Origin of the sequence: Nostoc sp. JL34, assembly GCF_017114945.1 — a bacterium.
GTDB lineage: Bacteria > Cyanobacteriota > Cyanobacteriia > Cyanobacteriales > Nostocaceae > Nostoc.
Window position 1 is genome coordinate 1 of sequence record NZ_JABXKQ010000108.1, and the last position, 57,671, is coordinate 57,671.

At 41.6% G+C, this 57,671-nt stretch carries 54 protein-coding genes, 2 tRNA genes and 1 pseudogene (1 of these 57 running past the window's edge); 21 read left to right on the forward strand and 36 right to left on the reverse strand.

The features are described 5' to 3' along the window. The 15 genes and pseudogenes from HWQ44_RS19080 to HWQ44_RS19150 form a co-directional block, all read right to left on the reverse strand. On the reverse strand, positions 1–395 hold a 395-nt coding region (locus tag HWQ44_RS19080; RefSeq protein WP_292721924.1), incomplete at its 3' end, for a (2Fe-2S) ferredoxin domain-containing protein. Positions 396–533: 138 nt separating this feature from the next. After that, on the reverse strand, positions 534–737 hold the full coding sequence (gene nifT / locus HWQ44_RS19085; RefSeq protein WP_273768323.1) for a putative nitrogen fixation protein NifT: 204 nt from the start codon (positions 735–737) through the stop codon (positions 534–536). Beyond that, a complete protein-coding gene (locus HWQ44_RS19090; RefSeq protein ID WP_292721671.1) occupies positions 712–999 on the reverse strand; it encodes a nitrogen fixation protein NifZ in 288 nt (95 codons plus the stop codon). Before HWQ44_RS19090 ends, nifT begins: the two co-directional genes overlap by 26 nt. Further along, positions 986–2,119: a homocitrate synthase gene (gene nifV, locus HWQ44_RS19095; protein WP_292721674.1), complete on the reverse strand. Its 1,134-nt coding sequence runs from the start codon at positions 2,117–2,119 to the stop codon at positions 986–988. The genes HWQ44_RS19090 and nifV overlap by 14 nt, the downstream gene beginning before the upstream one ends. 371 nt (positions 2,120–2,490) lie before the next feature. Then, positions 2,491–2,688, reverse strand: coding sequence for a DUF2949 domain-containing protein (locus HWQ44_RS19100; protein ID WP_292721677.1), 198 nt, complete (start codon positions 2,686–2,688; stop codon positions 2,491–2,493). Between the two features lie 300 nt (positions 2,689–2,988). Next, positions 2,989–3,234, reverse strand: coding sequence for an Asr1405/Asl0597 family protein (locus tag HWQ44_RS19105; protein WP_292721680.1), 246 nt, complete (start codon positions 3,232–3,234; stop codon positions 2,989–2,991). Between the two features lie 45 nt (positions 3,235–3,279). Next, positions 3,280–3,951: a serine O-acetyltransferase gene (cysE, locus tag HWQ44_RS19110; RefSeq protein ID WP_292721927.1), complete on the reverse strand. Its 672-nt coding sequence runs from the start codon at positions 3,949–3,951 to the stop codon at positions 3,280–3,282. Between the two features lie 680 nt (positions 3,952–4,631). Next, entirely contained in the window at positions 4,632–4,826 is a 195-nt protein-coding gene (locus HWQ44_RS19115) for a hypothetical protein (RefSeq protein ID WP_292721683.1), read from the reverse strand. 474 nt (positions 4,827–5,300) lie between these two features. Beyond that, entirely contained in the window at positions 5,301–5,777 is a 477-nt protein-coding gene (locus tag HWQ44_RS19120; protein ID WP_292721685.1) for a hypothetical protein, read from the reverse strand. Between the two features lie 90 nt (positions 5,778–5,867). Next, positions 5,868–6,311, reverse strand: a complete 444-nt coding sequence (locus HWQ44_RS19125; protein WP_292721687.1) for an HNH endonuclease signature motif containing protein — start codon at positions 6,309–6,311, stop codon at positions 5,868–5,870. 9 nt (positions 6,312–6,320) lie between these two features. Next, on the reverse strand, positions 6,321–6,575 hold the full coding sequence (locus HWQ44_RS19130; RefSeq protein WP_292721690.1) for a hypothetical protein: 255 nt from the start codon (positions 6,573–6,575) through the stop codon (positions 6,321–6,323). A 25-nt stretch (positions 6,576–6,600) separates the two neighbouring features. Further along, entirely contained in the window at positions 6,601–6,825 is a 225-nt protein-coding gene (locus HWQ44_RS19135) for a type II toxin-antitoxin system HicB family antitoxin (RefSeq protein ID WP_292721692.1), read from the reverse strand. Then, positions 6,822–7,049: a type II toxin-antitoxin system HicA family toxin gene (locus HWQ44_RS19140; protein WP_292721694.1), complete on the reverse strand. Its 228-nt coding sequence runs from the start codon at positions 7,047–7,049 to the stop codon at positions 6,822–6,824. Before HWQ44_RS19140 ends, HWQ44_RS19135 begins: the two co-directional genes overlap by 4 nt. A gap of 15 nt (positions 7,050–7,064) precedes the next feature. After that, positions 7,065–10,181: pseudogene (locus HWQ44_RS19145) on the reverse strand (HEAT repeat domain-containing protein). Positions 10,182–10,536: 355 nt separating this feature from the next. Next, positions 10,537–10,737, reverse strand: coding sequence for a hypothetical protein (locus tag HWQ44_RS19150; RefSeq protein ID WP_292721696.1), 201 nt, complete (start codon positions 10,735–10,737; stop codon positions 10,537–10,539). A 165-nt stretch (positions 10,738–10,902) separates the two neighbouring features. Between HWQ44_RS19150 and HWQ44_RS19155 the strand changes: the two genes are divergently transcribed. Beyond that, a complete protein-coding gene (locus HWQ44_RS19155) occupies positions 10,903–12,531 on the forward strand; it encodes a sugar dehydrogenase (RefSeq protein WP_292721698.1) in 1,629 nt (542 codons plus the stop codon). An 88-nt stretch (positions 12,532–12,619) separates the two neighbouring features. Here HWQ44_RS19155 and HWQ44_RS19160 read toward each other — a convergent pair whose 3' ends face one another. Beyond that, positions 12,620–13,564: an NAD(P)-dependent alcohol dehydrogenase gene (locus HWQ44_RS19160; protein ID WP_292721700.1), complete on the reverse strand. Its 945-nt coding sequence runs from the start codon at positions 13,562–13,564 to the stop codon at positions 12,620–12,622. Between the two features lie 114 nt (positions 13,565–13,678). On the opposite strand from HWQ44_RS19160, the gene HWQ44_RS19165 reads away from it, so the two are divergent. Both HWQ44_RS19165 and HWQ44_RS19170 read left to right on the forward strand, forming a co-directional pair. Continuing rightward, positions 13,679–14,101: a XisH family protein gene (locus HWQ44_RS19165; RefSeq protein ID WP_292721703.1), complete on the forward strand. Its 423-nt coding sequence runs from the start codon at positions 13,679–13,681 to the stop codon at positions 14,099–14,101. Next, entirely contained in the window at positions 14,083–14,424 is a 342-nt protein-coding gene (locus HWQ44_RS19170; RefSeq protein WP_292721705.1) for a XisI protein, read from the forward strand. Before HWQ44_RS19165 ends, HWQ44_RS19170 begins: the two co-directional genes overlap by 19 nt. 62 nt (positions 14,425–14,486) lie before the next feature. Here the strand turns inward: HWQ44_RS19170 and HWQ44_RS19175 are convergent, their stop codons facing one another. Beyond that, positions 14,487–15,065, reverse strand: a complete 579-nt coding sequence (locus HWQ44_RS19175) for a Uma2 family endonuclease (protein WP_292721708.1) — start codon at positions 15,063–15,065, stop codon at positions 14,487–14,489. Positions 15,066–16,198: 1,133 nt separating this feature from the next. On the opposite strand from HWQ44_RS19175, the gene nifB reads away from it, so the two are divergent. The 7 genes from nifB (at position 16,199) to nifD (ending at position 23,904) form a co-directional block, all read left to right on the forward strand. Continuing rightward, positions 16,199–17,650 carry a nitrogenase cofactor biosynthesis protein NifB gene (gene nifB / locus HWQ44_RS19180; RefSeq protein WP_292721711.1) on the forward strand — a complete coding sequence of 484 codons (1,452 nt, stop codon included), beginning with the start codon at positions 16,199–16,201 and terminating at the stop codon, positions 17,648–17,650. Positions 17,651–17,843: 193 nt separating this feature from the next. After that, positions 17,844–18,200, forward strand: coding sequence for a 4Fe-4S binding protein (locus HWQ44_RS19185; protein WP_292721713.1), 357 nt, complete (start codon positions 17,844–17,846; stop codon positions 18,198–18,200). Positions 18,201–18,238: 38 nt separating this feature from the next. Further along, entirely contained in the window at positions 18,239–19,447 is a 1,209-nt protein-coding gene (gene nifS, locus HWQ44_RS19190; RefSeq protein WP_292721716.1) for a cysteine desulfurase NifS, read from the forward strand. Positions 19,448–19,561: 114 nt separating this feature from the next. Then, positions 19,562–20,461 carry a Fe-S cluster assembly protein NifU gene (gene nifU, locus HWQ44_RS19195; protein WP_292721718.1) on the forward strand — a complete coding sequence of 300 codons (900 nt, stop codon included), beginning with the start codon at positions 19,562–19,564 and terminating at the stop codon, positions 20,459–20,461. Between the two features lie 238 nt (positions 20,462–20,699). Further along, entirely contained in the window at positions 20,700–21,056 is a 357-nt protein-coding gene (locus tag HWQ44_RS19200; protein ID WP_104898466.1) for a group 1 truncated hemoglobin, read from the forward strand. Positions 21,057–21,417: 361 nt separating this feature from the next. Beyond that, positions 21,418–22,311: a nitrogenase iron protein gene (gene nifH, locus HWQ44_RS19205; protein ID WP_193947864.1), complete on the forward strand. Its 894-nt coding sequence runs from the start codon at positions 21,418–21,420 to the stop codon at positions 22,309–22,311. 150 nt (positions 22,312–22,461) lie between these two features. Then, positions 22,462–23,904 carry a nitrogenase molybdenum-iron protein alpha chain gene (gene nifD / locus HWQ44_RS19210; protein ID WP_292721725.1) on the forward strand — a complete coding sequence of 481 codons (1,443 nt, stop codon included), beginning with the start codon at positions 22,462–22,464 and terminating at the stop codon, positions 23,902–23,904. 246 nt (positions 23,905–24,150) lie between these two features. On the opposite strand, the gene HWQ44_RS19215 is transcribed toward nifD, so the two are convergent. The 10 genes from HWQ44_RS19215 to HWQ44_RS19260 all read right to left on the reverse strand — a co-directional run bounded on the left by HWQ44_RS19215 (position 24,151) and on the right by HWQ44_RS19260 (position 32,714). Next, a complete protein-coding gene (locus HWQ44_RS19215; RefSeq protein ID WP_292721727.1) occupies positions 24,151–24,795 on the reverse strand; it encodes an EcsC family protein in 645 nt (214 codons plus the stop codon). Positions 24,796–25,050: 255 nt separating this feature from the next. Next, positions 25,051–25,581 carry a hypothetical protein gene (locus HWQ44_RS19220; protein ID WP_292721730.1) on the reverse strand — a complete coding sequence of 177 codons (531 nt, stop codon included), beginning with the start codon at positions 25,579–25,581 and terminating at the stop codon, positions 25,051–25,053. A gap of 980 nt (positions 25,582–26,561) precedes the next feature. Continuing rightward, the gene (locus tag HWQ44_RS19225) at positions 26,562–26,747 is read right to left on the reverse strand and encodes a hypothetical protein (RefSeq protein WP_292721732.1); all 186 of its coding nucleotides are present in this window, start codon (positions 26,745–26,747) and stop codon (positions 26,562–26,564) included. A gap of 283 nt (positions 26,748–27,030) precedes the next feature. After that, a complete protein-coding gene (gene ppk2, locus HWQ44_RS19230) occupies positions 27,031–27,954 on the reverse strand; it encodes a polyphosphate kinase 2 (RefSeq protein ID WP_292721734.1) in 924 nt (307 codons plus the stop codon). Between the two features lie 146 nt (positions 27,955–28,100). Continuing rightward, positions 28,101–29,624 carry a slipin family protein gene (locus tag HWQ44_RS19235; protein WP_292721929.1) on the reverse strand — a complete coding sequence of 508 codons (1,524 nt, stop codon included), beginning with the start codon at positions 29,622–29,624 and terminating at the stop codon, positions 28,101–28,103. Between the two features lie 575 nt (positions 29,625–30,199). Further along, positions 30,200–30,274: transfer RNA gene (locus HWQ44_RS19240), tRNA-Met, on the reverse strand. Next, positions 30,274–30,349, reverse strand: a tRNA-Met gene (locus HWQ44_RS19245). The genes HWQ44_RS19240 and HWQ44_RS19245 overlap by 1 nt, the downstream gene beginning before the upstream one ends. A gap of 331 nt (positions 30,350–30,680) precedes the next feature. Continuing rightward, the gene (locus tag HWQ44_RS19250; RefSeq protein ID WP_292721737.1) at positions 30,681–31,175 is read right to left on the reverse strand and encodes a COP23 domain-containing protein; all 495 of its coding nucleotides are present in this window, start codon (positions 31,173–31,175) and stop codon (positions 30,681–30,683) included. 131 nt (positions 31,176–31,306) lie between these two features. Beyond that, positions 31,307–31,564, reverse strand: coding sequence for a hypothetical protein (locus tag HWQ44_RS19255; protein WP_292721740.1), 258 nt, complete (start codon positions 31,562–31,564; stop codon positions 31,307–31,309). 571 nt (positions 31,565–32,135) lie between these two features. Beyond that, on the reverse strand, positions 32,136–32,714 hold the full coding sequence (locus HWQ44_RS19260) for a hypothetical protein (RefSeq protein WP_292721743.1): 579 nt from the start codon (positions 32,712–32,714) through the stop codon (positions 32,136–32,138). Between the two features lie 219 nt (positions 32,715–32,933). Between HWQ44_RS19260 and HWQ44_RS19265 the strand changes: the two genes are divergently transcribed. Next, the gene (locus HWQ44_RS19265) at positions 32,934–33,587 is read left to right on the forward strand and encodes a TraX family protein (RefSeq protein ID WP_292721745.1); all 654 of its coding nucleotides are present in this window, start codon (positions 32,934–32,936) and stop codon (positions 33,585–33,587) included. A gap of 30 nt (positions 33,588–33,617) precedes the next feature. Here HWQ44_RS19265 and HWQ44_RS19270 read toward each other — a convergent pair whose 3' ends face one another. Further along, a complete protein-coding gene (locus HWQ44_RS19270) occupies positions 33,618–34,058 on the reverse strand; it encodes a DUF2891 family protein (RefSeq protein ID WP_292721748.1) in 441 nt (146 codons plus the stop codon). A gap of 363 nt (positions 34,059–34,421) precedes the next feature. On the opposite strand from HWQ44_RS19270, the gene HWQ44_RS19275 reads away from it, so the two are divergent. Both HWQ44_RS19275 and HWQ44_RS19280 read left to right on the forward strand, forming a co-directional pair. Further along, the gene (locus HWQ44_RS19275; RefSeq protein ID WP_292721751.1) at positions 34,422–36,617 is read left to right on the forward strand and encodes an ATP-binding protein; all 2,196 of its coding nucleotides are present in this window, start codon (positions 34,422–34,424) and stop codon (positions 36,615–36,617) included. A gap of 332 nt (positions 36,618–36,949) precedes the next feature. After that, positions 36,950–37,597 (forward strand): methyltransferase domain-containing protein, encoded by a 648-nt coding sequence (locus HWQ44_RS19280; RefSeq protein WP_292721754.1) that lies wholly within the window; start codon positions 36,950–36,952, stop codon positions 37,595–37,597. A gap of 262 nt (positions 37,598–37,859) precedes the next feature. Here HWQ44_RS19280 and HWQ44_RS19285 read toward each other — a convergent pair whose 3' ends face one another. Continuing rightward, positions 37,860–38,198 (reverse strand): STAS domain-containing protein, encoded by a 339-nt coding sequence (locus HWQ44_RS19285; protein ID WP_292721756.1) that lies wholly within the window; start codon positions 38,196–38,198, stop codon positions 37,860–37,862. 189 nt (positions 38,199–38,387) lie between these two features. Here HWQ44_RS19285 and HWQ44_RS19290 point away from each other — a divergent pair, with 189 nt between their 5' ends. After that, on the forward strand, positions 38,388–38,837 hold the full coding sequence (locus HWQ44_RS19290; RefSeq protein ID WP_292721759.1) for an MAE_28990/MAE_18760 family HEPN-like nuclease: 450 nt from the start codon (positions 38,388–38,390) through the stop codon (positions 38,835–38,837). On the opposite strand, the gene HWQ44_RS19295 is transcribed toward HWQ44_RS19290, so the two are convergent. Continuing rightward, positions 38,834–39,874, reverse strand: a complete 1,041-nt coding sequence (locus tag HWQ44_RS19295) for a DNA cytosine methyltransferase (protein WP_292721761.1) — start codon at positions 39,872–39,874, stop codon at positions 38,834–38,836. The genes HWQ44_RS19290 and HWQ44_RS19295 overlap by 4 nt on opposite strands. A gap of 139 nt (positions 39,875–40,013) precedes the next feature. Continuing rightward, positions 40,014–41,432 (reverse strand): site-specific integrase, encoded by a 1,419-nt coding sequence (locus HWQ44_RS19300; protein WP_292721764.1) that lies wholly within the window; start codon positions 41,430–41,432, stop codon positions 40,014–40,016. Positions 41,433–41,927: 495 nt separating this feature from the next. On the opposite strand from HWQ44_RS19300, the gene nifK reads away from it, so the two are divergent. Continuing rightward, entirely contained in the window at positions 41,928–43,232 is a 1,305-nt protein-coding gene (gene nifK, locus HWQ44_RS19305; protein WP_334728031.1) for a nitrogenase molybdenum-iron protein subunit beta, read from the forward strand. A gap of 26 nt (positions 43,233–43,258) precedes the next feature. Further along, entirely contained in the window at positions 43,259–43,393 is a 135-nt protein-coding gene (locus HWQ44_RS19310) for a hypothetical protein (RefSeq protein ID WP_292721767.1), read from the forward strand. A gap of 39 nt (positions 43,394–43,432) precedes the next feature. Here the strand turns inward: HWQ44_RS19310 and HWQ44_RS19315 are convergent, their stop codons facing one another. Then, on the reverse strand, positions 43,433–43,864 hold the full coding sequence (locus HWQ44_RS19315) for an EamA family transporter (RefSeq protein WP_292721770.1): 432 nt from the start codon (positions 43,862–43,864) through the stop codon (positions 43,433–43,435). A 250-nt stretch (positions 43,865–44,114) separates the two neighbouring features. After that, on the reverse strand, positions 44,115–46,220 hold the full coding sequence (locus tag HWQ44_RS19320) for an acylase (RefSeq protein WP_292721772.1): 2,106 nt from the start codon (positions 46,218–46,220) through the stop codon (positions 44,115–44,117). A 429-nt stretch (positions 46,221–46,649) separates the two neighbouring features. On the opposite strand from HWQ44_RS19320, the gene HWQ44_RS19325 reads away from it, so the two are divergent. The 4 genes from HWQ44_RS19325 (at position 46,650) to HWQ44_RS19340 (ending at position 51,509) form a co-directional block, all read left to right on the forward strand. Further along, positions 46,650–47,681 (forward strand): iron ABC transporter permease, encoded by a 1,032-nt coding sequence (locus HWQ44_RS19325; protein WP_292721775.1) that lies wholly within the window; start codon positions 46,650–46,652, stop codon positions 47,679–47,681. Then, a complete protein-coding gene (locus tag HWQ44_RS19330) occupies positions 47,678–48,718 on the forward strand; it encodes an iron ABC transporter permease (protein WP_292721778.1) in 1,041 nt (346 codons plus the stop codon). Before HWQ44_RS19325 ends, HWQ44_RS19330 begins: the two co-directional genes overlap by 4 nt. Before the next feature lie 100 nt (positions 48,719–48,818). After that, a complete protein-coding gene (locus tag HWQ44_RS19335) occupies positions 48,819–49,637 on the forward strand; it encodes an ABC transporter ATP-binding protein (protein WP_292721781.1) in 819 nt (272 codons plus the stop codon). Between the two features lie 60 nt (positions 49,638–49,697). Continuing rightward, positions 49,698–51,509: an ABC transporter ATP-binding protein gene (locus tag HWQ44_RS19340; RefSeq protein WP_292721784.1), complete on the forward strand. Its 1,812-nt coding sequence runs from the start codon at positions 49,698–49,700 to the stop codon at positions 51,507–51,509. A 314-nt stretch (positions 51,510–51,823) separates the two neighbouring features. Here HWQ44_RS19340 and HWQ44_RS19345 read toward each other — a convergent pair whose 3' ends face one another. Genes HWQ44_RS19345 through HWQ44_RS19355 form a run of 3 tightly spaced genes read right to left on the reverse strand, consistent with a single transcriptional unit; the run spans position 51,824 to position 55,967 of the window. After that, positions 51,824–52,201 (reverse strand): DUF1636 family protein, encoded by a 378-nt coding sequence (locus tag HWQ44_RS19345; protein ID WP_292721787.1) that lies wholly within the window; start codon positions 52,199–52,201, stop codon positions 51,824–51,826. Then, entirely contained in the window at positions 52,198–53,193 is a 996-nt protein-coding gene (locus tag HWQ44_RS19350) for an iron-siderophore ABC transporter substrate-binding protein (protein ID WP_292721790.1), read from the reverse strand. The genes HWQ44_RS19345 and HWQ44_RS19350 overlap by 4 nt, the downstream gene beginning before the upstream one ends. Next, positions 53,181–55,967: a TonB-dependent receptor gene (locus tag HWQ44_RS19355; RefSeq protein ID WP_292721792.1), complete on the reverse strand. Its 2,787-nt coding sequence runs from the start codon at positions 55,965–55,967 to the stop codon at positions 53,181–53,183. The genes HWQ44_RS19350 and HWQ44_RS19355 overlap by 13 nt, the downstream gene beginning before the upstream one ends. Before the next feature lie 912 nt (positions 55,968–56,879). On the opposite strand from HWQ44_RS19355, the gene HWQ44_RS19360 reads away from it, so the two are divergent. Beyond that, a protein-coding gene (locus HWQ44_RS19360) for a class I SAM-dependent methyltransferase (protein ID WP_292721794.1) crosses the window boundary here: on the forward strand, positions 56,880–57,671 show its 5' portion. Its footprint extends 21 nt past the window's final position; only the first 792 of its 813 coding nucleotides appear in the window; it begins with the start codon at positions 56,880–56,882; its stop codon lies beyond the right edge, outside the window.

The window sequence follows — 57,671 nt, forward strand, 5'->3', positions numbered from 1 at the left end:
AAACCGCGATCGCACAAAGTTTTTTCTAATTCTGATAATAACCCTTTACCACCACGTTTAAGGCAACCGCCCTTTTGACATACCATAATCTTCGGTTTGGTTTGAGGTGGTAAATCTTGTTTTGGACAAGTATTGATTGGCGTCACCCCATAGGCTTTGATTTTAATTTTACTTGTGCGTGAGTCTAATTTACTATGACCACAAACACGAACTTGCTGACCAGGAACTAAGGATAAACTTAGAGAACGGCGCAATTCTTTAGGCAGTTTGATTTCCACATTTCCAGATGGAACTGCCAATTGCAAGTATTTATATTTTCCTGGCTCACCACCAACAAAACCTAATAACTGTCCTTCAAGAGTCAGTTCTGATAACGTCAAATACTTGTCACCCATGATTGATAATAAGTTATTGGACATTGAGCATTGGGAATTGGGAACAGGAGATTGGGGATTGGGTACTGAGAAAGTATTTCTAAATATTTATTTATTTACTAGTCCCTACTAGTCCCCAGTCCCCAGTCCCCAGTCCCCTTACGAGAGGCGTTTAGCTTCTACAGTTTGGGGCAAATTTGCTGCGTCTGGCAAATCACGAAATTCTAATTCCCAACCATTTGCTAGGGTGAGAATCTTGCCATCATTTCCATCGGTTTGTTTGACGACTTCTTCTTCCAGGTCTTTTTTAGCAACGTAGACTACTAAAGTGCCGGCATCATTCATCCGTAGCATTACTTTCATGAGATTCCTCAACAGATTCTAGTTCTTTTTTCTTACAGCCGACGACGAATCCTGTTTCCAAGAAATGCACAGCATAGATATAGGAACTCTGCAAATATGTCCCTATACTCGCTATGTAGCCGATATCTCCTTTGTTCACTAAAACTTGGCCGACTTCCTTACCAGGAAAGGTACCATCGTTTTTCAGCAGTTTACGAACTCTGACTTTTTCACCGATTTCAAAAGCAGGTGGCAAGTTTAGTTCTAATTCATCGCGTTGCATGAGAGTACCTCTGTTCTCTGACCAAATTCAATAATTCGTCTGTCGTCAAACTGCGTTTTTTCTGTACCGATTGATGACGCACTGCATCTAAAACAGATTGAGTTTCTTGGGAGTTCAAGAAAATTCCATGCTGTTCTAGTAAGTTTGAAACCAAATGCCGTCCAGAATGCTTTCCTACTACTAAACGCCGTTCCCAACCCACCTCTTCAGGAGCAAATGGTTCATAGGTGATGGGATTTTGCAATACCCCGTGTGCATGGATGCCAGATTCGTGAGCAAAAGTATTTTCGCCAACGATCGCTTTCCAGGGTGGTACATCGGCTCCTGATGCGGCTGCAACTAGTTGAGACAGTTGCAGCAAACTGGGAGTGTCAATGCCCAAATCAACGCCGTAGATGCGTTTGATCGCCATGACAACTTCTTCTAATGCTGCATTTCCCGCCCGTTCACCCAATCCGTTGACTGTGGTATTCACTGATGAGGCTCCGGCTTTAATACCAGCAAGGGCGTTGGCAGTTGCCATACCAAAATCATTATGCGTGTGGATTTCTAGGGGAATCGTCAACGCTGAAACCAGCCTTTGGACTTTGGTGTAGGTGGTGAAGGGGTCGAGAACTCCTACAGTGTCGCAGAAGCGGAAGCGGGATGCACCCCATTCTTGGGCATAAAGTGCTACATCTAAGAGGAAGTTTTCATCAGCCCTGGAAGAATCTTCTCCGCCGACTGCTACCCAAAGACCTTGATCGAGGGCAAAGTTGATTGAGTCTTTGAGTTTTTGTAAACTGACTCGCCACTGACCGTGAAATTTAGTGGCAATTTGGATACCAGAGACGGGAATGGCAATATGCACCCGATTCAGACCACAGGCGATGGAAGCCTTGATATCTGAGATGACAGCGCGGTTCCAGCCCAAGAGTTTTGCTTGTAAACCCAAGTCAGAAATTGCGGCGATCGCACGGGTTTCTTCGTCGCCCATTGCCGGTATACCCACTTCTAATTCTGGTATACCAATGGCATCGAGAAACTTAGCGATCGCTACTTTTTCTTGTAGAGTAAAGGCAACACCTGCTGCTTGTTCGCCATCACGTAATGTAGTGTCATTAATTATGATTTGATTCATTGCAAATATCCCTCTCTTGGAAGTATTCTTAATATCCTTTCTCTCTACAACCCCTAGTGATGGTAAATGCTAAAAATATCACAATTCATAATGTAGGATACATGATCCTTAATTATTGTCCGATTAGCATCATCACATCTGTATGGCAGGGAACTAAAACCATGTATAATTTACTAATCTTTTTTACCGATGTCAGTTGTATTTTGTTCAACTAGCAATGAACTAATATAACTATTAGCAAATCCGGAACATAGTAATACACAGAATCCAGCAATTAAGGATGTAATCATCTTCGTAACCTCATTTTTTCTAGTGTATTTAGGTGTAATTTAGGCAGGGAATGCTACTCAAAGTTAAAGGATATAAATTAGCTAACTTTGTTCTGCTAGCCAATCAAAAATTTTTCCTAGCTGCTCCAAGTCAACAAAACCATACTGCCAGAGGAGCATCGGTAGCGGGCCATTTTCTAATTCACGGTGTCGCAGAGCTACAGCAATATCGGCATTTGAAAGTTCAAGTTCATTGTGCAAAAAATTGAGGAGTCTTATATCTCTATTACGAGTCGCCATAATCGAACTTTCAATTTATTAATTTGGGAAAAATTAAAAATCAGAAATTCCAATTTTGATTTGGTAATTCCGCCTTTTAATTGTTGCTAGATGTCAGAGAACTTTCAGATTTAGGAGAATAAACAAAATCTAAAACTCGTCTAATCCATCTCAGTCTGCAACAAATTCTGCTAGCGTACAGTAGCTTCAACTTCTAAATCTATTCGAGCTTTGTGCATCTCTGAACAAAAAGGATAAAGTCCAGTACTTGCGTCATGAATTCAAGATTAATAGTGTCTGAATTAGGTCTGACGAAAAGACTCAGGACTCATCACTGTAATGCCAGCAACGCTCTAGCCACTCTAATAATTCGTGACGAGAAGCAAGAAATTGCATAACTGTACTACGAATTAGAATTAATTCGAGCAAATTGTTCACTTGCACTCGCAAAGAACCATCGGGGGGACAAGAGCAATTAATTTTTAACTCTTGCAAACGGTAATAGATTCGCCAGCGATCGCTCAAAGGAATCTGCAAAACTTGATCGCCTAAAGTGTCATTTGTCATTTGTTCTTTGTCCTTTGCTAATGCCCAATGCCCCATGCCCAATGACTAATGACTCTTGATTTTTAAAGTTTGCAGTTGTTTTTCGAGTTCTTCAATGCGCGAGAGCAAAGAACGAATCACGGTTGCTTCCACATCGGGTAGCTTTCCATGTTCTAAAGGAGAAAGGCTAGCGTTATCGTTGCGGGAAATAATTCGGCCGGGAACTCCCACCACTGTGCGATCGCTGGGGACATTTTGCAAGACAATGGAACCTGCACCAATACGGACGCGATCGCCAATTTGCAGATTACCCAAAACTTTCGCACCCGCCCCAATCACTGCATTTTTGCCGACTGTGGGATGACGCTTACCAGTTTCTTTACCAGTTCCGCCAAGGGTGACGCCCTGGTAAATCAGTGTATAGTCGCCCACGATCGCAGTTTCGCCAATGACAACACCCATTCCGTGGTCGATAAACACGCCCTGACCAATCTCTGCACCTGGGTGAATTTCAATTCCGGTCAAAAATCGCCCCAAATGAGAAATTAAGCGGGGGATAAAACCGACTCCTCGACAATGTAACCAGTGAGCAAGACGATGCAAAGATAGCGCGTGCAATCCAGGGTAGCAAAACACCACTTCTAGCCAATTCCGTGCTGCTGGGTCGCGCTCAAAAATAATGCGAAAATCACTCAATAATGGCTCAAAAAAAACGCCAGAGAGAAGATTTTTCAGCATGGATGTACGGGCAGAATCCTGCGTTTTGGTACTTGGGGGTAGGCGTTCGCGTAGCGTCTCGTAGAGAAGCCCGTCGGAGACATCGCTAAGACTGTCTAAAGACTGTTGCATCGGTAATGTCTATCTGGTAAAAGAGTCATCTGCTATTTTTATGCTTATATCAGGTGACATCCAACTCGATACAAAACCCAATGCTGATTGGATTTATTGGATTGATTGAGGTTGTACTCAAACGCCAAAACCCCCACTCCACATAAACTTAAAATTTATCTTGGGGTAGGGGCGCTAGTATTTAATGATGGGGGTACTAGTATTTTTGGGGCAGGGGTTAAGAATTTCTGTTCACGCTACAAGAAACTTTACCCGTAAGCATTTGCTAAGATTTTATCAAGATATTTTGCAATATATTAAGCTGTACTCAGATGCACTCAAATATGATTTAGATGAAGCTACAAATCAATATTCTGTATCTCCTATTACTATTAGTATCTTATTATTGGGTAAGACAAAAGACAGGTTTCTTTATTTTCTTTTAGGATTTGCTGTCTGTATATATGTATACGTTTCAAAATATAGTTATCGCTCATCGCGACTGTTTTCTTATTATATAGATGTGTGGGGATAGCGATCGCAAAATCTTAAAACAGCAGAATAGGTAAATATTCTCATAGCATCCCTACTCAAGCAACTTGTAAAGGTGGATTCATCCGGTTTAAATACTCGTTGACGGAGATAAAAGGTGGATTCATCCAGTTCAAATACTCGTTAACGGAGATAAAAGGTGGATTCATCCGGTTCAAATACTCGTTAACGGAGATAAAAGGTGGATTCATCCAGTTCAAATACTCGTTAACGGAGATAAAAGGTGGATTCATCCGGTTCAAATACTCGTTGACGGAGATAAAAGGTGGATAAACAAAACAGGGGCGTACATTTGTACACCCCTACAGCAAATTTATTTATAGCGCTTCTGTGTTGAGTCCAATAAAGACCTAACCCCCAACCCCTTCCCTACTAGCGTTGGGGAGTAAGATTCAAAGCCTCTCTCCTTTTAGGAGAGAGGCTTGGAGAGAGGTCAAAGTGTATTGCATACAAGCGAGAAGCACCATATCCCTCTTCTGTCACTCTCCGGGAGGGCGATCGCTAGAAGCCTCATGAGGCAATCAATACAAGCTATACTATTAGAAAAAAATTTGTCTTGTATTTATTATTAGAAAAGAATTGCGCAATCGCTTGCTATACAAAAGCTCTAGAATTAAGAAATGGCAAATGTTTTCGGAGAGTGACAGAAGAGGGATATCACAAAGATTTTTGAAATGATATGAGGCTCGCCGAAGAGTATTAATTTATCAAGAGACGGGAGTTTTAGCAGATTTACCTTTACCAATAGCTTTAAAACGTTCGCCCAACTGTTCAGCGACAGTTTTTAAGCCTGGAGTCTTTTTTGATGCAGTCTTCACGTAATCATAAACAGTCAAACTGCTAGTCATAGCTTCACTACCGACAGCCATTAGGGTATCATCTACCTGTTCCGTGAGTTGCTGCATTGAGGTTAAAAGTTCGGTAAGCGCAGCAGCTAATTGATAATCTTGAACCAGTTCCTCAACATCAAAAGTGGCTGGAAGAATTTCGCGGTTAGACTGAGCAGCAGTAATGCTATTGTTCACAAAAGCTAGGCTTTTATCGCCCATTTTTACTAACTTCCGCCGTTCTTCAGTGCTGAGAGTAATTAGAAACGGCATCTTTTTTTGGACTGTCTGTAGTGCGGCTTTAATTTCTTGGATATCTTGTGGCGAAAGGGCGGCTGCAATATTCTGATAAGCCATGATATATTTACCTTGGGAGTTCTAGTAGTGAAGTAGCAAGTGTTGCTAAGTATAGAATTCCCATTGATAAGTGCGATCGCACATCATAACTTATTTATTTATCTGTTTTAGCGCCGATGCTGAGGGATACTGATCAGATGCAATCAAAGCTTGTCGTTCTATAATGCGATCGTCACTGTTAAAATCTAGGATACGTGCGGTAACTTCACCGATATCTGTTTGATGCTGAATTACAGCCTCATCTAGTCGAAAATGATCACCCCAAAAGTCTCTGCGTGGGTTAAAAAACCGCACAAGTTCGCCAGTTTGCCAATTAATTGACCCTAAATCTGTGCCTTTTTGCAGGTTACAGAAAATACAGGCATAACAGAGATTATCTGCTGTTGTAGCGCCGCCGTGTTTCACGCTGATGATATGGTCAACTTGACAACCCGACGATCTATCTTCTTCAGAAACGAGACAATACTCGCAAATATGCTCGGCGCGATCGGCAACTAAACGCCGCAATTCTGCATTAATATATGGACGAGACACTTTGAATACTTACTCCGCGCTGATGTAGTGACGAGCTTTTGCTTTTGCTAGTAGCATAATATGCTCTAGCGTGAGAAAATGATCTAACTCTCGCTGGTCACTTCCTGTAAGACCTTCAGTTTTTGCGCGGTAAACGAGATCCTCTAAACGGTCTTTGGCTGCATCCGAGAGTTTGAAATCGATAACACTTTGGGGAGTGGTTCCAGCAGCAATAAACTCTATAATTTCATCGTAGACTTTGGCTGTATTTACAGATGTGTTCATAAGCTACCTTTTTAATTCATAAATTTTATGCAACTTCCAAAGACTTTCCTAGCGTCTTAGGTTCTGGGAGAGGTTCACCATCAGCCAAAGATGATTCAATCAGCATTTCTAAAACTTCCTGAGCATTTTTCAAAGCTTCATCGTAAGTCTCTCCGTGAGTGTGACAAAATTCTCCCCATTCAGGAAGACTGACAACAAAACACTCATCTTCATCAGACCATTGAATAATTATCGTGTAGTGGGAATTCATTCTTTTTCTTCCTCTTGAGTATTTTTAATTTCTTCTAACCTTTGAAGTGCATTATTAACGTCTTTCTCTTGGTAAGCTTTAGCATCATTTCCGTCTTTACCTGATATAGTAACTCTCCCAGGTAGGAGAAGATGATACCAATTAGTGTGGCTACCTTTACCAGGACGGTAGGTAAACCCTGCTTGCAGCAATAAACTTTTGAGTTCTCTGATTTTCTTGGGCATATACTCAGCTTACATTTACCCTTCCCACTGCTTTAACTTCTTCTGAGCAAATTCCCGCACTTGCTCATCTGGGTCATTCTCTGCGCGATCGCGCAACAGTGGTAAAGTCTGGGGATGCTGAGGAAATTGCTTGATAATTATCTCCAGTGCAATGCGCCGAGGATTGGAGTTATAGGGGGGATCATGGCTATCCTTAAAGGGGTCATTAACAGCGCACTGGTAGTAGATATCAAACAAATCAGCGTGATATTTGAAGTGATTCGCTAATTCTTGGACTGCTGCACCTCGCACCTCCCTCTCATCATCCTGGATAGCGCGTTCTTTAAGGATGGATTTGGTGTCGGGGTCATCTTTGAAATTCTTCGCTAATTCTTTGACTGCTGCACGTCGCACCTCCCTATCATCATCCTGGATAGCGCGTTCTTTGAGGATGGATTTGGTGTCGGGGTTATCTTTGAAATTCTTCGCTAATTCTTCGACTGCTGCACGTCGCACATCCCAGTTATCATCCTGGATAGCGCCTTCTTTGAGGATGGATTTGGTATCGGGGTCATCTTTGAAATTCTTCGCTAATTCTTGGATTGCTGCACTTCGCACATCATCGTCATAATCATGGGTAGCGCGTTCTTTGAGCCAGATTTTGGTGTCGGGGTCATCTTTGAAATTCTTCGCTAATTCTTGGACTGCTGCACTTCGCACATCATCGTCATAATCATGGGTAGCGTGTTCTTTGAGGAAAGTTTTGGTGTCGGGGTCATCTTTAAAGTTCTTCGCTAATTCTTGAATTGCTGTACCTCGCACATCATCGTCATAATCATGGGTAGCGCGTTCTTTGAGCCAGATTTTGGTGTCGATAGATTCTTGCCAGGTTGTTGCAATTGCTGTGACTGCTTGGGTGCGAATTTCCCGTACTAGCTTAGTTTCTTCTTCATCGTGATAAGAGTCGTAATAGTAGCAGAGGTCATATTTAGTTAAGTCTTTTAGCTTGCTAAGTAATTGAGTAGCTGTTGACATAATCAGCAAGCGATTTCTCACCTCTACAAGACACTTAGCCGCTAAAAACAGGTTGACAAACTTTTCCCCTTCGCCATCTTGCACCATCAAATAATCAAGAATCTCGCCAACAAATCTTGGCTCAATCATTCCCGCAATTAGCAGCAAGACTTCATGCCAACTTTCATCTTGCCAGTGTTTGCCAAAAACTTCATTCTTAAGTTCCTCAATAGTCAGCGTTTGCGTTTCTTTAAACTGCCAGACAAACTCCCAAGCACAGAAAAATTCTAAAAATGTCCGATGCACAAAAGCATAATAATCTGCACCCAGGAAACACAACATAAAGTTGCGAGTCCGCAGTTGATTAATCATCACCCGCGCAGCTTCTCTGGGTTTATCAAAATCTATGGTTTTGAGATAATCAGTCAGAACTTTGACTAAATCATTTTCATTAATCAAATTACCTGCCAAACCTTTCTCACCAGTTTGCATCAGATAAGCAACTTGACGCAGCATCGCTTGCTTATCCTTATAATCAATAGTCTTCGGGTCTAACCTCTTATCTTCTGTCAAAGCGCGTTCCACATCCCATTGATGCAGCAACACCCGCGATGCTTGATCGTAAAGTGTAGCTCTATCTCTTGGTAGCTCTTGATTACGATTAAGAATTGCCATCATTGTCAACAGCAGAGGATTTCCCGCCAATTCTGCAATAGATTTGGAAGCTTCAATTCCTCTTTGTAGCCGTTCCCGTTTTCTCTCTTTATCTACTGCATCAGTAAAAGTTAACTCATGCCAACGGTTGATAAAATCCTGAATTTGTTCTGAGTCTAAATCTTGTAATATAAAGTGGCGAAACTCAGCATTAAGCAATCGTTGCGGTTTATAGCCAATAATCCGAGAAGTGACAATTACTTGCACATCAGGATAGTCATTAGTAAAGCGATGAATATCAGTAATTACATCCTCTCGCTTACCAGGGTCAAATACCTCATCCAAACCATCAAACATCACTAACGCATTACCAGCTTTTAATTGTTTATCTAGTTCAAGCTGATTGAGATGATGAACAGCACCACTACCTTGATGAAAGAAATACAGAAAACCTTGATTCTCTTTATTCTCGCGCCATCTCATATAAGTATTTAATTCAATTAGCAAGGGAATTGGTAATGAGATAACATTATCCAGCGAAGACTCTACCCACTTCAAAGCTAGATATTGCAACAATGTAGATTTACCTGAACCAGGATCGCCCAAAATCACAAGATATTTATAATCTTGCTTTTTATTGACAACATCTAATACTGAACGGATCGGCTGTTCAAAATAAACCCGTTTGTGGCGTTCTAATTCTTCTAATTCAACTTCTGCTTCTACTTGGTCAGTTTCTCGCAGCCGTCTAAGATGTTCTTTAGGCAGTTCGTGAACTTGTGCTAAAACTTGATGAGTTTCCCGGACATTTTGAGCAGTAAAAATCTGCCATAACTTAAGTTAGTTATAGGCATAGCCGCTAGTATCTAAGCTATCTAACTTGAGATTGCCATAACGTTTGCGGATTCCTTCTTGATATTTAACTAAATTAAAATCTACAATAACGCCAGCAATTTCTTTGGTATTTATTTCAATATCAGATAACTTTTGTAATTCTAGGATATGGTGTAAATCTTTTGAATCTAAAAGAAGTTCTTGGACTTGGGTAAAATACTGTTCTGTAAGTGATTGCCAGTTAAACTTAGATGGCAAAGCTTTTAATTGCAGCCTGTTCCAACTATCTTCTAGTGTTTTAGCGTCTAAAGATTCACAATTAATATCAAAAGCCTTACCAAGAATTTCTGTAACCGACTTATCGCTGATAAATTTCTGGATGTCTTTGGTGTATTCTTTAATCTCAATTTCAGCAAGTTTGCAACGAACCTTTAGCTGCTGCTGCATGAGTTGTAAAAATTCCTTTAACGCTTTACCAGCAGCAATTTCTATGTCTTCCTTCTTAAGCTTCTGGAAAATCTTGCCAGGGATGCCTTTTAATAAATCTTTAGCCCAATCTTTAGCAGCATCCTTGGCTAAGTCTTCCAGAATGGGTTTAAAAATCAACCCCGCGGCCTGAGTTACACCCCAAATAGCTAACCAGTCCAGCATAATACTCGCTTCTGTTGAGATTTTGATTACGAGTATATCCACTAGCTGGAGTAATGTTTCCAGATTTCAGGGTTATTGCGGAAATATCACAGGTATCTGAAGAACCTCTTTCAAAGTCTCTCTCCTAAAAGGAGAGAGACTTTGAATTTTCCCCCCTTCCCGCGTTGGGAAGGGGCTTAGGGGATTAGGTTTCGCATTGTTTTTTTAAATCAATTGCTAAGTGCGATGTCTACGACGGGCTACACCTACGCAATTTCTCCCACAGCAGATTCACTCTCGCTACAACTATGAGCCACTGCTAATTTTACCAATAAATATGTACGATCAATCACCATAGAAATTTTACCAGCTTCAATCAATTATTTGAGAAAAACCAAGTCTTCAGCGTTGGTTTTTTCAAACACAAACTTGAATTTTTGACCATAAACGAACGCTGCAAAGAAGCTCTGTACAATGGTTTATGGCTAGGTGAGGTGGTGATAATTTTGTTGGATTTGAGGACTCCTTTGGTTTGAAAGAGCGATCGCTCTAGCTTTATTTCTAACTTTTGATTCACCCATTTTTTGGTGAGTAAGGAAAAATACGAGTATATAAATATATCTAACGAAGTATTCTCAAAAACTGCTACCCCTGAGTAATTTTGTTCTAACTCTCGGAAAAATCGGCTAGCCGAGAGTTGTGTGTAATAGAAATCATCTACAACGCTAGAGGAAAGTTAAGAATGGTTATGTTTGCCCTAAAACCAACACAGATGCTTGGACGCATACTATCCGCATCGCTAATTAGTTTAATGTCCTTAGAGGTCATTCCCACCGCAGCGATGGGCCAACCGTCCCCAGCGTCTATTGAAACCAAGTTGGAAGTGCCTAATACAATGAGCTATTGGCCCTTTGATACTAACCGTTCCTTGAAAGTGCCGCCCAATTTCTCCATCTCAGTTTATGCTCGAATTAAGCAAGCTCGCTTTATGGCAGTTGCTCCTAATGGCGATCTTCTAGTGTCACAGCCCAGTACGGGTAAAGTGTTAATTGTCCGGTCAAATGGCAGCAAAGACCCAATTATTTCTGACTTTGTGACGGGTCTACGCAAACCACACGACATTGTGTTTCATAAGATTGACAAGACCACATACATTTATATCTCTGAGACTCATCAAATTAACCGCTTCATCTACAACCCTGGAGACTTAATCGCGAAAAATCGCCAAATCGTTGTAATTGGCTTACCAGACAGCAGCACATCGGAACTCAAAGGTGCTTATGGTCACGAACTGAAAAATATCGCCCTTGATGCCAATCACAAACTATACGTGTCCATCGCCTCTACGTGCAATGCCTGTAAGGAAGATACTGTCAGTTATCCCAAGCGTGGTGCGATTTACCAGTACGACGCAAATGGAACCAATCAGCGGCTTTTTGCCCAAGGTTTACGTAATGCCGAAGGGTTAGCATTCTTACCTAACACAAATGACCTTTGGGTAGTCGTTAATAATCGAGATAACATCGCCTATCCCTTTAACGATAACAGTGGCAATTACGGTAAGATTATCCCCTCTTACGTAGACGACCACCCGCCAGAGGAGTTCACGAAAGTCCGAGATGGCGGTAATTATGGTTGGCCATTCTGCAACCCCAATCCTGACACGTCAAATGGCCTCGACAATATGCCATTTGACCGCGACTATGAGTTTAATGCTGATGGACATATTAATTGCAATGCAATGGACAGGATTAGCAAAGGTATCCAAGCCCATTCGGCTCCCTTAGGACTAACATTTTTGCAAAATACCAACTTTCCCAGCCTGTACTCAACTGGCGCAGTGGTAGGGCTGCATGGTTCATGGAATCGGCAGAAGAAAACGGGCTACAGAATAGCTTACTTTCCCTGGAACACTACGACAAACACCCCAGGGCAGGAGATGGATTTAGTCAGTGGTTGGGTAGCTCCAGCAACACAACAAATCTGGGGGCGACCCGTGGATATGGTAGTAGATCAGCAAGGTAATTTGTTAATTTCGGATGACTACAGCGGCACCATCTACAAGCTTTCCTCCAATCTCTCCTCCAATGTCCCCTCCACGCCGTCACCACAGGTTAAGGTCTACAGAGACTCTAATTTTGCTGGAGTTTCCCAGTCTTTTCCGACAACTCCAGGAGTATACAAAGCCAACCAAGGTGACTTAAATGTTGTGGGGAATGACACTATTAGCTCATTAAGTGTACCACCGGGTACAGTGATCCGTGTCTGCCAAAATGAAACTGGTGGCCGCTGTCGTGAGTTTAGTGCTGGTGATTATAAATTCGTTGGAAATGACCTTGATAACATAATCTCGTTTATTGAGGTTAAGTAGCACCACTCACCGAATTTTAAATTTTGGATTTTGGATTAAATAATTTAAAATCCAAAATTTAAAAAGGTCTGAGAGGATGTTGGGAAAGTTAACTAGAAACCGCGATCGCTATTTTCCCCACTGCCCGCCCAGTTTCGCTATAATTATGAGCCGCCGCTAGTTCTTGTAAGGGATATGTGCGATCAATCACTGCACGAATTTTACCAGCTTCAATCAATTCTTTCAGAAAAAGCAAGTCTTTAGCGTTAGGCTTCTCAAAGAGAAATTTCGCTTTTCGACCGGGAAGAAACGCTGTTAAGACGCTTTCTAACAAGACTTTAGGGCTGGGTACGGTGGTGATGTAAACACCGTTAGGTTTGAGGACTTTTTTGGTTTCTGAGAGCGATCGCTTACCCACTGCATCAAAGATAATGTCATACTGCGCTATATCTTGGGTAAAATCCTGCTGCGTATAATCAATCACGCGGTCAGAACCCAGAGATTTCACCAAATCCAAGTTTTTAGTACTGCTAACTCCCGTCACCACTGCCCCTAAAGCCTTAGCAATTTGCACCCCAAAAATCCCTACACCACCCGCAGCACCATTAATCAAAACAGTTTGTCCTGTTTGAATATTTCCCTGATCTCGCAGTGCTTGCAGAGCCGTGAGCGCTGCTAACGGCACAGCAGCAGCTTCTTCATAAGATAGATTCGTTGGTTTGAGCGCCGCCACGTTTTCTGGGACAGCTGCAAATTCGGCATAACCTCCTCCAGGGAAGCTAGTACTGCCATAAATAGCATCTCCTGGTTTAAAGCGCGTGATACCAGAGCCAACGGCTACCACATCTCCCGCCACATCAAACCCCAGAATCTTCGGAAATTTGCTGCCGACAATCAAACTCAACATTCCTTGGCGAATTTTCCAATCAATGGGATTAACGCTACTAGCACGAACTTTCACAAGTAACTGCGTTGGCTCAATTTTCGGCTGTTCCACGTCTTCGTACTGCAACACCTCAGCTGCGCCATACCGACGGATAACCACTGCTTTCATCGCATTCCTCCTGCTACCCTGTTTTCGTGAATGAACTCAGACAGCCTGTTTTTCCTGATAAATCTAGTGTAGCGATTTCCTAAAATAGAAATATCAGTCTAAAACTACACCTGTATGCCAGCTAGAGACTTTTATCACAACAATGTTAAAAATGCTTTGATTAAAGACAAATGGACAATTACTCACGATCCACTGACTCTGAAATTTGGTAAAAAAGATTTGTATGTTGATTTAGGTGCTAAACAACTGTTGGCGGCGCAAAAAGCAGAATCCAAAATTGCAGTTGAGATTAAAAGTTTTACCGGGAGATCGGATGTTGATGATTTAGAAAAAGCATTAGGTCAGTATATTTTATATCAGGATATATTGATTGAATTGGAGCCAGAACGAGCGTTATATCTTGCAGTACCTAACAGAGTTTTTGATGATTTATTTGAAGAACCCATCGGCAAACTATTACTGAGAAATCATCGTTTAAAGCTTATTACCTTTGATCCAAAACAGGAAGTTATTAAACAATGGATTACACCAAGTTAGACGACTATCGCCAGGTGATTGAAACTATCCTCAGTGAATATGCTTCACTACCCTATTCTTATGCCAAGATTCAATCAGAAGTGGTGTTTGATCGAAACCACGATCGCTATTTGTGGATGGATATAGGTTGGGATGGCGATCGCCGCATTCACGGCTGTTTGGTTCATATTGACTTGATTGATGGCAAAATCTGGATTCAACGGGATGGCACGGAAGAAGGCATTGCCGCCGATTTAGAACGGGCTGGAATTCCTAAAGAACACATTGTTCTGGGGTTTCGTCCACCGGAGTTAAGACCTTACACTGGCTATGCAGTTGCTTAAGGTGCGTAGGCGCAGCCCGTCGTAGACATCGCTCTTTAAAAGTTAAAAGAGGAACATTCTGTTTATTCTTCAGTGTTAAATACAACACCTTCATACAGCAATTCAATCGGGCATTCAAACTCAATGCTCGATAAAGTGATGATATCTCCAGCCGTATAGGGATAGTAAAGCCACATCCTACCCTCACCCCGACAGTAACGCTCAACGGAGATTTTTTCCGAGTCAATCAAGATATATTCTTGTAAACTAGAGATTGTCAGATAATAAGTGAATTTTTCACCCCGATCTTTAGCGCTTGTACCTGGCGAAAGAACTTCGGCAATCAGCTTGGGATGTTGAATAAAGTTGCGGGCGTTGAGGTCTTCAGGGTCGCAACTGACAATAACATCAGGATAATAGTAGCGACTCTGGGCAGTGAGTTGCATTTTCACGTCTGACACATTTACTCGACAACCTCTGGAACGCAAATGAGGGTACAAAGGTCTGTAGAGATTTAGTGCAATGTCGTTATGGGGAATTGTACCGCCTGTCATGGCAAATACTTCGCCATTGGCATATTCATAGCGAACGTCTTGCTGAGGTTCCCATTCGAGATATTCCTCAACCGTCATTTTTGGCGGTTGTTGGGGGATGGCTATCATAAAGATTTTTTCACGCTTGGTTTGATTGTAACTAAATGACACTCTGATTTTTCACGGTATCTGTAAAACCTCTCTTTTCAAAGCAGAGAGACTTTGAATTTTCCCCTTTCCCGACACGGGAGGGGATTTTTTTGCTAAGGTTTGTAGTGAGCAATTCAGAAAATTCATTGCGATCACTCAATCATGTTAGATTATAGTTTGTTGTTTCTCTCAAACACAAAATCTGAGAGTTTCCTACCCATCTCCTCATTGTGGGAATGAAAAAAAAAGGAGTTAAAAGTTAAGTTTTTTGAAAATTATGTGCAGCAACGCCTCTATTTCCAGTCGCTCACATAGCTTACCAGATAAGACTTATAACCCCAATTGAATATCATTGTCAAAGCAAAAATTAAAAAAATATGAATTGCATTTTTACCCTCAAAAAAATGATATGTTAGATACAGAATTGAATTTCGCACGTTTCTGGAGTAGAACGATGTAGACTACTCCAGTTTTTCACCCTCAAACCCTTGCCATTTATTGCTTTTGGCGGAATTTGAGGGCAATCTGAGTACACATTTAAATAACCCAAACCTAGTTTCAAGTTAGTTAAAGTTATTGCTGGGATTGGGTTTTAGCTGAGTACAAAGAAATCCTGAACCCCCATCTATAAACACTAGAACCCCAACCAAAAAATACTAGAACCCCTACCTGAAAAAAACTTTTTTAATTCTTGCAATGCTTGAAGAATTAGGGTTTTTCTTATTTGAGTACAAAAGTAATAAATCCAATAAATTCTATCCTAGAGAGACGCAACATCTGGCTGGGAGACGACTGCTATAAATCTTATATCGCCAATCACTTAACGCTCTGAAACAAAACAAAGCGAAGAGTGAGTGGAGGGATGACATAGCACCATGCCTGAAGTGAAGAGAAGTCGCGGCTGTAAGCACAAATTCTACCCAAGAACCGAACGTTGACACACACCAGCCGAACATCTAAAGATTCATCGCCTGCCTGACTTGAAAACAAGTCGCCCTCACCCAAGGGTTTGCAGGCAGTGTGGAAGACGCGACTTCAATTCTGGGCATGAAAGAGTAGCAACAGCATCTCCCACAGTGGCAGCCAAGTCCACCGACCTTTTGCGAAACTCAATGACATCACCGTCTACACGACTCCTCAACTCCAACGCTACGGAATCGCCAACCCAAGCAAAATCAGGTGGTTGCGGCTGCGACAGCCCCAGCAGCGCCACCGTGGAAAGGGACGAAAAGCTCCAAGAACGCATTGCTAAACATCCCTGCTACAGCGAAGACGCTCATCACCACTACGCCCGGATGCACGTTGCAGTTGCACCAGCTTGCAACATCCAATGCAACTATTGCAACCGCAAATATGATTGCGCTAACGAAAGCCGTCCTGGAGTCGTTAGCGAATTGCTAACACCAGAAGAAGCAGCACATAAAGCTTTGGTCATTGGCGGCAAGATTCCTCAAATGACAGTTGTGGGAATTGCTGGCCCTGGCGACCCACTAGCTAATCCAGATAAGACTTTCCGCACATTTGAGTTGATTGCAGAGCAAGCACCAGATATCAAGCTGTGCTTATCAACTAATGGTTTAATGCTGCCAGACTACATCGATCGCATTAAACAATTAAATATAGATCACGTTACGATCACCATTAACATGGTAGATCCAGAGATCGGTGCTAAGATTTATCCTTGGGTTCACTACAACCGCAAGCGCTACAAGGGCATTGAAGGTGCGAGAATTCTCCACGAAAGACAGATGGAAGGATTGCAAGCCCTGAAAGATGCTGACATCTTGTGCAAAGTCAACTCCGTGATGATTCCCGGAATTAATGACCATCACTTAGTTGAAGTGAATCGAGTCATTCGTGAAAAAGGTGCATTCTTGCACAACATCATGCCATTGATTTCTGCACCAGAACATGGCACACACTTCGGTTTAACCGGTCAACGCGGCCCCACACCCAAAGAACTCAAAGAAGTTCAAGACAACTGCTCCGGTAACATGAAAATGATGCGCCACTGTCGCCAGTGCCGCGCCGATGCAGTCGGATTGTTGGGAGAAGACCGCAGCCAAGAATTTTCCAAAGATAAATTCTTGGAAATGGCTCCCGAATATGACATGGAACAACGCGCTACCGTTCACGAAGGAATTGAGAAGTTTAAAGAAGAACTTAAAGTAGCCAAAGATAAGGCGCTAGCCGGCAAGAAAATTGCCAATAGTCCGAAAATCTTAGTTGCAGTAGCCACCAAAGGCGGCGGATTGGTTAACCAACACTTCGGTCATGCCAAAGAGTTCCAAATTTACGAAGTGGATGGAAACAACGCTCTCTTTGTCGGTCATCGCAAAATTGACCAATACTGCCAAGGTGGATACGGCGAAGAAGCTTCTTTTGAGCATATTATGAAAGCGATCGCAGATTGCAAAGCAGTTTTAGTCTCCAAGATTGGTAACAGTCCTCAAGAAAAATTGCAAGAAGCTGGAATACAGAGTGTTGAAGCTTACGACGTGATTGAGAAGGTTGCTTTGGAGTTTTACGAGCAATACGTCAAGGAATTAGGGAATAACGAATAGGGCATGGGGCATGGGGCATGGGGTATGAGATAAGAATTATCCTCAACGCCCTCCCCTAAACCCAATCCTCAATGCCCAATGCCCAATGACGGCAGTTACTCCACTTGGGGAGACCCCATCGCTTTTAGCGTCTCCCCTTGGGAGAAGACCGCACTGCCTCCCCAATGCCCCATTCCCAAAAGGAGAATAAATCATGGCTTACAAAATTCTTACTAGCCAGTGTATTTCCTGCAATCTCTGTCTAACGGTATGTCCCACAAATGCAGTTAAAGTGGTTGACGGACAGCACTGGATTGACCCTGAACTTTGTACAAATTGTGTTGGTAGTATTCATACCATGCCCCAGTGTAAAGCTGGTTGTCCCACCTGTGACGGTTGCGTTAAGCAGCCTAGCGACTACTGGGAAGGCTGGTTTGCCAATTACAACCGCGTAGTCGCTAAATTAACAAATAAACAAGATTACTGGGAACGCTGGTTTGATTGTTATTCCCAGAAATACTCAGAACAGTTGCAAAAGCGTCAACCCCAAACAATGGGTGCAGAAGCTTAAATAATTCGTAATTTCGTAATTCTTAATTGAAGACAACAATGCAAAATAACTGCATCTATCTCGATAATAATGCCACCACTAAGGTAGACCCAGAAGTTATAGAGGTAATGCTACCTTACCTCACAGAATATTACGGCAATCCCTCCAGTATGCATACCTTTGGTGGGCAAGTCGGTAAAGCATTGAGAACAGCAAGAGAACAACTTGCAGCCATCCTGGGAGCCGATGAGTCAGAAATTGTCTACACAAGTTGTGGAACTGAGGGAGATAACGCCGCAATTCGAGCCGCACTGTTGGCGCAACCAGAAAAGCGACACATCATCACCACCCAAGTTGAACATCCAGCAGTACTCAATGTCTGCAAACAATTAGAAACCCAAGGTTACACTGTTACCTATCTATCAGTAAATCATCAAGGGCAGTTGGATCTAGATGAACTAGAAGCTTCCTTGACAGGTAACACCGCCTTGGTGACAATTATGTATGCGAATAACGAAACCGGAACGGTTTTCCCGATTGAGCAAATTGGGTTGCGCGTCAAAGAATATGGCGCTATATTTCATGTAGATGCAGTGCAAGCAGTGGGAAAAATCCCGTTGAATATGAAGACTAGCACCGTGGATATGTTAACTCTGTCTGGTCATAAGCTGCACGGGCCTAAAGGAATTGGTGCTTTATATATTCGGCGCGGGGTTCGGTTCCGTCCCTTCATTCTTGGGGGACACCAAGAACGCGGACGCAGAGCCGGAACAGAGAATGTCCCTGCAATTATTGCCTTGGGCAAAGCTGCGGAACTAGAACTGTTACACTTAGAAGAAGCGACCACAAGAGAAAGAAAGCTGCGCGATCGCCTTGAACAAACTTTACTTGCGACAATTCCCGATTGTGTAGTTAACGGTGACCCTACGCAGAGATTGCCCAACACCACAAATATCGGCTTCAAGTATATTGAGGGTGAAGCTATCTTACTATCCTTGAATAAATACGGTATCTGTGCCTCATCCGGTTCTGCTTGCACCTCCGGTTCACTGGAACCTTCTCACGTTCTGCGGGCAATGGGCTTACCCTACACAACTTTGCACGGTTCTATCCGCTTCAGTCTTTGTCGCTACACCACAGAAGCCGAAATCGATCGAGTAATAGAGGTAATGCCCAGTATTGTAGAACGTTTACGCGCCCTTTCACCCTTCAAAAATGATGATGCAGGTTGGTTGCAAGGACAAGAACAAGCACTAGCGCATCGTTAGGGACTAGGGACTGGGGACTGGGGATTAGGGGCTGGGGATTAGGGAAGAATTTTCCCAATACCCAGTACCCAATCCCCCAATCTAAAATCCAAAATCTAAAATCTAAAATTCATTATGTGGGACTACACCGATAAAGTATTAGAACTGTTTTACGATCCCAAAAATCAGGGAGCAATCGAAGAAACGGACGAAGTTGGAGTTAAGATTGCAACGGGCGAAATCGGTAGTATTGCTTGCGGCGATGCTCTGAGATTGCACCTGAAAGTGGAAGTAGAATCTGATAAGATTCTAGATGCTCGTTTTCAAACCTTTGGTTGTACTAGTGCGATCGCATCTTCTAGTGCATTAACCGAGATGATCAAAGGTTTAACCTTAGATGAAGCTCTGAAAGTGTCCAACAAAGACATTGCAGATTACCTTGGTGGTTTGCCAGAAGCAAAGATGCATTGCTCTGTCATGGGGCAAGAAGCGCTAGAAGCCGCTATCTACAATTATCGTGGTATACCTCTAGCTACCCACGATGATGATGATGAAGGCGCATTAGTTTGCAGTTGCTTTGGCATCAGCGAGTCTAAGATTCGTCGCGTGATTCTAGAAAATCATCTCACGGATGCTGAACAAGTAACAAATTATGTAAAAGCTGGTGGCGGATGCGGTTCCTGTCTGGCGAACATTGATGATATTATTAGATCAGTTCAACAGGAATACGCCTCACCTGCTCTCAACAATTACGGCGTAAAAGTTGCCACAGAAATTGTTACGTCTAAAGAGCGATCGCTAACAAACGTCCAAAAGATTGCTCTAATTCAAAAGGTTCTTGATGAAGAAGTCAGACCCGTACTCATCGCTGACGGGGGAGATGTAGAACTCTATGATGTAGAAGGCGATCGCGTTAAAGTTGTACTGCAAGGTGCTTGCGGTTCCTGTTCTAGTAGTACAGCAACTCTGAAAATTGCGATCGAAGCCAGATTACAAGATCGTGTCAGCAAGAGCCTTGTAGTCGAAGCAGTTTAGGAATTGCTGTAGGACTTATCGTACTCTACAAATACGCCCTAATATGCATTCAGCCAGGAACAGAAAGTAGGATTTGAATTGAATCATTGTCTCCACTCAATGCTTCATACCAATTCTTTCTTAATTACGAATTACGAATTGGTAGTCCTACCACAATTACGGCTAACAGCATATAGGCAAAAAGATTAAGCGCCTACTTGCAAATTTCATCATCCAACTCGCTTCAAAGGAACAGGATATGAGTACATTGTACGACAACATTGGTGGACAACCAGCTATTGAACAAGTAGTAGATGAACTCCACAAACGCATTGCCGCAGACAGCCTTCTCAATCCCATTTTTGCTGGTACAGACATGGCGAAGCAACGTAATCATTTAGTTGCTTTCTTAGCTCAAATATTTGAAGGGCCAAAGCAATACGGCGGTCGTCCAATGGACAAAACCCACGCTGGAATGAATTTACAGCAACCACACTTCGATGCGATCGCCAAGCATCTGGGTGAAGCAATGGCTGTGCGTGGAGTGTCAGCAGAAGACACCAAAGCTGCACTAGATCGCGTCACCAACATGAAAGGCGCTATTTTGAACAAATAATAGGACTTATGCATTGATTGTTGACAAATAACAACATCAAGTCCTATGGAATCTTGCAAGCTGAAACACATTATGACGTATTTGTAAATTGCGTAATTTTCTTTGTTCTTTGTCAAAACAAATGACAAAGGACAAAGGACAAAAAACAAAAAACAAAAAACAAAAAGAAAAAAATTTAACCAGGAAATAGATGTACTTGCTTTCAATAATTTTAGCTGTGGAGCGATCGCCCCCAGCAGGCATTTATGCCAACGCTACCAACGATGCTCTACACGCGCTCACTACTGTCGCTCAACTGGCGTGAACGCAACTGACAAACGCACAGACCCACCAACCAACCAATTGCAGGGAAACACGAACCATGACAGACGAAAACATTAGACAGATAGCTTTCTACGGTAAGGGCGGTATCGGTAAATCTACCACTTCCCAAAACACCTTGGCAGCTATGGCAGAAATGGGTCAACGCATCCTTATCGTCGGTTGCGACCCTAAAGCTGACTCCACTCGTTTGATGCTGCACAGCAAAGCTCAAACAACCGTTCTTCACCTCGCCGCAGAACGTGGTGCAGTAGAAGATATCGAACTCGAAGAAGTAATGCTAACCGGTTTCCGTGACGTTCGTTGCGTAGAATCTGGTGGGCCAGAACCCGGTGTAGGTTGCGCCGGTCGTGGTATCATCACCGCCATCAACTTCTTGGAAGAAAACGGTGCTTACCAAAACCTAGACTTCGTATCTTACGACGTATTAGGTGACGTTGTGTGCGGTGGTTTCGCAATGCCTATCCGTGAAGGCAAGGCACAAGAAATCTACATCGTTACATCAGGTGAAATGATGGCGATGTATGCTGCCAACAACATCGCTCGTGGTGTTCTCAAGTATGCTCACACTGGTGGTGTGCGTTTGGGTGGTTTGATTTGTAACAGCCGTAACACTGACCGGGAAATCGAATTGATCGAAACCTTGGCAAAACGGTTGAATACCCAAATGATTCACTTCGTACCCCGTGACAACATCGTTCAACACGCAGAATTGCGCCGGATGACTGTTAACGAGTACGCACCAGAAAGCAACCAAGCTAACGAATACCGGACATTGGCTACCAAGATTATCGATAACAAGAATCTAGCTATTCCTACACCCATCGAAATGGAAGAACTAGAAGAATTGTTGATTGAATTCGGTATCCTCGAAAGCGACGAAAATACCGCAATGCTAGTTGGTAAGAGTGCTGCTGAAGCTCCTGTAGTATAATTCGCTGCTAAGAAATAACGCTTTAGCACAAACAAAAAGGAAGAGTTCCATATCTTCCCTTTTACCCTCTCCTTTGCATCTCCCCCCTAACCTTAGAGGGGACTCCTAGTCCCCCTATGCCCCGATCCTTACGAGTCACAGAGGCTAAATATGACACCTCCAGAAAATCAAAACATCATCGAAGAAAGAAAAGAACTAATTAAAGAAGTTCTAGAAGCTTACCCCGAAAAAGCTAAGAAAAAACGGGAAAAGCACTTAGGCGTATACGAAGAAGGTAAGTCCGATTGCGGCGTTAAGTCTAACATCAAATCCCTTCCTGGGGTAATGACCGCTCGTGGTTGTGCTTATGCCGGTTCTAAAGGTGTGGTCTGGGGCCCTATTAAGGACATGATCCACATCAGCCACGGGCCTGTAGGTTGCGGTTACTGGTCTTGGTCTGGTCGTCGTAACTACTACATCGGCACCACAGGTATTGACACCTTTGGTACCATGCACTTCACCTCTGACTTCCAAGAACGAGATATCGTTTTTGGTGGTGACAAGAAACTTACCAAGCTCATCCAAGAACTTGATGTACTTTTCCCCCTCAACCGTGGTGTTTCCATTCAATCTGAATGTCCCATCGGTCTAATTGGGGATGACATCGAAGCTGTTGCTCGGAAGACATCGAAAGAAATTGGCAAGCCAGTTGTACCTGTGCGTTGCGAAGGTTTCCGGGGTGTTTCCCAATCTTTAGGACACCACATTGCTAACGACATGGTTCGTGACTGGGTGTTTACCAGAGCCGACCAAGCCAAGAAAGACGGTACACTTCAGTTTGAAGGTACTCCTTATGATGTAGCAGTCATTGGTGACTACAACATCGGTGGTGATGCTTGGGCTAGCCGCATCCTGTTAGAAGAAATCGGCTTGCGCGTAGTCGCTCAGTGGTCAGGTGATGGCACCATCAACGAAATGTTGATGACCCCCAATGTGAAGATGAACCTCATCCACTGCTACCGGTCGATGAACTACATCAGCCGTCACATGGAAGAAGCTTATGGTATACCCTGGTTGGAATACAACTTCTTCGGCCCCACCAAGATTGCTGAATCTTTACGGGAAATTGCTTCTAAGTTTGACGAGACAATCCAAGCAAACGCTGAGAAAGTCATCGCCAAGTATCAGGCAACAATGGATGCAGTAGTCGCTAAATACCGCCCCCGCTTGGAAGGTAAGACCGTTGCCATCATGGTTGGTGGTCTACGTCCTCGCCACGTTGTCCCAGCTTTCCAAGACTTGGGTATGAAGATGATAGGTACTGGTTATGAGTTTGCTCATAACGATGACTACAAACGTACCGCTGGCTACATCGAAAACGGCACCATCGTTTATGACGACGTTACCGCTTACGAATTCGAGGAATTTATCAAAGCCCTCAAGCCTGACCTTGTAGCTTCTGGTGTGAAAGAGAAGTACGTCTTCCAAAAGATGGGTCTTCCTTTCCGTCAAATGCACTCTTGGGATTACTCCGAACCTAGCGATCGCTCCTCAACATCATATAATGCAAGGTTTTTTGGCGGCGGGAGAAAAAAGAGCCTATTTCTAGCCTAAATACCAGTTACAGGGTTATTTAGGAACAACCTGTTTTTATGCTTCAGACAGTATAACTCTTATGCAGTCTCGTTTTTAGAGTTTGCTTGCATTTTGCTCAAAGAAAAACTGTAAAATGAAAGACTATTTTTAATGACGATTTTTTAGATTAAATGGTGCGATCGCCTCCACTCCACACAAAACAATTCTTTGGGTTATCTGAGATAATGATGTGTTATTACAAAAGTAATGCAATCGCTCTCACTGTTATGTTTGTGACGCTTGGACAAATAGTGTTTTTGCAGTTTTTCCACAGCTATTCACAAATATACCATCAAATGTGCCTCCAACAACACCTCCTACTAGAGGCAGCATTTTCATAATATTGATTACGCCTTTTTCACCAGCTTTAGTAATTAGTCGGAATCCAATCTTTTTATTGATTTCAATCAGAACCTTACCAGGTATTTGTTTGATCAGATTTTGACACACCTTTGTGCTAATCGTGATGCCTGCGGTTTTTAGAATTTCCTCGCCTGCTTCACCAATTAAACATAAAAGAACCATTGTTCTTACTTGTTCAGAGTGGATATCATATCCTCGAAGGTGAGCTATTGCGGCGGCTGTGTTTGCTCCAAGGGCATAGGATGCAGCTAAACCCACCGGAATGGTAATAGGCATTGCTGCAATACCGCCTAGCCCAGTGATAAAACCCGTGCCAGCAGCATACGTAGTTCTCCATGCAATAACTGAATTAATAGCATCTTCAATACTAGCCGCTTTGCTCAAGTGGTCTGCTGCAACTTCCTCCGCAGGTGGCAGAACCCCTAACCCGTTAATCCCAGCATCTGCTATCCACTCAAGAGTTGCTTTTATGGGATTGTTGTTATCGCCTGCGTTAGCTGAAACCATAGAATTTAATTTTTGTAAATTATTTCATCTTTTCTATCGCAAGTTGCTGTAATAAGACCACCGCAATACCTCTATATCACTGTAAATTTACAAATAAGGTTTCATGATCCATTGGATCAAAAGATAATGTTAAAACCACTGCTACGACTGATAGATAAACACACATAGCTAGTTATTAGGCAAATATTATCCGTTTAATTACTTAATTTTGGGTAGTTATCCATTATTTTTGTATCTGATCAGCGCTCTGTACCACTATAATTGGCTAATGAGTTTAACTGCTAAACTTTCTGCTGAAGACAGTGTGTTTATGACAGTCTTAACATCGTCTGAGCAAAAGGAGCTACTGAAGGTGTTAGTCTTACTTGATACTAAAAAGTCCAGCCTAATTTTTTTATAGCTCCAGAATAAGAAATATGATTTTTTACTAGAAACTGTCACGGATAAATTATCACTAACCTCACCACGCAAGACGAAATCTTCTGAAAATTCTCCTGTATATGTCTCTTTCTCCAGAAGCTCCATTTTGTTGTGCGCCTTGTTAAGGGCATCTATCAGTTTATGAACCTTAGAGCTAGATACAACAGCTACTCCAGGATTATATCTTCCATCAGGGCCTGGAACAAAAAAGCGAATATACCACTTACTCTTCTGTGCAGCATCACGATAAGCAACTAATGATGCTCTAATATTTGATAATTCGAGAGCTTGCTCAAGTTGTCTAGGATTCATTATGGCAAATTCAATGCAGTTATAGACAGAGTTCCCCAATTGAACCTTAAACATATCCCTACTCTATATTTAGAGATTCTGTGTGAGATGCACAAGAAGTAGAGCGTTTTAGCGATGTCTGCGACGGACTATTCGGCGTCGCCCTGACTCAACAAGAAACTAGGCGATGTCTACGACGGGCTGTTCGGCGTCGCATTAAACTGTCCAATCCTCAATTAACAATCCGGGTACTTTGCCCAAATCCTGATGATTGCGTGTTAATAAAACTAATTTACGAGATAGTGCGATCGCATGATTTAATTGCTTTTATGAGCGATCGCCTTTAAATATTATCAGTGAGATACACAAGAAGTTGTTACGCATCCATACAGGGGTATATCTGCTTGTCCAGATGAACGATTGAATAAATCCGCCGCCACCATTTGCGCGATGCACGTTTCATCAGGAAGGAATAGAAAGAGGTACAAGCTTGGGAAACAGATCGGCTTCTTGGGTGGTGATTCCCAAAACAGCCACAGCTTTTTGTAGAGCAAAGTCGCTGTACGCCATAGTTTTGCATTGCTTTGAGTATATGACGTTTTCAATAAAAGGGAATTGATTCTATTTTACCCCTGTTGTAGATTTGTCCAGGAATTCTGTGTGAAATTCTCCTGAAGTAGTCCTTCGTAGCAATGTCTACGATGGGCTACGCCTCAACCTAAACTCGACAAAAAGCCACTCTATATCCACTTATTGTGCGTGAGATGCACAATAAATAAGATATAGCTCTGAATAGCGAATGCGATCGTCAAATAGAGATTCTGAACCTGCATTATCAAGCAGCTTAATTGGAAACTCACCTACGACAAACCCACCTTTTGTAATCCTACTGTGCAGAAACAGGAAGACCCGCGACCGATGCCATTCGAGATATTATTGATGTATTGTGTTTTTCCCCCTTAGAAGGAGACTCATGGCAAAAATAAAAAATAAGATAGACCTAACTTGCAACCAAGTTGAAATGGAAGAACTCTCCGATGTAGAGATGAAATATGTCAGAGGAGGGGCATTCTCGGCTCCAGTGCCGAAGTTCCAAGTTCCGCAGTTCCAAGTTCCGCAGTTTCAAGTTCCGCAGTTCCAAGTTCCCGAATTCCAAATGCCCGAATTCCAAATGCCTGAATTCCAAATGCCCGAATTCCAAATACCCGAATTTCATTAGCCTCTGCTTCAATTGCCTGCACTTTTATTTCAGCAATTTGTCACGAGCTCTCATGGTTGGGGCTAAATCGTACTTTTAATAGTATTAAAACCACAAGGCTCGATAAACTTCTGTCACCTCCGGCATTCTGTACTTGGTATCGTTTTGAAAACAATTGCTTCCAAGGTAATATAATTAACTAATTTTCGACAGCACTACTCAGAATCCAAATTGGCTTGGAGAGGAGGAAAGGCGATCGCAACACCTAATAGATAAAGTTTGCCATATCCAATCATTAGTGACAAGCAACACCATAGTAATGGTGCTTAATACACTTGAGGGACAAAAAACTGCTCATTGCGGGGGGCGCGAACATAATCTTCAGCCAAAGGTCTAGACGGAAGCTCTAAGGGAGGAGGGGTCATATCTTTGTAAGGAACTTTGCTCAACAAATGATGAATACAGTTGAGCCGCGCCCGTCTTTTATTATCCGCTTCAATTGTAAACCAGGGGGCTTCTGGAATATTCGTATAAGCAAACATGGTATCTTTTGCTTTGGAATATTCTACCCAGCGATCGCGTGATTCCAAATCCATCGGGCTGAGTTTCCAGCGCCTTGCTGGATCGTGACTGCGAGAAAGAAAGCGTTTCTCTTGTTCTTCATCGCTGACTGAGAACCAGTACTTGATTAAAACAATACCCGATCGCACTAGCATTCGTTCAAATTCCGGGCAAGATTGCATGAATTCTTGATATTCTGCTTCAGAACAAAAATCCATCACTCGTTCAACTCCGGCTCGATTGTACCAACTGCGATCGAAGAGGACAATTTCGCCTGCTGTGGGAAGATGTTGCACGTAGCGCTGAAAATACCACTGAGTTTTCTCGCGATCGGAGGGAGTTCCCAGAGCAACTACACGACAGCCACGAGGATTTAGTGGATCGGCAATGCGTTTAATTACTCCACCTTTACCGGCAGCATCGCGTCCTTCAAATATGACGACAACCCGATAGCCAGTGTGCTTAATCCAGTATTGCATTTTGACTAGCTCAATCTGGAGTTGCTCTAGTTCAGTTTCAAAAGTCTTTTTGGGAATTTTCTTGGCAAAAGTTTCAGTACTACCATCAAAAATCCGTTTGGATTTCTTAGATTTTTTCTTATCTTTTGCCTTTACTAGTTTTTCTACTAAGTCTGTAGCAGTTTGAACTAGATCATTATTTTGCTGGTTTTCAACTTCATCAATTGACATCGCTGTTACCCTATGCGATTGAGTCAGCATAATTAGAGTTTATCTCTCAAGTATATATTTTAATGCGGACTGAGTGTAAATATACATAGGGAGCAATCTGTTGATGTGCATTGCTAATTGTCTTTGATGAATATTTGCTACGATCGCTACGGATTCATCCGAATCAAGTCTGTTAAAATACTATCCAAACTACCGTTAACTTGAATTCGATCGATCTTCTCTGCAATCCGCTCTAATACTTCGAGTTCCTTAAGACGCAATGCGACGGGGTTATCCTCCATCACTTTGGCAGTGTTTAGCATACTGCGAGTAGCAGCAGTTTCTTCTCTACGTCTGACTACGTTTGCTTGAGCGGCTTTTTCTGCTTCGACTACTTTGCTCAAGATAGTCTTAATCTCGCCAGGTAAAATAATATCTTTTACACCTACAGAATCTACTTCAATTCCATAGTCTGCGGCTTTCTGGCGAATATACTCAGAGATACTTCTATCAATTGCACCTTTATCTTCTAATAAACCATCTAAGTTGCGTTCGCCGACTGCACCACGCAAAGCAAACTGTAATTCTTTGTATAAGAAACCAGAAATATCTGATAACCCGTTTTTTGCTCTCAATGGGTCTTGGATGCGGAAGCCAGCCGTCAAATTCAATCGCAGAGGTACTTTATCCTTTGAGAGGATGTCTTGACCGGATACTTCCATATTTTGTAGTCGTAAGTCAATGGCTTCGGTTTGAAAAGAGCGTCCAAATAACCACCAAGCATGTACTCCTGGCGATCGCTGTCCTTGAAATTCTTGATTAATGTATACTAGTCCAACGTGTTGGGCAGGAACTTGGCAAATATGCAAACAGTTGCGACTGAGCAATTTCACTTCTGTTGAACCCTCAACCAATTCAGCCACTAAGTTAGGCTGTAACTGAGCATCAGCGCTAATATCGATAATTTCCACTGCAACACCCTGCCAAAATAACTTGCGGCTGGTGGGCGGCAAAATAGAAATCACTTTTCCTCGATATCGTACAATTGCAACTTGTGAAGTCAGTAATTGCACTGCTTCACAGTAAGCAGCAATAAAGTCGGGATGTTTTTCAATGAGTACATCTTCCAGGGGAAAATCTGGGTTAGGGATAATTCGACTGAGAGTTCGGACTGTAACATCTCTATCTACCGACCAAAAAGCATACTCTCCTGGTTCTAGAGGTCGCAGAAAATTGTTTTGCAGATATAATAAACCAATCTCAGACTCCGAGATTTGGAACTTCTTTACTCCATTCAACGCAACTGAGCGCAATTGCTGCACAAAAGAACCAGGTAATTCTAAGCTTTCTTCCAAGTTGAACAGATGAGATTCTACCTCAATAAAACCACGCCAAAAAGCAATCAATTTATTTGGTGCAACGCTTACCCAATTCTGACCGTAGCGGACTAATGCAACTTGATTGAATGCAGTTCTGATAATCAATAAATGTTCTTGTAGTTCGGCTTCGTGATTTCGCAACAATAGTTCTAGGTTCTCAATCTGAGCTAGTGGCTGATTGAGGTCATAAATTTTTACTTGCCAATGACGACCAAAATAAGTATGTGTACCGGGTTGCAAAATTTTCTTAAAGTCACTGCGGTGATATAAAATGCCGATTTCGTTAGGTTTGATATAAAACGTTTCCCACATAGTGATTTGCATAAATATATTTGTGTGATAGCTTAAGTAAGCTCGACGATGCCTGCGGCGGGCGTAGCCATCGCAACTAACTAAGAAAATTTGAACAACACATTTATAACCTTGCTTGAACTCAAATACCACTTATGTCTCACAGCTTAACTACTGGAGTAGACAGAATTTATTTTGAGGTTCACAAAATATTTTTTACTCTGCAAGTGCAAGTGTTTACAGTTTAGGTGTGGGCAAAAGCTTCTCCAAAGCTGGATTAAGATTGCTGTTACTTTTTCCAAACTGCTCAATGACAATCTAGAAAAAGAACCGCGCTCAAATATACCGTTCAATTTACCAATCTAGAATCTTAAAAGAAAACTAGATGTAGAAAACGAAGGGACATACTCAAGTTAGGGAGAAATGCAGTTGCGCTTGCTCCTTGACTGTAGCTATCGAACATTACCCTTACGAGTGATGACCAACAGCAGAACACTTGCACCGCAGAATTAAGAAAATGAGGGGTCTCGAATCTGTTAAGATCCGTACCATATTGGCTACCTTGGAAGGGTATTGTCTTTTAACCCGGACAGGGTTGGGTGAAAGTATAGGAATCGAACCTACAACACATCGATTATGAGTCGATTGCTCTACCAGTGAGCTAACTTCCTGGGGTTTGATACAGGACTCGAACCTGTGACACATCGATTATGAGTCGATCGCTCTACCAACTGAGCTAATCAAGCGATATAGTTTAAAGTACTCGGCGGTATACGCTTATGCAAAAGCTTGGCGCACCAGTTAGGCTTATGGAACCTAAACTATAGCTTTGTAAATTTTTGACTATCCCAGTTAAAATTTAGCACAAGAAAAACTATCTGTGGTAAAGGCACAAGGAATGCTTGTGCGTGTCAAATGAAAGCGAATGGAATTCGCGGCTACACAAACAAAGTCCGCCTCCGCGGACTAAAGAAAAATTGAGTGTTTGAAACCCACAGAGGTGGGTAAAGCCTGGTGTAGATGCGGTTTATAACCGCCCTTTTCATGTTAAGTTGGCTTACCTGGAAATAGCTGTATTTATTCTTTGGGAATCCCTAGATGTTCTCTCAAATCAACGTAAGGTGTTCTATTGCTTTTACTTAGGGGTTGGTGCCAAGCCAGGAGATTATTTAGCGCTTGCACACCATCTTCATTGGGTTTGAGGGTCAATATCAAGTTTTCACAGCGTCCACTAACTTGATTGGCAGTGCAAACCACATTTTGTCCATTCATCTTGCCGACAGTAATAAACTTCAAATTTCTGTTGCGACGGTAAGTTTCCAAGCGGTGGCTTACGTCTTGACAGCGCGTCAGTTTATTGTAACCAGCATCTTTGAAGTAATTGGAAGTCCAGCGAATCCAAGGCTCAGAAACACCTCTGGAATTTGTGTACACCGTTACGGGTTTGTTTCCTGATGTGTCACAATAAAATCCTCGCCTACTTTCGGCTTGACTTGGCTGATTGATGGTTGCAGTTGCACCGAGAGCGATCGCACCTGCAACCAAAATATTTGTCAATGATGCCAATTTCATGAGTATCTCTCAAATCTTGAGTAAAAAGTTTTTATTTGCCTTGTATTTCACATTCTCCCTACTAAAAATAGAGAGAGAATATAAGAAGTGAAATCTTTTTATATTCCAATTGCTTAAAGTTTCAGGCGTTTTTATTTGTATACATAATGAGCCGCAACCCACTTGCGACCATGATTTGTTTTTTCCCAATGTGCAGGAACTAGCACTTTCTTTTTCACTGGTGGTGTATAACGTTTAACTTGTGGTGGTTTTTTTGCGATTATTTGAGCAGGTCTATTAAGACTATGGGGATTAACAATAACCTGTGATGCTGACGCTTGCAAAGGAATGGAAGTAACAGCAAATGGTAAAAGAAGCACTGCACCAGCAAGAATTTGTTTGATATTCATGACTAAATCTCCTTTGGTAAATTGTATGATTAAAGTTCTGGAAACCTTAATCTGGTTGATGTCTCATGTTTATAAGGATATGATTTCAAATAGCTATACACTAGTGATAAAAGTAACTAGTTAAATTATGACTTAAGTAATATCTCATGTCTGGGTTTATCAATGTCATATACTCCTGAAGATGGAGACAAAATGGCTGTGATGCCGTTAGAGTAATAATCCTAAATGAGTTATGAACAAAAAGATCCCTGACTTCTTCAAGAAGTCAGGGATCTGCACGTGTCTGTAGAGAGCAAATCAAATAGGATTGCTGCACTAAGAAAAGCGAAAACGCTAGCACTTATTTATAATGGTTTTTAACTAAATATCGTCTGACTTAAGTCGCAACATATGACGCATAAAAATTACCAGTCTTGGATAGGTTCGATAAAATTCTTTTTCGTTGTTGAACTGGTGACTTTCATAAAAGACATTGTTACCAGTAGATATTTCAAAAATATCCATCTCACAAGCTCCTGACTCCCAAACTGTTACTCTACCAAGATGTAATGAACCTCAAAGTCAAGGTGGCTCAATCTGGGAAAGCCAGACCAGTCATGGGGTCACGGATATATAACCCTAATGTGAGACTACGCATTGCTTCATCCCAAATGGGTATTAATTGTTCTGCTTGATCTGCCCAATAATCGAATGTAATTAAGCACTGAACATTTGACCCCAAACCAATGCAAGTCCGCGAAAAAGCTTCCCGTGGTTCTTCCTGAGTGTCAATGAACTTCATCTCTGTCCAGACAATTCTGGCAGTTTGGCGCTTGATGGTAATAATTTCTCCCTTGGCAATGATGTTGCGGCTGTCATCTTCCAGGACTTTCTTCAAGGTGGATTTTAGCGGAAACTGGCTCCAGTCGTTGGGTGGCAGGCGATTGAAAGATACTTCTAGGCAGCAGTCGTCGTTGGGCGGTTTTTTATCCATGAACTTGAAAGATTTTTCTTGTGGCTCAAAAACCCAATCCTGGGGAACATTGAAGCGAACAGCACCTCTATCTGCTACAAAAATTTTATAGCCTGATGGAGATTCCCAGCGATGGTCATGTTTTAGTTCAAGCGTTTCTTTTATCCACTGAAGATTGCTTTTTTTACGCTTTGCCATAGTGTTTCTGGATTTTCTGCTGAAGAGGGCATCACCGATAGCGTAGCGGTAGCGAGTCCGTGTCGCGTCTCGTAGAGAGCGTCCGCAGGAGCCTCACAGCCCTTCGTAGATATTGCCCTTTTTGTTAATGTTATCAAATTGCTAGTATTTTGAATAACTCTTATATTAAATAAAATTTTAGGGATTTTATATCAAGGAATCCAAGGTAACTGTAACGTTGTGATAAAAGTTTCAGCTTTTAGCATTAAAATCTTAGCAGCAGTATTTATGGTTATGGATCATGTGTGCTATTTGCTAATGCCAGAGTTGGTAATCTTGCACTTATTTGGACGATTGAGTTTTCCTCTCTTTGCATGGCTTCTGGCTGAAGGCGAAAAACACACCCAAAATGTACACCGCTATGGGAGGAGACTATTAATTACAGCAATAATAACTCAGCCAATCTATAGTGTTGTTTTCCAGAGCTTATCACTTAATATTCTCTTCACGCTTTTTCTTGGACTTGTGATGTTGGGCTTAGTAAAGCATTACCCGCAATTATGGCAACAATTAATAATTATTGGATTGTGTGTAGCAGTTGCCGAAAGCTTGGGTGTTGAATATGGAGCGTATGGAATTGGAGTAATTTTCTTGATGTCCTTAACAGACAAATTTAAGCCCAGAGTATGGTTGGTCTACTGGTGCATCTTCCACTTTTTTATTTTAGTAATCCTATCTATGCTTAATATATTTCAGGGTTGGGCAATGCTTGCAGGATTGATTATTTTTCAATTCAATGGTAAGCAAGGTTCACGAGCTAAATGGTTCTATGTGTTCTACCCGGCTCATTTAATAATTTTAGGTATAATTAATTATTTAATCCAGTCCACGTAAGATTTCTATCTCTATCTAATCCACGTGCAGTTACAAGATAAACCACAAAGGTTCCCAACCAATGACTACCCCTTGAGAATCATTCCATTCACGCAATTCCGTTGCGAGTTGCAACAGCCATGAAAATCCATAAGGACACTCAAAGAAGGGACATCGATTAAAATGGTTAATTTCTCCTTGAATTTTCTCTGGAGTCAGGGTTTGGGTTAGTGCTTGCCTTGCTGTCGGCTGAAATTCAGCATCAGGAAAATAACGAGCTAGCCTTGCAAGTAACCAATGTCCATGTACGGTAGAATGCCAATCCAAACAACCATAAAATGCTGGCGTTAATTCGCGTGGTGGCTTAATGTCTTCATCGCTTGCAAACCAGAAAATATTGTTGTGCGGATACTCTTGGTTGATGCAGTTCAGAACCAATTGAACAAACTTGGCTGCGATCGCTACGTCAATCTCTATTGCTTCGAGTTGCATGGTTTATCAGCAGTAGTTTTGCAATTACCTTTTTAGGATTATAAAGAAAATATCCATTACCTGATGTCTGCAATAATTTTTCAATTGCGATCGCACTGTAACCATTTATCGAAACAGAATTCAGTAGTCAAAATTCAGAATGAATTATGTACGACTGGTGGATAGCGCAGAGTCTCGTAGAGAAGCGGGGCGTAGCTCATTCTGACTTCTTTGTTTCTGGAATATTTAATATGATGGTGCGTTGCACTTTGTGACAACACAGTCTACAGCAGCATTTGAAACAAATTAAAAAAAAGATGAATCTGTGGACATCTTGGGAACTATAGAAGCAAATCAAATTAGCACAACTGCCAGTTTCCAGCAATGAAAACTCACTACAGGAAAGGTAAAGCGTTCCCATTACAGATTGTTCTTGTTGTTCCCTTCGTGATCCAAATTTTTGGAGCAGTTAGTTTAGTGGGTTATTTGTCCTTTAAAAATGGACAAAGAGCAGTTAACGATCTAGCAGAACAGTTGATAGATCGTACCACTGAGGTAGTGGATGAACACCTGAAGTCTTATCTTTCCATTCCGCAAACCCTTAATCAGATTAACGCAGATGCCATTGGCAGGGGAATATTGGATGTGCGCGATCGCCAAACCCTTGGCAAGTATTTTTGGGATCAAATGCAGGCTTATGACTTGACTTATATTGGTATTGGACTAACAACGGGTGAGGGGCTAGGAGCCGCTCGTTATGATGGCAAGACGATTACCATTGATGATTGGACTGCCAAGCTTCCGAATAATACTTCTACATATACTATAGATAATCAAGGTAATCGAACTCAGGTGAATGCTCGATGGACTTGGAACAATTTCAGTGAATCTTGGTATACCCAACCCATCGCCGCCGATAAACCTATTTGGGGGAAGATTGTAACTGCAAATTTGCCAACAGGGCCTTACATTAGTGCCTCTGCCAGTCGCCCGATCTATGATTTGCAAAATCGTTTACTGGGAATGATTGCAACGGATATTCACCTGCTGAAACTCAGCGATTTTTTACGCAGTTTGAATATTAGTCAATCTGGGCGGGTGTTCCTTTTGGAGCGGGATGGCACATTAATCGCCAGTTCTGGTACAGAAAAGCCTTTTGTTGTCGTCAATCAGGACATCCGGCGATTGCGGGCGATTGACAGTTCTGATCCCATAATCCAGAATGTTGCCAAATACCTCCAAAAGTTCAATGGGTTTAGATCCATCACCCAAGACACAGATTTTCAAATTGAGGTGCAAGGAAAACGGCATTTTGTTGATGCTATACCTTGGCGTGACAAGTATGGCTTGGATTGGCTGGTGGTAGTGAGTGTGCCAGAAAACGCATTTATGGCGCAAATTAACGCCAACACGCATACCACGATCGCGCTTTGTTTTGGCGCATTAGTTGTTGCCTCGGTAATGGGTGTGTTTACCTCTCATTGGATTGTACGCCCAATTCTCCGCCTGAATTGGGCAAGTGAGGCAATGGCATCTGGTAATTTAACTCAGACAGTAGAAACTAGCAGTATTCAAGAACTTAATACCCTGTCTAACTCTTTCAACTATATGGCAGGGCAATTGCACGAATCCTTTACTGCCTTAGAGAAAAGCAAGGAAGAACTAGAAGATCGCGTAGAAGAGCGCACCACTGAACTCAAAAAGGCCTTAGAGGAATTGCAGCGCACTCAATTTCAAGTTATTCAAAGTGAAAAAATGTCTAGTCTGGGACAACTAGTTGCTGGAGTCGCCCACGAAATTAATAATCCAGTCAACTTTATTCATGGCAATCTCGTTCATGTGGAAGAATATACTCAGAATTTATTAGCGTTTGTGCAGTTGTATCAGCAGTACAATCCTAACCCTGCTGCTGAAATTCAAACCCTTGCCGAAGACATCGATCTGGAGTTTTTGCAGGAAGACTTGCCAAAAATGTTGTCTTCTATGAAAGTGGGCACCGAGCGTATTCGCCAGATTGTACTGTCGCTGCGAAACTTCTCTCGCATCGACGAAGCGGAATTCAAAAGCGTCGATATTCATGAGGGCATCGACAGCACCCTAATGATTTTACAACACCGCCTCAAAGCTAAACAAGAACAACCTGAAATTGAGGTGATCAAAGACTACGGCGCTGTACCCCTAGTAGAATGCTATGCGGGACAACTCAATCAGGTGTTTATGAATATTTTAGTGAATGCCATTGATGCGTTAGAAGAAAATAGTGCCAAGCATACCTATCAAGAGATCGAGGACAATCCCAATCGAATTAAGATTCGGACATCGGTGGTTAATTCAATATGGGTAGAAGTAGCGATCGCTGATAATGGAGTTGGTATTTCCAAAGAATTTCAGCAACGAATATTCGATCCCTTTTTCACCACTAAACCCATTGGGAAAGGAACCGGAATGGGTATGTCCATCAGCTACCAAATCATCACAGAAAAACATGGCGGCAAACTGGAGTGCTTTTCAAATTCTGGAGAAGGAACTGAGTTTATCATTCAGATTCCTCTGCGGCTAAAAGTTTATCAAGTGGTTTAACTAATTCGTAATTCGTAATTTTTGGCTGGAATTTCCCAACTTTTGAAGACGCACTCACGTCCGTCTATACGTGCCTTTGTTTCAGTCTGAGTCTAAATTACCTTATGCAACACTCTTTAATTACGAATTACGAATTATTCTAATTATGCCTATCTACTTTATCTGTTGCTGGCTAAAAAACTTCTTAGCCATGCCGTAACTCAATACTTGTTTCACTGACAATCTAGAAGTGGAATTGTCAAGTCATCTAAGTAGTAGTATAATACACGAGGTTTGGGCGCTAACACACCACACAGCTAAACAGATACTTAAATAAGTAGTCTAAAAAATCTATGCAGATAAATCAGGTGATTGAAACCTACGATCAGGCATCAGTGGATTATGACGCAATTCTGAGGCGTTACTGGCATATTGAGCGCGAACCCCTAATTGCTTCCTTGCAGCTGAAGCCAGGACAAACTGTACTTGATGCTGCGGTAGGAACAGGTCTTAATCTTTCAGCCTATCCTGATGGTGTACATGTCGTCGGTGTTGATCTTTCTCATAAGATGATGGATGAAGCACGTAAAAAGCACGTATCCGCAGACATCACCTTCAAGGTATCGGATCTCTGCAATCTGGATTTTCCTGATAATAGCTTTGATGCAGCAGCGTCGGGATTTACCCTCTGTGTCGTTAACGATCCAGTCCATGCTCTTGCAGAGATCCTGCGAGTTACCAAACCTGGTGCATTTATTGCCATTCTCGATTACTGTAAATCACAAGATCCAGAGATTCAGAAATGGCAAGAGTTAATAGCTGATGCAGCTTCACAGCTAGGCTTCCCCACTGGCAAGATCAAGTGGGATGCATTGATGGATTATGACGAATTGATTTACAACAGTAACCTTCCCATTGAAGTCCTTGCAGACGATCGCACAGAAAGTCCAAACCCGTTCTCATGTGGTTGTCAATTTCTGCTGAAAAACTCAAAAGGTTAAAGCAGTATCGCACTCTTGCAATTTTGTTTTGTAGTGAGGGCTAAAGTCCTCACTTTCTTTGGATTCAGTTAGGATTGAATTGCCGATGGCGGAAATTTATCGCGGCGTTGTTTTTGAGTAAATATTTTCGTTATATATCTCTGCAACATATATTTTTGTGTAGATCCAGTATCTAGTATAGGTAGTATCAGATATTTGGGATGTTTGATATGATGACGGTGCATTGCGCTTTGCGACAACACACCCTACAAATATTCGGTTCTTAAGAAAACGATGCGATCGCTTCTTGCTCGTCGTCATAAACGTCAAAGACTGTAATTAATTGGGTTATGGTCAGAATATCCTGAACTTTAGAGGGAAGATTAGATAATTTAAGCTTTCCTCCCCGATTTTGTGCAGTGGTGTAAGCTGAAACTAGTTCGCCTATACCAGAAGAGTCTATTGTAGTAACCCCTGCTAAATTGAGTAGGATCTTAGAGGCGCCACTTTCAAGGGCTTGCTGAATTGCTTCACGAAGCTGAACATCGCCAACGCCAATGGTTATTTTCCCGTTTGGTTCCAAAATAGTCACGTCTCCTTGACTTCTTTTATTTATTTGCACGTCTATAATCTCCTTAAGTACGTAGATGGATTACGCTTAAAACTCTTCGCTAGATTTTATTACGAAGTGATAGCTTTGATACCCAGAAATGTTGAACGGTGATATAAAACTTTACGTACTCAGTAATAAATATCACAGGTCATATCATGAGCGGTGCGATCGCCTGTGTTCTTCCCAAATTGCGCCTAGTTGGACACCAATACTGTTAATTCTGTCAGAATTGAAATCAAAAAAGTTGTACTTCAAAACTTCAAGAATCGTTCTCCTGAAGATATACATTCTAGGATAACAGATATTTCTCTTGATATTATTACTGCTGGATTTAAAAGTAGAGAGTTATTCTCAGGAAATATTGATCGAGATGAAATTACAAAGACAGCTAGGAAATACGGTTTTTCTTGTGATACAGATTACTCTAAAACAAGGCATGGTGAAAACTTATACAGTATTATGCGGAACCGTAACGATCTAGCTCATGGAAACAAATCATTTTCTGAAGTTGGTAAAGATACAAGTATCGGAGACCTTCTAAAATTTAAGGAAGAGGTAATAGAATATATTGGACAGATATTGGAAAATATTGAAAAGTATTTGAATGCGAAAGAATATTTGGATTCTTCTTGTGTAAGCACTCTTTAAATAACTTGATTGATATGTTGCAGAATGCTTTGAGCAATAACTTTACCTAGTTTGACAGGAACAGCGTTTCCAATTAATCTTCCTACATGAGCAAACACAACAGGTTCATCAGTGGCTACAAATTCATAATCTGCTGGAAAAGTTTGTAATAATGCTGCTTCTCTAAGAGATATAGCCCGGTCTTGTTCAGGATGTCCAAAGCGTCCATTACCGAAACCAAAGCACTGTGTAGTGATGGTTGGGCTAGGCTGATCCCATTCCATCCTACCGTATACTCCTGAATAATTTTTACCACTGGTTTTCGTGTGACATTTAGCTATTAAATCTTTAGACCAATCACGCCAAGTTCCACCAGGTTTGGAAGCACGGATACGTTGAAGATTTAAAGGAGATAATTTACTGCATTGATGAAGTCTATCAGTTTTAGATGCTTGACCTGCCAAAAGAGGTTCAAGATGTCCGATTGTTTTACGTACTGTTCTGCATTTTTTGGTATTATGGATGGGTTTAATCAAGTCAATTTTACCGAACTTTGAAGCAAGAAGAACTAAACGTTTTCGAGTTTGAGGAATTCCATAATCTGAACAATTAACTTCGTAAGTTTCAAATGAATAGTTTAAATCCTCTAACTGCTGGATAAATTCATAAAAAACTGAGTGGTACTTTAGCTGAAGTACGTTTTCCATCGAAACAATTTCAGGTTTGCACTCCTGCACAAGACGAGCAAAATCTTGCACAAGCTTCCATTTCGATTCTTTATCCGTGTAACGTCTTGAGTAGCTTGAAAAAGGTTGACAAGGGGCACAACCTGCTAAGACCTTAACACTACTGGCAGAAAAATGTTTTGCCAAATCAGAGCCGTTAACATGCTCCACATCTTCTAGTATGAATTCTGCTTTAGTGTTGTGTTCGTATGGAAATTGACACGCTGGATCAATATCATATCCAGCTCTAACTGGAAGACCTGCTTGCTCAAACCCATAAGTAAGTCCACCTACACCACAAAACAGATCAACTGTAGAGATGCTGTCAGCCATTCACTTCCTCTTCTTGTTGGTATATAGTAACCAACGAGCTAGTCTAGCCTATTTGCTATACGGACTACAAGATAGCGAGTTAGCAGATTTACTTTTAAGTAGATCCGACAACCCTATTTTAGCTTATTTATGAGCAAATTCAACTATGCTTGTAAACCATCTCCATTTTCATTTTCTCAATATCAAGTTTCAACTTCTCATTCTCCATTCTCAACTTAGCATTCTCCTCTCTAATCAAGTCAACTTCATTCCTCTTACTCAAAGCCTGATTAATTGCCAACTTCCGCATATCTAGCGAAAACCAACGCTGATAAGTTTGGGTGTGAACCTGCACACTATGCCCCAAATTATCAGCCGCAGCTTTAATTGGTATCCCCAAAATATGCGCCCGAATTGCCCAAGCATGACGTAAATCATAAGGTTTAAAATCCAATCCTATCTTACGGAACCACCAACTAACTCGCTGTGTTAACGCTGTTATCTCAGCATGATTAGTGTTATCTTTTTTTGCGATCGCACTCCCCAACATCTCTAAATATTTCGGATTTCTCAAATCAAAATCCTCAATCCATTGCCGATGTAATGGCAATGCTTGTCTCTCACCAGTTTTAGAATCTTTATGAACTTTCCATGTCAAATCTATATTTTCTTGACTCAACCACCAAGCAATATCGGGATTAATAAAAAGTTCTCGTGGACGTAAACCAAAAACTGCTAACATTCCATACGTCCAGCGCCAAAGTTGCCAGCTATCTTGAACATTCTGATTAACTTGATTACCTCTATTATGTTGATAATCTTCAAACTTGATAATTCCCTCAGATATTTCCGTATCTGTCGGTATATTTCGGGAATTCTTATCCGGCATTTTAGAATATTTAGATAAATCAATTTCGATATTGAATGTCATACAAAATGCTGCGATCGCTCTAGCTGCATTATACTTAGCCCATTCTTTATCGATTTGCTCAATTGAACTTATCAGATTTTCAGCAGTTGCCAAATCTTGAGGATTGGTAAATCTCTTGGTACGAGAAAAGTAATAAAAAAAAGTATGTTCGCTTTTAGTTGTGCGTTTATGAGTTTTAAAATACTCTTCTTCAAATTTTTCAAGCAATTCTCCTACAGTTTGAAAATCTTTTCTAATTGCTTCATTTCCTAAATATTTATCATTCCATTCAAACGTTTTACGAGCAATTAACTTCCCTAATTCATAAGATTCTTCCTCAGCCGTCTTGAGTCCATCCAAGTTAGCGGGAATATTCAAACTGAGATTGTATTGCTTTCTCCCAGTTCCATTGCTATCTTTGTCTCCCGGTTTAATTGGTAACGTCGCCCGTAATTGCAGACTTCCATTCGATTCCCTAATTGTCACCTTTGCTTTTGCAGATTTCAAACGCAGATTAACTTTCTCTAATTCCAGTAGTACTTTCGTTCTCATGTGTTCTTTTTGCTGCTGTGCTTGCAAACTTGAGCCAAGAAAACTGCCATCGGTAGATGAAACTGGCTCCAAGTCCGCAAAAGCTTGTTGATACTTGTCTTGACCCTGATTATGCATCTCTGTGTTTTTAGCCTATATTTAGCCTAAAAATAAATGTGTTGTGAGCGAACAATGTTTATCGCTGACACTGTTTACTACAAACATTAGGCTGTTGAAAAGAATTAAACCATAAAAAGGATTACTCCGGCCCTTATCACGGTTACGATGGTTTCGCCATCTTTGCTCGCGACATGGACTTGGCACTCAACAGCCCAACCTGGTCATTAATTGGCGCTCCTTGGAATGAAAAAGCTCAGGCTAAGAAGGCTGAAGCTAAGGCTAAGGCTGCCGTCTAGGGAAATGGGAGAGAGCGATAAGTAAGGATAACCTGGGGCTAAAACCCCCAGGGGGGAGTTGGGAATCCAAAATTCAAAACTGAAAAATTAAAAATTTCTTTTGATTTTTGCATTTTGAATTTTGAATCATATTCCCACCTCCCTTGCACAGACGCGATTAATCGCGTCTCTCCCACCTCAATCAGTAAAAGAATTCAGTAAGCTTGGAGATCCAGAAATGCCTCAGAATCCAGAAAAAATTCAAGACCACGTAGAGTTATTCCACCAACCAGAGTACCAACAGCTGTTTGAAAACAAAAAGCAGTTTGAAAATGGTCACGAACCCGAAGAAGTACAACGGGTTGCAGAGTGGACAAAGGGTTGGGATTATCGTGAAAAGAACTTCGCTCGGGAAGCTTTAACCGTCAACCCCGCTAAAGGTTGTCAACCATTGGGAGCAATCTTTGCTGCTGTAGGTTTTGAAGGTACTCTACCTTTCGTTCAAGGTTCTCAAGGTTGCGTTGCTTATTTCCGCACCCACTTAACCCGTCACTACAAAGAACCATTCTCTGGTGTATCTTCTTCAATGACTGAAGATGCAGCCGTGTTTGGTGGTCTGCAAAACATGATTGACGGCTTGGCGAACTCTTACCAACTCTACAAGCCTAAGATGATCGCTGTCTGCACCACCTGTATGGCAGAAGTAATTGGTGATGACTTACAGTCTTTCATCAACAACGCCAAGGAAGCTGGTTCAGTTCCTCAAGATTTCCCAGTCCCCTACGCTCACACTCCTAGCTTTGTTGGTTCCCACATCACTGGTTACGACAACATGATGAAGGGAATTCTTTCTAACTTGACCGCAGGTCATAAGAAAGAAACCAGCAATGGTAAAATCAACTTCATCCCAGGTTTTGACACCTACGTAGGTAACAACCGCGAAATCAAACGGATTGCTTCCTTGTTCGGCTTTGACTACACCATTCTAGCCGACAACAGCGACTACCTCGATTCACCAAACACAGGTGAGTTCGATATGTATCCAGGTGGTACAAAGCTGGAAGATGCCGCAGATTCAATAAATGCTAAAGCTACAATCGCTCTGCAAGCACACTCCACCCTCAAAACCCGCGAGTACATCGAAAAAGAGTGGAAGCAACCAACCTCAGTTTCCCGTCCTTGGGGCATTAAAGGTACTGATGAGTTCTTGATGAAACTCAGCGAACTGAGTGGTATACCCATTCCTCAAGAATTGGAAATCGAACGCGGTCGGGCTGTTGATGCCATGACTGACTCCCATTCATGGATTCACGGCAAGCGCTTCGCTATCTACGGCGAACCAGATTTAGTATACAGCGTAGTTGGCTTTATGCTGGAAATGGGTGCTGAACCTGTGCATATCTTGGTTCACAACAGCAACGAAGTATTTGAAGCAGAAATGAAAGAACTGCTTGCTTCTAGCCCCTTCGGTAAGAATGCAACTGTATGGCCTGGTAAAGACTTGTGGCACATGCGTTCTCCAATGTGTTTGCTATCAGGCTGATTAAATATGGCAGCACCTTAAAAAAGATGAATTATCACGACAAGTGTTTGACGATCAGTACCACCATTGCCTATGCAGTAATTAATGGTATTCAAGCCAAGGGAGAGCGAGGCAAATACACCACAGAACGGATTAAATTTTACTCAACTCATAATCCTTAACTTTTCGTTACATAACTATAAACTTTTCCGCCAACTTACTTAAAGGATTAAAACTAAAGTTCCCATAACTACTAAACTGGTTCCTAATATCATTTTCAAGCTTAATGGTTCTCCCAAAAAAATAACCGAAAATAATAAAACTAATACCAAGCTTGATTTATCAATTGGTGCGACAAGGGAGGCTTTTCCTGCTTGTAAAGCTTGGAAGTAAAATATCCATGATAACCCTGTAGAGACTCCAGATAATAATAAGAAAATCATCGTTCTTTGGGGAATAGCTAAGATATTAACTACATTTCCTTGAAAAAATACAATTCCCCAAGCAACTACTAAGATGACAACAGTTCGGATTGCTGTTGCTAAATTAGAGTTGACATTTTCTACCCCAATTTTGGCAAAGATAGTTGTCAATGCTGCAAAGCCAGCCGAAAGTAATGCATATATCCACCATGCTATGGTGTTGTTTTCCATCTTGCCTCCTGGCTGACTAGTCAAAATTAGCAGTGTTATTTAGGCTGATCTTAGATTAAATTACTCGCTGTAAACTGCGATCGCTTTTCAAAAGAAAGTGCCGTCATGGGATGTCTGCGACGGGCTAGGCCTACACCCCAGATATCTCCATAGACTAAGTTTAAACCTAGACACCATCAGGCTTGTAGACTGATTAATGGAGATGTCTACAAACCTGAGAAGTTTGGAAGCGATCGCAAGTGCTAGCAGCTCAGAAGATTTTACGTTCTTCTAGATGGGCAAGAATATCTGAGCGATCGCGCCACACAGTCCGCAACTTTTTGTTGGCGAACATCTGTAACTGGTCGCTAATGTGGGGCGATCCGGGTTGAGTTGCATTACCGTAGCTGGTGAGTGCCATTGCTCGGACTGGGTTAGAAAATTCAATTGCAGCTACATAGGAATCACCTGCAACAGCTTGGAACTGACCGTTTGCTTCGGGAGCAGAATTCACTACCCGAAAAATTCCTAGTTCCCCATCCCCACCATTGGCAGATAAATCCACATCACCCAACCGTAGCCGAAAAACCTGGCCCCAAGGGACATCAAGTGCCCCATAAGTTTTTTCTACCTCTGCTGCTACTGCTTGCAGAGTTGCAACTGCACTTTCAGGATTAGCTAAACCGTCGGGTGTGGTGCGTGGAGAATTTTCATTCCAGGGTTTACTAAACGTCTTATCTAAGTTCATCTGTTGTACCCAAAAGGCAAATAATACAGCCCCCCGACTATTTGCATCGGCTTGCCGATCCCACGCTTCTAAGACATTAGCTGCTTTTTGCCCCAAGTCCTGACCATATTTGCGTGCAGCCGGAATTAAATCATCCAAAATCCGATCGGCTAGTTCCATACGGGTAGAGTGCTTATCTGCAACCATTTCATCAAAAGAGATTTTGTCATCCTCAGCCAACATTCTTACAGAACGTTGAGAGCGGAAATCCATGAAACGAGGAGCCATGTAAGGCGGGTAATTATCTGCTTTAATGGCGGCTGGAAATGTAGTTGTCCAAGGTGGGTCATTTGTATTTTGCAACCAGCCACTCTTAGGGTCAACTATACGCGGTAAATCTTTGTAAGGATGAATTTTTGTCCACAAGGTTTTAGATGTATTGCCTGGGATTAAGCCTTGCCAGTATTTAAAATCACCAAAGGAGCGCACCGGAACTTGACCATTGAAGAGGTGCATAATATGCCCTTCTCTATCTGCATACATCACCGTAAACATTGGCAATTGCAAGCGCTGGAGTGTCTTTTCAAACTGAGCAAGGTTTTTTGCTCGTGCCATATCCCACCACTCTTGGAGTACACCTGGTCGGTCAAGACCTGCAACTCTCAGTGCCACGGTTTTACCATTTTTCTCGACGAACACAGGCCCGTGGACAGAACTTTTCACTACTAATGGTTGCTCTTGCAAGGAGCCATCTTTCTGCTTTACCTTTAAGGAAAGAGTTTTGGAAAGGAAGTTACGAACTTTGTCATCAAAGCGATAACCATTTCCTGCCAGTGTAAGTTCATAAACATCCCAACCATCGTAGGTATTAACGGTGTGAGTCCAACCTAAGTTGTTGTTAAATGCGATCGCTAATACGGGAATACCTACAAGCGTTGCCCCATAAGCATCAATTCCTGGTGCGGTGATTTGGGCTTCATACCACAAAAATAAATCTGACCAAGGTAGATGTGGGTTTGCTAGCAACATAGCGTTCCCATTGGCAGAATGAGTTGGTGCGATCGCCCAACCATTAGATCCTGTTTGCAACTTTTGTTTGCTCAGGTCTAATACTTGCTCAGGATTGACTACAAAGGTGAAATTGAGTACCCGATGTAAGTGAGCCATGACATCTTCTGCCTTGACTGGTAGCACCGCCTCAACTTGATTGTCAATCAAGTCAGGATTTTGTTTTGCATAAGCATTGATCCCAGTAGCAAAAGCATCGAGATAACCACGAAAAGCTGGACTCTGTGCCTTGTACCAAGAACGAGCGCGTTCTGGTACTCCCACAGTCTGTACCCAACGATCTGACTCTAGGTATTCCTCTCCCCAATATTCGGCCGCGCGTCCCCGTGCTTGACCATAGAGACGCAAAAGTAAATCTCCATGACTTTGCATTTGTGCCCAACCAAAGGCATAAAATGCACTCTGGTCATCTTTGCCGTAGATATGCGGCACACCGGATGTATCCCATAATATCTCTGTGGATTTTGTTGGTACAGCTATAGTGCGGCTTCCGATAAACAAAACCAGTATCAAACTGAGTATTAAGGGTAAAACGCGTATTGATTTTCTTTTGTAAATCCTAAGTAAACTATCAATCCTCATGAACACCACCATGTACAGATGTAACGCCTGGTGACTGAAACTGCTTATTGGGCATTGGGCATTGGGCATTGAAAAGAGGCAGAGGGGCGGGGTGCAGGGGGCGGAGGGGCTCTTCTCCCTTGCTCTCTGCTCCCTGCTCCCTTGCTTCTTCCCTAGTCCCCAGTCCCCTTCTTGGCACGCAAGTGACTTTGACAAGACAGATTTAAGTTAATCTAACAATACCACTTTGTTGAGAAACTATATCAAAGCGATAAGTGTATCTTTTATTCCTTTTAAAAAATGGGGAAAAGGCTACACGATCATGTAATCTATATATTTATCAAGAAAGATTATCAACTCCAATGATTAAAAAGCTGTTCCATATTGAGAGTGCCCATTGAAAAAACAACTAACCAGCAGAGCGTAAGATTTTCAAGCGACGGCAGGATCATGATAAAAGCAACTACAGTGTCACCTAGAGAATTGAAAAAGCCACAAATATCAGCCTTATTTGGTCTGGTTTTGGGACTATGTATACTGTTAATTTGCTTAGTGTACAGTGTGACGCTAGGTGCAGCAGAAATACCTCTAGGTAAGGTTTTGACATCTTTTATAGCCTTTGATGGTTCTTACGATCACTTAGTTATTCAGACTGTGAGATTACCGCGATCGCTAATTGCTATCTTTGTAGGTTCAGCCCTTGCTGTATCGGGAGCATTGATGCAGGGTTTGACGCGAAATCCCTTAGCAGATCCAGGTATTTTGGGTATTGAGTCGGGAGCCGCCCTCTTTGTTGTGATCGCAATTTTTGTTTTTGGCAGTTCATCCCTAAGTATTTACGCCCTTGTGGCCTTTTTGGGTGCGGGAGTAACAGCGGTGTTCGTTTACATCCTTGGTTCTCTGGGACGGGGAGGAGCCACCCCACTAAATCTGACAGTCGCAGGAGCGGCGTTAACTGCTCTGATTTCTTCCCTCACCATCGGTATCCTCATTGTCAGTCAACAAACACTCGAACAAGTCAGATTTTGGTTAGCTGGTTCATTATCAGGTCGAGATTTTAATTTATTCTTACAATTACTACCTTTCATCGGTATGGGATTAGTATTAGCTTTTGCCCTCGGCAGACAAATTACCACTATGAGTTTAGGTGAAGATGTCGCCAAAGGCTTAGGTCAACAGACAGCTGGGATCAAAATAATTACCGCTATCAGCGTAGTTTTATTAGCAGGAAGTTCTGTCGCTCTTGCAGGGCCAATCGGCTTCATTGGTTTAGTCGTTCCCCATATAGTGAGATTTTACATTAAAGCCGATTATCGTTGGATATTACCTTATTGTGCAGTTTTGGGTGCTATTTTACTCCTGGTCGCAGATATTACCGCCCGTGTATTGCTCAAACCACAGGAGTTACCTGTAGGTGTAATGACAGCAATAGTTGGCGCTCCTTTTTTTGTCTACCTGGTTAAGTCGAAGGTGAAAAAATGAAGGTTGATTGGCTAGTCATTCGTTCTCCGGCGATATCTTTCCGAATTGACCGACGTGTACCAGTCATACTGCTATGTTTGGCAGTCGCGATTGTAGTGGCGATGGTGATGAATATAGGGCGGGGTGAATATCCAATCTCGCCTTTAGATATCGTGAAAACTATATTGGGTTTAGATACAGGAAACCCAGACCATCCATTCGTGATTCAGAATCTGCGTCTACCCCGCACCCTTGTAGCTTTTATGGTGGGAATGGCGCTAGCAATTTCTGGCACTATCTTCCAAGGACTGACACGCAATCCATTGGCTGACCCAGGTATTATCGGCATCAATGCTGGGGCGAGTCTGGCGGCAGTTATAGTAATTGTGCTATTTCCTTGGGCACCAATTTACACCTTGCCTCTATCAGCCTTTGCTGGTGCTTTGCTGATGGCGATTTTAATTTACTCGCTGGCTTGGAACAATGGTAGTTCTCCAATTCTATTAATTTTAATGGGTGTTGGCTTGTCTGCGATCGCTAGTGCCATAACCAGCTTGATAATGACCTTTGGCCAAATTTCTGACGTTAGTAATGCTTTGGTTTGGTTAGCTGGGAGCGTCTACGGGCGGACTTGGGAACAAGTTTTTTCCTTGTTACCTTGGTTAATTGTTTTTGTCCCTATGGCTTTGACACTAGCAAGGCATTTGAACGCTTTAAATTTAGGAGATGATGTCGCCAAAAGTTTAGGTAGTCAGGTGGAATGGCAACGTGGTTTACTCGTGCTGGTGGGTGTAGCCTTAGCAGGTGCAGGAGTCGCCACCGCTGGAAATATTGGTTTTGTTGGTTTAGTCGCACCCCATTTAGGACGACAGTTGGTAGGTGCAACCCATGAAGGTTTGATTCCTGCTTCTGCACTTTTAGGAGGAGTGATTGTTGTGATGGCAGACTTGTTAGGCAGAACGCTGTTTGCACCTATCGAACTTCCTTGTGGGGTAGTAACTGCTGCTGTTGGCGCTCCTTATTTTCTTTATTTATTAATTCGTAACCGCAAAAAATAAGGGACTGGAGACTGGGGATTAGGGATTTGATAAAAACTTTATCAACCCAAAAATCAGGTTTTCATAAATCCAAAATCTAAAATCTAAAATGGTTTCACTTATGAAAGGACTGTCAACCAAAAGTCTGTCTTTAGCTTACGATGGTGCGCTGATTATCCGTGACCTAAATTTGGCAATGCCCACCGGACAAATTAGTGGTTTAGTTGGTGCTAATGGTTGTGGTAAATCAACGTTGTTACGAGGTCTGGCAAGATTGCTTAAACCCCGTGGCGGTACAGTCTATCTTGATGGAACATCTATTTTTAATCTTTCCACCAAAGAAGTAGCACAGCAGTTAGGTATTTTGCCCCAAGGGCCAGTAGCACCAGAAGGGTTAACAGTGCAAGATTTGGTAGCACAAGGACGTTACCCTTATCAAAATTGGTTGCAGCAGTGGTCAGAAAAAGATGAAAAAATTGTGCAGCAGGCACTAGAGATTACAGATTTGTTGGAATTGGCAAATAGAGCATTAGATACTTTATCTGGTGGACAACGACAAAGAGCTTGGATTGCAATGGCACTAGCGCAAGATACAGATATTTTACTTTTAGATGAACCGACTACTTTTTTAGATTTGGCGCACCAGATAGAGATTTTGGATTTGTTGTATGAGTTAAATCAAACTCAGGGACGGACAATTGTGATGGTGCTGCATGATTTAAATCAGGCGTGCCGTTATGCTGATTACTTAGTTGCAGTCAAAGATGGTCGAATTTTTGCTGCTGGGGAACCAAAGCTAGTGATGACTCAAGAAATGGTTCAAGAAGTTTTTGGGTTGGAATGTCGGATTATTCTTGACCCAGTGGTGGAGACGCCAATGTGTGTACCGATAGGACGTAAGGGAAAAGTAAATAACAAACAAATTTACTTAAATTCCTAATTAGATTTCTACTAAAGATATCGCTCTCATTAATCACCTAACTACAAACAATAAACAGTCGTGACAACCACATCAAAATCTCCTATAGCCTCTAAAAATCCTAGAAATTCAGCCTCTCCTTTACAACGCCTGCTCAACTATGGCAACCAATATCGCCAACAAATTTGGCAGGCAACATCATGTTCTATAATCCATACTATTTTAGACTTAGCACCACCATGGTTAATTGGTATTGCGGTAGATATTCTCGTAGAGCAGCAAAATTCTTTCTTTTCCAAATTGGGTGTAAAAGATATATTGGGGCAATTTTTACTGCTTTCATTTATCACTATCATAATCTGGATACTAGAATCACTTTCTGAGTACGCATATAGTAGACTTTGGCGTAATTTAGCCCAAAATATTCAGAATAATTTACGCTTAGATGCCTACAATCATCTACAAGAATTAGATTCAGCTTACTTTGAAGAAAGTAGCACTGGCGGTTTGATATCAATTTTGAATGATGACGTCAACCAGTTAGAAGATTTTTTAAATTATGGAGCTAATGAGATCATCAATCTTATTACCTCACTCATCATTTTAACTAGTGGTGCATTCTTCATTTTACCCCCCTCTATAAGCTTTGCAGCAATGTTACCAATGCCATTTATTGTTTGGGGTTCCTTTACTTATCAAAAGCGTCTGGAAGATCGTTACGCTGAGGTGCGGGAAAAAGTAGGCTTTCTAAACTCTCGACTAGCAAATAATATTAGTGGTATTACCACAATTAAAAGTTTCACAGCTGAAGATTATGAAAGTGCTAGATTGGCAGGAGATAGCGAAGCATATAGAAAAAGTAACACCAAAGCAATTAAACTTTCTGCTGCATTTGTACCCTTAATCAGAATGCTAGTTTTAGTAGGGTTCACAGCTTTATTGTTTTGGGGAGGTATGGCGACACATGCTGGGAAAATATCTATTGGAAGTTACAGTGTTTTACTCGTTTTATTACAGAGATTGTTGTGGCCTTTAGTAACATTAGGAGAAATATTTGACAAATATCAAAGGTCAATGGCTTCTACCAAGCGTGTGATGAATTTATTAGATACTCCCATCAACATTGTTACAGGAGACAAATTTTTATTTATTGATCAAGTCCGTGGTGAAATTGACTTTAAACAAGTTACTTTTGCTTATCAAGATAGAGAGCCAGTAATTAAAAAACTATCCTTACATATCCCCGCAGGTAAAACTATTGCTATTGTTGGTTCTACAGGTTCTGGTAAAAGCACTTTAGTTAAATTATTATTGCGATTGTATGATATTTCTTCTGGGACGATCGCAATTGATGGTATTAATATCCAAAAATTAAATCTAGGTGATTTGCGTCGCAGTATCGGCTTGGTCAGCCAAGATGTATTCTTATTTCATGGTACGATTGCTGAAAATATCGCCTATGGTACTTTTAATGCTACCGATGAACAAATAATTGAAGCTGCAAAAATTGCCGAAGCTGATGATTTTATTCTGCGGCTACCCCAAGCTTATGAGACAATAGTTGGAGAACGGGGTCAAAAATTATCTGGTGGACAACGCCAAAGAATTGCGATCGCTAGGGCTGTTCTAAAGAATCCACCGATTTTGATTTTAGATGAAGCTACCTCAGCGGTGGATAATGAAACTGAAGCCGCTATTCAGCGTTCTTTGGAACGGATTACTGTAAATCGAACCACGATAGCCATAGCCCATCGTCTTTCCACTATCCGCAATGCTGATTGTATTTATGTGATGGAATATGGAGAATTAGTTGAGTCGGGAACACATGAAAAATTGCTGGAGAAGAATAGGATTTATGCTGGCTTATGGAACGTGCAGTCAGGGATGAAATAAAAAGTAGGGTGTAAAAGTGATATTTATCCCCATCGCAAAAACATATACAGCAGTTCCCGCTATTGTGAGGTACGTATTTAGTGCTGAAAGGGTCTAATATCAGGTTTGGTTAAATACTTATAACATCTGTAGGTTGGATTGAGGAACGAAACCCAACGCTTAATCCTTGTTCATGTTGGGTTTCACTGCCGTTCAACCCAACCTACATTGATAAATTTTATTATAAGTAATCACCCGAACTTGATATAAGAGGAGGGAGTGTGGATGCAGAGAGACTGTACTTCATAACAGCAGGAAGTGCTGTATTACCAAAGCTATGATTTTACAGGCGGAATTTGTGCGAAAATCGCAGACTGTAAAAGCTCAGGAAGCTGTTCCCATCCTAAAACTCCTTTACGGCTTTTGATATACAATTGCATAAATTCTAATAATGCTGCTGGGCTGTCTTCTGGGGTAAGATTGAGAAAGAGATAGGTGGCTTTGTTATGGCTTGATACAGATACAACACAGCCTTTACTACAAGCCCATAAACATCCAACAGGCTGAATTTTAATTTCATCAGAAGGGAATTGTTCGACGCATAAAGTGTTTAGTCGATCAATTAAAGTAGCACCATCGAAAGGCGGGTTTTCTGGTCGTTCTTCAGATGAACGGTGGCAAGACTTGCAGACTAATAGCGTGTGTTTGGTCATTTGAATTCAGGGGTGTTGACGAGATATTTAAATAGATCATCAATTACTACATCAGTTCCAAGCATATTTGTCGCAGCCCATGACATAAAATCAACATAATAAACATGATTTTCTTGAACAGCCTTAAGGGTTTTCCAAAGTGGATCTCGTTGTTTCTCTTCCAGAAATTGATTGCCACCACTTGAATAAGTTGTCACAAATAAAATATCACCATCTGCTTTTTCTAATTCCTCTAGGGAAATAGGAAATGATCCATAGGGTGAATCCATATTTTGTGAAGCTGGACGCTGCAAAAGAGCATCGCTAAGAATGGAGCCAATGAATGAGTTTTTGGCGTCAATTGATATTCGCTCATTACCAACATATATAAATGATACTTTTTTGTCTTGATAGCGAGTTCCTAATGCTAGTTTTAGCTGTTGTATTCGTTGATAGTAGCGTTTCCAAAGAGCTTTCTCAACCTCTTCCTTTCCTAATGCTTCAGCCACAAAACTAAAATGATCTTCCCAGTTAGGATAATCGATTTTACCCAATACTGTAGGGGCAATTTTAGATAGTAGAGGATAAATTGGCTTGAACCAATCTACACCGACAATCAAATCTGGCTTAAGTAGTAATGTTGCTTCTAAATTTGGTTGAGAAAGTCCGACTAGTTTTATTCCCTCTGTTTTACCTTTAACGGATGTCAGAGAGTTTTTTTCCTGGTAAACTTCGTTGGTCGTTGCGATAGGTTGAATACCGAGTGCCAGGACATTGCCTAAAGTACATGAAGATAAGGTGATAACACGCTGGGGGTTAATGGGAACACAGGTTTCCCCCATTGTGTGCTTAACTATGCGACATTCTGCGGTTGGTTGTTTAGGTAAAGAGGATATATTTTCAGATGAGTGATGACTGCAAGCTGTAACTGTAACTACGCTAAATCCTAAGATGCCCAATAGTAGCCAGTAGGAAAGATGTCGCTTGATTGTCTCGATTATTAAAGCTGCCACGAAATAGTTCCTTGAACTGTAAAAGGCTGTCCATAACCAACACGACCGCCAAAATAGGTATTTTCAAAATACTCTACGTCAAATAAGTTTTTGAAGTTGAGTCCGACTCTAAATCTATCTCTGTTGTAGAAAATAGCTGCATCAGTCCGAACATAACTCGGTACATCGAAAGTATTTGGCAAATCTCCAGCGCGATCGCCCACAAAAAACAAACCAAAACCAAATCCTAACCCTTGTAAATCACCTTTTTGAATTTCGTAGGTTGTCCATACGTTGAAAGCATGGTCTGCGGTATTGGGTAAACGACTTCCAACTTCAAAAGTAGTATCCTCGGTAATTCGGGCATCAGTATAAGCATAGCCTGCAAGAATATTCCATCCTGGCAAAATTTCGCCTGTCACGCTCAGTTCAATCCCTCGGCTGTTCTGCTCACCTGTTTGGATTTGAAAATTTTGATCGTTGGGGTCAGTTACCAAAACATTGGTACGGGTCAAATCATAGAAAGCAAGCGTTGCCGAAAGTCGGTCGTTTAAATCTGCCTTTATACCAACCTCATACTGTCTACCCCGTTCTGGGTCAAAAGCTGTCGCCAAACTAGCGCCAAAGAGATATGTGCCTCTTGCTGGAGTAAATGAACTGATATAGCTGGCATACAGCGAAATCGCGGGGATGGGTTGATAAACAATTCCAAACCGAGGATTCAAGGCGCTATCTGACTGGCTACTTTCTGTATTAGAAGGAAAATCTTCAGAGTATTGCTTAAAACCATCAAACCGCGCACCCAACAGCAGCTTCAAATTTTCTGTTATGGCGATTTGATCTTGAAGATAAATTCCTAATGAATCTGTTGTTGTTTTATTGCTAGTTTCAAAATTAAACGCATCTCTTGGTTGACCGTAAACAGGATTAAATATATCAATGGATGCAGCATCAGCAGATGCAAATCTTGGTGTTGCGTTTATATAACGATTCAGATCAACTCCAAATAGAAGCTGATGCCGAATTGAACCTGTGGAAAACTTACCTACAACATTTGTTGTGATAATATAATTCGTGAGATATTGGTCAAATATCGAGAAAGAACGGCTAATAGTTCGGTTGTCTGCATCTAAACTTCCAGGTCTCGTTTGTGCGGCATAGTAACTGTTAAAACCATACCGAAAAGCATTGTTCAAAGACCAATTGTCGCTAAATTTATGTTCTAGCTGATATCCAATCCTTGTAGTTGATCCGTTTATTTCATCCGAAGGTTCAGTAAGGTTGCGATTACGGGGGATTTTACCGTTAGGGTTCGGAAATATAGTGCCAACAGTCGGTACACCAAATTCTATACCAGAATTTCTAGTCTCAATGTAGTCTGCGCTTAAAGTCAGCTTAGTTCTTTCGCCAATTACCACATCGATCACAGGTGATATATTGAAGTTTTCACTAGTGTAGGAATCGACAAAACTACCTGAATTTCTATAGGCTGTATTGAGCCGATACAATACGGTTTTTGAGTCATTTAACGGCCCAGAAAGATCAACTGCACCTCTGTAGAAACTATAGCTGCCAACGGTTGCATCAACAGCGTAAAAAGGCTCACTTAAAGGAGGTTTAGTGACGATGTTGATGCTTCCGCCCGGACTACCCAAGCCAAATAGTACGGATGCTGGGCCTCTGAGTACCTCAACTCGCTCAACATTGGCAAGTTCAACCGTGTCTCCAACCCCAGGATCGGGTAAACCATTCCTAAGCAAATTATTATCCGCTAGGGCAAATCCGCGAATTCTATAGAAAACAGATGGGCCACTGGTAAATTCTGGAGTTACACCAGCAACATTCCTGAGTGCATCGTCTAAGCGAGTAACCTGTTGGTCGCGCAATACTTGTTGTGGTACGACTTGAATCGATTGGGGAATATCACGCAGGGGGGTATCTGTTCGAGTCGCAGCTGAGGAGTTAGGTACGCGATACCCATCTTGCTCACCCGTCACCACCAACTCAATCGGCTGATCCTGCTGTGCTGCTGGTTCCTCTTGTGGTGTCTCAGTTGCTGGCTTCTGTGGTGTTACCGGTGGCTGCATCGCAGTTGCAGCAGTTGTCGTCACTCCAAAAATCAGACCTTCATCACCATCAAACAACTCAGCTTGTGGTAGTCCTGCCTCACCTACCACCATCACCTGGACAGTATTTGCATCCTGGTTGATGACTGTAATCTCAGTCACTCCCGCAAGTGGTTTTTCTGAACGAAATACGAAAGCTTCACCACTGGGTAAACGCAGTTGTGCGTTAGGAATATCAGCAATAAAGTTATTCCCCTGACTGCGATTTGTTATTTGCAGTTTTTCCCCAAGGGATGTCTCCAAAATTAACTCCACACCTTTTTCTGTGGGATTTACCTTGACTCCCGTGATTGGTATGACTTGTTGATCCCCATTTTTTTGTTCTGAGTTAGGGGGGGTAGTTGGTGTTGGTGACTGTACCAGCATTTGGGCGCTAGTAGCGGGAAGTTCGATCTCGCTTAGTTGCCGAATATTTTTACTTGTTTTATCCGACTTTGTTTTAAGGAGTTGGGATTTTTTGCTACTGGGAGCTAGTACTGGAGATTTGCTGTTCGCAAATTTTTTATCTGTAACTGCAACCTTCTCATCTAATGCAGATTTCCCTACCCTCTGGGTAGAAGATTTGCCTTGAACATCCTCTCGTACTTCCTCACCCTTAGCAGGAGTGTTTATAACAACAACAACCGCACCTGTTAGCAGCAGGCTTTGAAAAAATTTATCTAACTTCATTTATCCGCTTACACTCAATCACACTACTTGGTCGCACCCGAAGACACAATGACAATCTTTGAAAAGAATTGTCATTTAGGGTTAAGCTAGTTGAATCATATTATGAAGTGATGCAAGACACAAGATAATTAATAATCTTTTTTATTTAAAATGTATACCAGACAGTAATTATTCTTATAACCGTATGTTTGCTTGATATAAAATCAGAGATTGTACTAGTAGCCAAAATTACGTTCCAAACAAGTATTTTTCAAAGCCAAAATAGCCTTATTAATTACGGATTTGCCCCAAATAGGGCGAAAATGATAGTTGATATAGCCCTATGTAAAACTTAGATATCTGTTTTGAGATGAGATTTTAAAAAGTATATTGCTCGTCATCTTATAAACAAAATTACATAAGTAAAGCTAATACTTAAGTAGGTTTTGATAAAGACTATCTATAAAAACTCTCTTGCTAAAGCGACTTATTCTCGTTAATGTAATCAAGGATAAATAAAAATTACTTGCAATAACAAAGATAGCTAAAAATTATGCAAGCCGTTGAACCATGATACGAATCATGGGAACACAGATGAATGTCTCCGAAGTTTTGGGTAGTCGTTCATAATCCTTACTTAAAACGCCAACAACAATTAACCCGGATTTCTCACTTGCGAGAAATCCGGGTTGGAAAGAGAGATCCTGATTGCAACTAAATTAATTTCTCGATTGGGAGCAAAATTTCCTGTAGGTTTGTCAATGTTTGACTTTTTGGTGCAAATAATTATACTAAGTAAGCAAGCAGAAATGATTGAGCAGCGTTGAAAAAAGTTGAAGGATTATCTGAATAAGAGGCAGAAGCTTTTTTAGCTAATCTTAATGATAATTCTTAAATTATTCGATATTAAACTTTTACACAAAAAACAAACATATGTCTTTAGTCAAAAATGATGCAAATCACGAGCCTATTGCTTCTGTATTTAACTTACTTAGTTCAGATGCAGAGTTGGTGATCCCAGTTTTAGAAGAATTAATGTTAAAACATCTCTCTAAAAGAGCACATATTCTCGATATTGGTTGTTCTAACGGAAAGATAGTCCAACAGCTTCAAATCAGAGGTTATCAAACTACTGGGCTTGATGTTTCTGAGGAACTGTTGCGTTTTGCCCGAACAAATGCACCTGAAGGTGAATTCATCCTTGGTGATATACGTAACTTTAAGTCACCTCCCACCTATGATGCGGTTTATTCAAAAAACGTTTTCAGCTTCTTCCTGAATCTTGATGAATTGACAACTGTCTTTCAAAACGTATATGCAGCGATGCATGATAATGCTCTGTTTGTATTCAGCATGGCAAGTGCAGACATCACATCGCATGATGGTGAACCTCAAGATTCAGATCGTTTTAATGTCAAGGATCTTGGATCACATGACGGTGAACCTCAATTTTTAGAAGGTTATACTGTCAATGAGAAATTCGTTTATATTGAAAGATCCAAATACAATCCAGAAGAAAGGATACGGAAAATTGAAGTTACCACGTTTGAATTAATAAATGGAATTTGGAAGCGTTCAGACAGTACTGTACTAGAAAAAGATTATTTTTTATCAGAAATTAAATCGGCTTTAGAGAATGTGGGTTTCATAGAAATCAATGACTATAATAGCAAAGATTTTGGAGATGCTTACAAAACAGATGATCGGCTTTGCGTTGTTTGTCGT

Bases quoted from the DNA above. Each gene is read 5' to 3' on its own strand.
- nifT (WP_273768323.1), bottom strand. From the start codon at position 737: ATGAAAGTAATGCTACGGATGAATGATGCCGGCACTTTAGTAGTCTAC.
- HWQ44_RS19090 (WP_292721671.1), bottom strand. From the start codon at position 999: ATGCAACGCGATGAATTAGAACTAAACTTGCCACCTGCTTTTGAAATC.
- nifV (WP_292721674.1), bottom strand. From the start codon at position 2,119: ATGAATCAAATCATAATTAATGACACTACATTACGTGATGGCGAACAA.
- HWQ44_RS19100 (WP_292721677.1), bottom strand. From the start codon at position 2,688: ATGGCGACTCGTAATAGAGATATAAGACTCCTCAATTTTTTGCACAAT.
- HWQ44_RS19105 (WP_292721680.1), bottom strand. From the start codon at position 3,234: ATGACAAATGACACTTTAGGCGATCAAGTTTTGCAGATTCCTTTGAGC.
- cysE (WP_292721927.1), bottom strand. From the start codon at position 3,951: ATGCTGAAAAATCTTCTCTCTGGCGTTTTTTTTGAGCCATTATTGAGT.
- HWQ44_RS19115 (WP_292721683.1), bottom strand. From the start codon at position 4,826: ATGAATCCACCTTTTATCTCCGTTAACGAGTATTTGAACTGGATGAAT.
- HWQ44_RS19120 (WP_292721685.1), bottom strand. From the start codon at position 5,777: ATGGCTTATCAGAATATTGCAGCCGCCCTTTCGCCACAAGATATCCAA.
- HWQ44_RS19130 (WP_292721690.1), bottom strand. From the start codon at position 6,575: ATGAACACATCTGTAAATACAGCCAAAGTCTACGATGAAATTATAGAG.
- HWQ44_RS19135 (WP_292721692.1), bottom strand. From the start codon at position 6,825: ATGAATTCCCACTACACGATAATTATTCAATGGTCTGATGAAGATGAG.
- HWQ44_RS19140 (WP_292721694.1), bottom strand. From the start codon at position 7,049: ATGCCCAAGAAAATCAGAGAACTCAAAAGTTTATTGCTGCAAGCAGGG.
- HWQ44_RS19155 (WP_292721698.1), top strand. From the start codon at position 10,903: ATGGTTATGTTTGCCCTAAAACCAACACAGATGCTTGGACGCATACTA.
- HWQ44_RS19160 (WP_292721700.1), bottom strand. From the start codon at position 13,564: ATGAAAGCAGTGGTTATCCGTCGGTATGGCGCAGCTGAGGTGTTGCAG.
- HWQ44_RS19165 (WP_292721703.1), top strand. From the start codon at position 13,679: ATGCCAGCTAGAGACTTTTATCACAACAATGTTAAAAATGCTTTGATT.
- HWQ44_RS19170 (WP_292721705.1), top strand. From the start codon at position 14,083: ATGGATTACACCAAGTTAGACGACTATCGCCAGGTGATTGAAACTATC.
- HWQ44_RS19175 (WP_292721708.1), bottom strand. From the start codon at position 15,065: ATGATAGCCATCCCCCAACAACCGCCAAAAATGACGGTTGAGGAATAT.
- nifB (WP_292721711.1), top strand. From the start codon at position 16,199: ATGACATCACCGTCTACACGACTCCTCAACTCCAACGCTACGGAATCG.
- HWQ44_RS19185 (WP_292721713.1), top strand. From the start codon at position 17,844: ATGGCTTACAAAATTCTTACTAGCCAGTGTATTTCCTGCAATCTCTGT.
- nifS (WP_292721716.1), top strand. From the start codon at position 18,239: ATGCAAAATAACTGCATCTATCTCGATAATAATGCCACCACTAAGGTA.
- nifU (WP_292721718.1), top strand. From the start codon at position 19,562: ATGTGGGACTACACCGATAAAGTATTAGAACTGTTTTACGATCCCAAA.
- HWQ44_RS19200 (WP_104898466.1), top strand. From the start codon at position 20,700: ATGAGTACATTGTACGACAACATTGGTGGACAACCAGCTATTGAACAA.
- nifH (WP_193947864.1), top strand. From the start codon at position 21,418: ATGACAGACGAAAACATTAGACAGATAGCTTTCTACGGTAAGGGCGGT.
- nifD (WP_292721725.1), top strand. From the start codon at position 22,462: ATGACACCTCCAGAAAATCAAAACATCATCGAAGAAAGAAAAGAACTA.
- HWQ44_RS19215 (WP_292721727.1), bottom strand. From the start codon at position 24,795: ATGGTTTCAGCTAACGCAGGCGATAACAACAATCCCATAAAAGCAACT.
- HWQ44_RS19220 (WP_292721730.1), bottom strand. From the start codon at position 25,581: ATGTTTAAGGTTCAATTGGGGAACTCTGTCTATAACTGCATTGAATTT.
- ppk2 (WP_292721734.1), bottom strand. From the start codon at position 27,954: ATGTCAATTGATGAAGTTGAAAACCAGCAAAATAATGATCTAGTTCAA.
- HWQ44_RS19235 (WP_292721929.1), bottom strand. From the start codon at position 29,624: ATGTGGGAAACGTTTTATATCAAACCTAACGAAATCGGCATTTTATAT.
- HWQ44_RS19250 (WP_292721737.1), bottom strand. From the start codon at position 31,175: ATGAAATTGGCATCATTGACAAATATTTTGGTTGCAGGTGCGATCGCT.
- HWQ44_RS19255 (WP_292721740.1), bottom strand. From the start codon at position 31,564: ATGAATATCAAACAAATTCTTGCTGGTGCAGTGCTTCTTTTACCATTT.
- HWQ44_RS19260 (WP_292721743.1), bottom strand. From the start codon at position 32,714: ATGGCAAAGCGTAAAAAAAGCAATCTTCAGTGGATAAAAGAAACGCTT.
- HWQ44_RS19270 (WP_292721748.1), bottom strand. From the start codon at position 34,058: ATGCAACTCGAAGCAATAGAGATTGACGTAGCGATCGCAGCCAAGTTT.
- HWQ44_RS19275 (WP_292721751.1), top strand. From the start codon at position 34,422: ATGAAAACTCACTACAGGAAAGGTAAAGCGTTCCCATTACAGATTGTT.
- HWQ44_RS19280 (WP_292721754.1), top strand. From the start codon at position 36,950: ATGCAGATAAATCAGGTGATTGAAACCTACGATCAGGCATCAGTGGAT.
- HWQ44_RS19295 (WP_292721761.1), bottom strand. From the start codon at position 39,874: ATGGCTGACAGCATCTCTACAGTTGATCTGTTTTGTGGTGTAGGTGGA.
- HWQ44_RS19300 (WP_292721764.1), bottom strand. From the start codon at position 41,432: ATGCATAATCAGGGTCAAGACAAGTATCAACAAGCTTTTGCGGACTTG.
- nifK (WP_334728031.1), top strand. From the start codon at position 41,928: ATGCCTCAGAATCCAGAAAAAATTCAAGACCACGTAGAGTTATTCCAC.
- HWQ44_RS19310 (WP_292721767.1), top strand. From the start codon at position 43,259: ATGAATTATCACGACAAGTGTTTGACGATCAGTACCACCATTGCCTAT.
- HWQ44_RS19315 (WP_292721770.1), bottom strand. From the start codon at position 43,864: ATGGAAAACAACACCATAGCATGGTGGATATATGCATTACTTTCGGCT.
- HWQ44_RS19320 (WP_292721772.1), bottom strand. From the start codon at position 46,220: ATGAGGATTGATAGTTTACTTAGGATTTACAAAAGAAAATCAATACGC.
- HWQ44_RS19325 (WP_292721775.1), top strand. From the start codon at position 46,650: ATGATAAAAGCAACTACAGTGTCACCTAGAGAATTGAAAAAGCCACAA.
- HWQ44_RS19330 (WP_292721778.1), top strand. From the start codon at position 47,678: ATGAAGGTTGATTGGCTAGTCATTCGTTCTCCGGCGATATCTTTCCGA.
- HWQ44_RS19335 (WP_292721781.1), top strand. From the start codon at position 48,819: ATGAAAGGACTGTCAACCAAAAGTCTGTCTTTAGCTTACGATGGTGCG.
- HWQ44_RS19345 (WP_292721787.1), bottom strand. From the start codon at position 52,201: ATGACCAAACACACGCTATTAGTCTGCAAGTCTTGCCACCGTTCATCT.
- HWQ44_RS19355 (WP_292721792.1), bottom strand. From the start codon at position 55,967: ATGAAGTTAGATAAATTTTTTCAAAGCCTGCTGCTAACAGGTGCGGTT.